This window comes from Rhizobium aethiopicum, from assembly GCF_014197535.1.
GTDB lineage: Bacteria > Pseudomonadota > Alphaproteobacteria > Rhizobiales > Rhizobiaceae > Rhizobium > Rhizobium aethiopicum_A.
The window spans coordinates 1-40,660 of sequence record NZ_JACIFV010000038.1; the positions used below are offsets into that span (position 1 = coordinate 1).

Below are 40,660 nucleotides of genomic sequence, written 5' to 3' on the forward strand. Positions count from 1 at the left end.
TCGGCCACCGCTTTCAGGATCTTGGCCACAGCGAGCGGCTCGACTTGCTCGTCGGTCTCGACCAGGATCGCCCGGTCGGCGCCCATGGCGAGCGCCGTCCGTAGCGTCTCCTCGGCCTTGGCAGGGCCGATCGACACCACCACCACTTCTTCCGCCTTGCCGGCCTCCTTCAATCTCAGCGCCTCTTCCACCGAGATCTCGTCGAACGGGTTCATCGACATCTTCACATTGGCAAGCTCGACACCCGTGCCATCCGGCTTAACCCGGATCTTCACGTTGTAGTCGACTACCCGCTTGACGGGCACGAGAATCTTCATGGGGGCCTTCCTTCAAGAGAAACTGGTTTCAGGAGTTTTTTGAAAAATGCGCGTTCAGGCGCCGCTTCGATTGTCGAATGGCGACATGGATACGCGTTTTTCCTCCAAATACAACGCTTGCATGACGCCGGCTGGGAATCGCCCCGGCAATATATGGACGTTTACGTACACGTCAATATATCGATCAGCGCCGGCCTCGGCCCCAGGGAAGACGCTGCTCGCTGCGGCCGCCTGTGGCGGCCGCAACGGCGCCAGCTTCATCCCTGACGGCGCGGGGCGTGACGATTTCCCGGTCGAAGAGCGGCACGCCTGGACGGCGCAAGACGAGGATCAGCAGGGCACCGGCAAGGATGCCGCCGACATGGGCGCCCCAGGAAACATCGCCATCCGGCGCAATCGCCAGCATGAAGAATTGTTGTCCGATCCACAAAAGCAGCGGCACGAAGGCGGGCAGGGGCAAGGGCACGCGCAGGAACACCAGCACCCAGACCCTGACGCGCGGATGCAGCATGACATAGGCGGCAACGACGCCGGAGATCGCCCCGGAAGCGCCGACCAGCGGCGCTTCCGACGTCGTCGTCAGCAGACCGTGGCAAAGGGCGCCAGCAGCCGCGCAGAGGAGGTAGAAAAGCAGGAAACGCATATGCCCCATCGCATCCTCGACATTGTCGCCGAAGACCCAGAGAAAGACCATGTTGGAGGCCAGATGCCAGAAACCCGTATGGACGAGGGCATAGGTGAGATAGGTCAGCGGCTCCGGCACGATTTCCAATCCCTGTGCCAATTGCGCGTGCCCGAAGGCGATCGCCGGGATGAAGCCGAGACCGACCGTCGTCGCCTGGGCTGCCAGTTCGCTCTCCAAACTGGTGAAGAGCCAGACGGCGACGTTCAAGGTGATCAAGGCGAGAGTCACCCACTGAACCTTGATATGTTTCAGCGTATTGGCATCGTGAAGTGGTATGAACATAAGGCCCCCCGGCGATCGTGATCGCGGCAAACCTATCTGTTTTTTCCCGGAACCCAAAGCACATCCGCACGACCGCGGTCATTCGCATGACGGGCCGCGACGAAGAGGAAATCAGAGAGCCGATTGATATACTTCATCGCGGTTTCGCCAATGATCTCCCCGTCCGTGCGCGCAAGCGTGACCATCAGGCGCTCGGCCCGCCGCGCGATCGTGCGGGCCAGATGCAGATGCGCGGCAGCCGGGCTGCCGCCCGGCAGGATGAAGGATTTCAGCGGATCCAGATCGGCGTTGAGCCGGTCGATATCGCGTTCGATCCGCTCGACCTGCGTCTCGACGATCCGCAACGGCTCATAGGCCGAGGGCTCGCCGGTGTCGGGAGTGGCGAGATCGGCGCCGAGGTCGAAGAGATCGTTCTGGATCGACATCAGCATCACGTCGAGCTCGGGCAAGCCTGTCGTGTGAAGCCGCGCCAAGCCGATCGCGGAATTGGCCTCGTCGATCGTGCCGTAGGCGGCGACGCGCAGGTCGTCCTTCATGCGCCGAGGTCCGGAAACAAGACCGGTCGTGCCGTCGTCGCCTGTTTTGGTGTAGATCTTGTTGAGTTTCACCATGTCGCACCGCTTGGCGGGAGGATTGTCGCTTCACCCCAACCTCCGTCATGCTCGGGCTTGACCCGAGCATCCACGCCGCATCGATCAGCTGCCGTGGCATGGATCCTCGGCTCAAGGCCGAGGATGACGGAGAGTGGAGTTGGCCTTTTCGCCAAACTTGATGCTGCGTGAAGAGACACCTCATCCGGCATCACGGTCTCCTCGGTCATTCCCATTCGTCATCAAAACAACCACTCCATGGTTTCCGTCAGCTCGGACGGCCGCCGCCGGTCAGCCAGAGCGTCAGCATGATCAGGACGACGGCGATCGCCTGCAACAGGACGCGAAGCTGCATCAGCTTGTTGGAAAGGTTGGCATCACCGCCCTTCATCATGTTGAAGAGGCCGCGGATCAGCACGAGGGCGACGATGCCCATGACGATGATCGCAAGGATATAGGTGGCCGTGGACATGGTATTCAACTTTCTCGATCAATCGGTCCAGCGCATCAGATTGTAGAAGAGGTCCGCCGGAAGCAGCCGCTTCAGGAGCATGCCCTGTTTAGCCGGAGTCGTTACAGGATAATGTGGCCTTGGTCTTTTCGAGTTCAATGCGTGTTTCAATACCGAATAAACCGCGTCGGGGCCAAGTTTGTGGCGGTTGACCGGCCCCGAGCCGTCAAGCCTTGCCATCTGTCTGGCATAATCGGCGGCGTGCGGCGAATTCTCGAGGTCGATGTTTTCCCTGAACTTTGCGAGCGCCTTGGCGGTGAAACGCGTGGCGATCGGCCCGGGCTCGATCAGGCTCACATGGATGCCGCTGCCGTAGAGTTCCATGCGCAGGGTGATGCTGAGGCCCTCGAGGGCAAATTTCGAGGCGGTGTAGGCACCGCGATAGCGATAGGGAACCAAGCCGAGAATGGAGGAGCATTGCACGATCCGTCCGCGACCATGTTTGCGCATCGACGGAATGAGCTGTCGGGTCAATTCGTGCCAGCCGAAGAAGTTCGCTTCGAATTGCGCGCGGAGCGCCGTCGTCGACAGATCCTCGACGGCGCCAGGCTGGCCATAGGCACCGTTGTTGAAGAGCGCGTCGATGCGGCCGCCGCTGCGATCGAGGACCGCGGCTACCAGGTCGGAGATGGTGTCGACCCTGGCATAGTCCATCACGAAAGCTTCGATGCCGTCGGTTTCCAGTGCCGGCAGATCATCGGCCTTGCGCACTGTCGCAAAGACACGCCAGCCATCGGCTTTCAGCGCCCGGGCGCAGTAAGCGCCGATGCCGGAGGAACAGCCGGTGACGACGATTGTGCGCTGTTCCGCCATGGAATGATTCCTGTACAAAATGGGACTCGTTTCCCATATTCGGCCAGAGGATACAATCTGGAAGCCGGGGACGGAATGCGGAAGGCGCTGCGCACGATCTACGACGTGGTCTATGACGCGATCTGTCACATGGTCGAGGATGACGGCTTTGCCATGGCGAGCCACGTGGCGCTGTCGAGCCTGCTTGCGGTTTTCCCGTTCCTGATCTTCGGCACGGCGCTTGCAAGCTTCCTCGGCGCCGATCAGTTTTCCTCCACCGCCATTCACCTGATCTTCGACACCTGGCCGGAGGCGATCGCCAAGCCGCTCGCCGACCAGGTGCTCCAGGTCCTGACCATTCAGCGCGGCGGGCTGCTGACGATCTCGGTGCTGGCGGCGGCCTATTTCGCCTCGAACGGCGTCGAAGCGCTGCGCATCTCGCTCAACCGTGCCTATCGGGTGCAGGAAACGCGGCCGTGGTATTTCACCCGCCTCGCCAGCCTCGGCTATGTGCTGATTGCCGTCATCATCTTCGCGGCGATCAGCATCCTGCTGGTGGCGGTGCCATTGGCTCTCGACTATGCCCGGAAGTGGCTTCCGCTGTTTGCCGATACGCTCGACGTCGTCTTCAGCTGGCGCATCTACGGCACCCTTGTCGTGCTCACCGTCGGGCTGCTGGTCATGCATCTGTGGCTGCCGGCCGGCAAGCGGCGGGTGTTCGACGTCATTCCCGGCGTGCTGCTGACGCTGCTTCTGTGGCTGGCCGGCGCGTTGGTCTTTGCCTATTACCTTGCGACCTTCGCCAATTATACCGCGACCTATGCCGGTCTCGCCTCGGTGATGATCGTGCTGATCTTCCTCTACATGGTCGGCGTCATCTTCATCATCGGCGCAGAGATCAACGCGGCGCTGATCAAGTTCCGCGTCTTCCGGATGTTCTCGCACACGCTTTCGATCGTCGGCAGAGAGCGTGTCAAACGGCGGTCAGAGCCCGACAAGGCGGCGAATATCGGCCCCTGACATGCCCTGGGCACGCAATTCGGCAAGGCCGCTGTCACCTTCGCTTTTCGAAAGCTTACGGCCATCGGTGTCGAGAATGAGACGATGGTGGTGATAGAGGGGCTGCGGCAAGCCGAGCAGCACCTGCAGCAGCCGGTGCACCGATGTGGCGTGGAAGAGGTCGAGCCCGCGTACGACATGGGTGACGCCCTGCAGCGCATCGTCGACGACCACCGAAAGATGATAGCTCGAGGGGGCATCCGAGCGAGACAGGATGACATCTCCCCAGACGTCGGGTTCGGCGGCGATCTGGCCCGTCCTGCCGTCGCCGGTTTCGGTCCAGAATAGCAGTTCGCCGATCAGGTCGAGTGCCCTACGCATATCGAGCCGCCAGGCATGTTTTTTCCCGGAGGAAAGGATATCCCGCCATTCGGCCTCGGACCGCTCGCGATCAACCGGCGGGTAATGCGGCGTGCCATCGGGGTCGCGCGGCCAGGATTGGCCGGTTGCCTCGTAGGCGGAGACACGCGCCTTCACCTCACCGCGCGTCAAGAAAGCCGGGTAGACCAGGCCGCGCTCGATCAATGCGTGGAGCGCCGCCTGATATTCCGGGAAATGTTCCGACTGGCGCCGCACCGGGCTTTCCCAATCGATAGCAAGCCAGTCGAGGTCCCTCAGGATGCCGGCCTCGAATTCGGGGGTGCAGCGCGTCTGGTCGATATCCTCGATGCGCAGCAGCAGGCGGCCATTTTCGGCTTCGGCCATATCGCGGTTCAAAAAGGCCGACAGCGCATGGCCGAGATGCAGCGATCCGTTGGGACTCGGCGCAAAACGAAAGACAGGTTTTTGACGCTCGCTCGTGGTCATGCTTTCTTCTGCCACGGATTTTGGTTTCGAACCACTGGGAGGACGCGTGCAGATCATCCGCAACGGCGATGACGTCAGGCTGGGGCTCGAAGCATTGCTGCGCCTCGACCCACGCCTTGTGCCGATCGCAGCGGATGCAGGGCCTGTTCCACTGCGGCTGCGCGAACCCGGTTTTGCCGGCCTTGCCCATATCATCGTCTCGCAAATGGTCTCGCGCGCCAGCGCCGAGGCAATCTGGCGGCGCATGCTGCCGGCGGACGGGCCACTGACCGCCGAAGGTTACATGCTGCTGGCGCCCGAGGCCTGGCGGGAATTCGGCCTGTCGCGCGCCAAGGCCGACACGCTGTCGCGGATCGCTGACGCGGTTGCCTCCGGCCGCCTCGATCTTTCCGGCCTCTGCCTGAAGCCACCGGACGAAGCGCTTGGTGAACTCACCGCCTTGAAGGGCGTCGGTCCATGGACGGCGGAGGTCTATCTGATGTTCTGCGGCGGCCACGCCGATGTCTTTCCGGCCGGCGATGTGGCGCTCCAGAATGCCGTCGGCGCTGCGCTTGGACTTGCGGCGCGGCCGCAAACAAAGGCGCTTGCCAAGCTTTCGGAGATATGGTCGCCGTGGCGCTCCGTAGCGGCCCGGCTTTTCTGGGCCTATTACGCCACGAAAATGCGGCGCGACATGGTGCCGACCGGCTGATCGGCCACACTCTTCAAATTGCCTTTATCCTCTGAATTTATTGGACTTCACAATCCTGTAACAACCGGCCTAATATACAGGAGCAGATGCCGAATCGATCAGGAGAGTCCCTTGACGATTGCAGTCTCACCGCAGGCCCTGCCGGCGCTCGTCCTGAACGCTGACTACCGGCCGCTGAGTTATTACCCCTTGTCGCTCTGGTCCTGGCAGGACGCGATCAAGGCGGTATTTCTCGACCGTGTGAACATCATCGCGGAATATGAACATTCGGTTTCCTCACCGAGCTTTTCGATGCGGCTTCCGAGTGTCGTGTGCCTGAAGACTTACGTTCAGCCATCCCGCAATCCGGCTTTCACCCGGTTCAACGTCTTCCTGCGCGACCGGTTCGAGTGCCAGTATTGCGGCTCTCATGACGACCTGACTTTCGACCACGTCATCCCGCGCGCCCATGGCGGCGAGACGACCTGGGAGAATGTGGTGGCGGCCTGCTCGCCCTGCAATCTGCGCAAGGGCAGCAAGCTTCCGAAGCAGGCTGGTATGTTCCCGGCGCAGAAGCCCTATCAGCCGACGGTGCAGGACCTGCACAATAACGGCCGGCTGTTTCCGCCCAACTATTTGCATGAAAGCTGGCTCGACTATCTCTACTGGGATACCGAACTACAGCCCTGACAGGCTCGCCTCACGCAGATTTGCGGACGCCGACGAAGGCGAACGCTGCGAGCAAGATGCCGGCGAACACGTTCCAGCCTGCAAAAGACAGGCCAAGCACCCTGAGCGCCGCATCGGTGCAGGATGGGCCTTTGATCGTATTGAGCTCGGTCAGCAGATCGCCGGCGTTGCTCGTCATGCTGTTTGCGGTCGTCGAGCAGGTGGCCGGTCCCGGCCAGAAATGCCATTCCACGCCGGCGTGATAGACGCCCATGCCGGCCGTCACCAGCATCAGGATGCCGGCAGCAAGCAGCATTGCGCGGGAAATCCAGTTCGGCAGACCGGCAAGCTCGCAGATGGCAGCGAGAATGGCGATCGGGATGGCATAATAATAGGGCTGGCGCTGCAGCAGGCAGAGTGCGCAGGGAATATAGCCGCCGATATATTGGAAACCGAGCGCGGCGCCGACCACCGCCGCCATGCCGATAGCGAGCAATACGGAATAGGTAAAGCCGGGGCGGGCGAGCGGCGAGGAAGTGGCGGTCATGGCGGAACTCCGCAAAGTGGGCCTAGTGAGCGAAAGAGCGGTAGCCGACATATAGCACGATCACGGCACCGGCACCGATGCCGACGATCTGGCCGAGGCGCTTTTCGATGAAATGCCGGATCGGCTCGCCGTAGCGGCGCAGCAGCCAAGCGAGGAACAGGAAACGCGCGCCGCGCGCAACGATCGCCGAAACGATGAACAGACCGAGATTGACGTGGATGACGCCGGAGAGGATGGTCACGATCTTGATCGGCGGCAGATGTGCGAGACCTGATGTGACGAGCAGCAGCAGGATCCACTCGTAGGTGACATAGGCCTTCATCTGCTCAAAGGCATCGAGCTTGCCGTAGAATGCGAGAACCGGCCGCGCCACCGTCTCGTAGGCGTAAAAGCCGAGCGCCCAGCCGGCGATGCCGCCGAGCACGGAGGCGATGGTTGCAATCAGCGCATAGCGGTAGGAGCGTTCCGGCTTGGCAAGCGCCATCGGCAGAAACAGAACATCGGCGGGGACGAGAAAGACGGAGCTTTCGACGAAGGCGATGACGGCGAGCCAGACTTCGGCCGATTTGCGCGAGGCCAGAGACATGGTCCAGTCGTAAAGTCTGCGAAGCATTCCATTCCTTTCCTATTGCGGTGCGAAAAGCTTTAGGGGTCGTATGCGGCGCTGTAAATGCTCGCCCGTGTCCTTCGTGCCACCGCCGTCTAAAAATTTTGTGATGCGGAGGCGTCGCCGCCTTTCCCAAGATTTCATGTGATTGCGAATCGGCCATTCTGCGGCAAGGTTTACGTGGTCGACGTGCAGGGTGGAATGAGAATGTTCAAAGTGATCGAAGGCGGCCTTGGGCGGGCCGTGCAAATAAATGACCGGGCCGAAGCGGGGTCGGGACCGAGCCGGGAAGATGTGCGCCAGGAAGCGAACCGGCGGCTCAAGCAAAGTGGTTATCACCCGTCCCGCATTCGGGAATTTGTCACCGGCGTGCCGATGCTGGCCTCCCTGAAATACCTGTCGCTGCAGATCGATTTCGCAGCCGAGACCTTGTCGCGGCTCGACCCGATCCCGGACGATTTCCGCTCTGACGGCTATTGGCCAGCGGGTTGAGACGAGCGCCGCGCCCTCAGGACAGATCCATCGACTTTTCCCATTGCTGACGCAGGACGTTCATTTCCGTGCGTTTTTGCGCCATTTCGCTGACGATGGCGCGCAAGTTGGGATGATGCGACATGAACATATTGAAATCGCGCCGCTCGAGCACCTCGAACTGACAGAAGTCGACGGCGATGACGTCTGCCGTGCGCCTTCCGCCGCTCAGCAACGCCATTTCCCCGAAGAAGGCGCCCGGTTCCAGGCGGATCGCGCCGCTGGCGAGACGCACTTCGACCGCACCTGAGGAGATGAAATACATGCTGTCGCCGCGATCGCCGCGACGGATGACACGTTCGCCTGGTGGAGCCGACTTCGCCTTGAAGAGCAGCAGCAGCTCTTCCTGCGCATCCTCCCCGACCTGAGAGAACAGCGGAAAGGTTTCGATCAGCTGCTGCATCTTCAGCTGATGCTGGCGTTCTCGTTCCTCGCCGAGCGCCCTGATCTTTTCCAGTTCTTTGCCGAGCGTCTTCTGCCTCTTTCTGCCGAAACTTTCGAAGAGGGAGGGCCATTGCGCATGGATATGTTTCTTCAGGCCCTCGGTTGCGACGATCACGATCGGGTTGAGTGTGATCGACAGGATCGCTGCGGCAAGGATCAGATCCTGGCCTTCATGCGGCAGAAGCCCGAGCGAGACGCCGAGGCCGGCGAGGATGAAGGAAAATTCGCCGATCTGGGCAAGGCCGCCGGCCAAGGTCAGCCCCATGCCGATCGGATATCGCAGCAGCATGACGATGGCGAAGGTGATGACGGCCTTGCCGAGAATGACGAGCGCCAGGGCGCCGATCACGGCCAGCGGCTGGCGAATCAGGATCGAGGGGTCAAAGAGCATGCCGACCGAGACGAAGAACAGCACGGAGAAGGCGTTTTGCAAGGGCAGTGAATCGGCCGCTGCTCTGTGGCTGAGCTGGGATTCACTCATGACGACGCCGGCGAAAAAGGCGCCGAGTGCAAAGGAGACGCCGAAAATCGCCGCCGAGCCGAAAGCGATGCCGAGCGCGATCGCCAGCACCGTCAGCGTGAAGAGTTCGCGCGAGCCGGTGCGGGCGATCATCGTCAGCAGCCAGGGCACGATACGGGGGCCGAGGAAGATCGCCATGGCGGCGAAGGCCAGCACCTTGAACAAGGTCAGTCCGATCGTCAGCATCAGCGGCAGCTCACCGAGGCCGTGATTGGTATCGAGGGCGTGGCCGCCGAGAAGCTCTGCCAGCGCCGGCAGTAGCACCAGCGCCAGCACCATCACCAGATCCTCGACGATCAGCCAGCCGACGGCGACGCGCCCGCTCGGCGCATTGACGAGATTGCGTTCCTCCAGCGCCTTCAGGAGTACGACCGTACTCGCCACCGAGAGGCTGAGCCCGAAGACGACACCGGCGCCGAGGCTCCAGCCCCAGAGCATGCAGAGGCCGATGCCCAGCAGAGTGGCCAGGATAATTCGGCCGATCGCGCCCGGTACGGCGATCCCGCGTACGGCAAGCAGGTCGGAAGCGGAAAAATGCAGGCCGACGCCGAACATCAGCAGGATGACGCCCATTTCGGCAAGCTGGCCGGCAAGGGCGGTATCGGCCACGAAGCCTGGCGTGAGCGGCCCGATCAGGATGCCGGCCATCAGATAGCCGACGAGCGGCGGCAGCCGCAGCCGGTCGGCGCCATAACCGAGGACCGCCGCGAAAACGAAACTGACGGCGACCGTCGCAATGAGTCCCACTTCCTGATGCACGTCTGTCCTCGCCTGATGGTAACGGCCGCCACCTTGGACGAAGCGCAAGCAAAATTAAACAGTTGATTTGCGTTTTGCGGCTGCTCTGGGAGGTGTCGGCTTGGTCGCGAACAATAAATTCCCCGTCCATTCGAGAATGACAGGGTTGCCGCTGATGTCGGAACCACTTCCCTTTTGCTTCGTTGGCCCTTTAGACAAGGAGAAACGACATGAGAAAGATCATTCTGAACTGTGCCGTGACGGCCCTTGCCGCCTGCTCGTTTGCAGCGCCTGTTCTCGCCGACAGCGTCTATGTCAGGGAGCGTTCCTATGACGATGACTATCGTTACGAGCGGGTGCGGCCCGGCATCACCATCAGCGAGCGCGGCGTGACCTTCGGCGCGCGCGAACGCGAGCATCGCCGCTATCGACATGATGGCTGCGAAACCAGGAGCGTCACCCGTCAGACCGATGAAGGCGAAGTGACCAGGACGGTTAGGCGCTGCTATTGACGAAAATTCGCGACAAAGTCGAAGCCCGGCTCACAAGAGCCGGGTTTTCGCCTTTCGCGTGGCACGCACGCGTAATGCGGTGGTGGAAGTGATCAGGCGGTGTTATGAGCACCCTTTCGTTCGAAGCGCATTTTCGGCGCACAGAACCCCGCACAGGAATTTTTCAGTATGATTGAGCTTACCCCATCCCAGATCGTTGCACTCAAACTCGCCAAGGCCGGAGATCTCTATCCTCAGCCGGCGAATAAATGGACGCATCAGAACGCGACGGTGACCTACGCGAAGACCGACCGCTGGAAAGAGCGGCCGCAGAAGGTGAAATCGGTCACGGCTAAGACGCTGGGCGAGTTGAAAGAGCCGGGCTTCCTTGAGCGGCGTCACCTCGACGATGACGCGTCAAAAGATGTCTACGGCATCACGATGGCCGGCAAGATGTGGCTGCTGAAGAACAAGTAGTTTCGGGCAGATGTGAATTCGTTCCGTGCTTCCGCGTCAGCTTGATGATGCGAAGGCGCGACACGATTGTATTCGGGATGATGGTGCCGCTAAGCGGAGCATCATCGAACCAGTCCGCCTTCGTTCCTGACGGAACTACGGCGCGACAGCCTCCGCTTGGCTTCTCTCTTCGGTTCGCCGAGCCGAAGCTCTTAGAGCGGAGGCTGGTGCCCCATGCCGGGGTCGAACCAGCACTTCTTTCGAAACTCGATTTTGAGTCGAGCGCGTCTACCAATTCCGCCAATGGGGCAACGGATACGGACGGGCGGCTGTCTAACATGCGAGCGCCCGCGCGCGCAAGACGGGCCGGCGAAGTTATCGCAATGAAGCGTTTGGAGGATCCGGCCTGGTTTCGAGGCCGGATCCTGTTTCATATCAGTGGGCGACGGCGGGTGCCGGGTTGGTCAGGCCGGACTTCTTCAGCGTGATCGCCAGGATCGAAGCCAAGAGGCAGAAGGCGCCGGCGACGAAGAAGGCGGGCAGATAGCTCGACAGCTCCGTGCGCGACAGGCCGGCGCCATAGGCGGCGGTGGCGGCGCCCAGCTGATGGCCGGCAAAGACCCAGCCGAAGACGAGGCCGGCCTTTTCGCGGCCGAACCGGTCGGCGGCAATCTTGACGGTCGGCGGCACGGTGGCGATCCAGTCGAGACCGTAGAAGATCGCGAAGATCGAGAGCCCGTAAAAGCTGAAATCGCTGAAGGGCAGATAAAGCAGCGAGAGACCGCGCAGGCCGTAATACCAGAACAGCAGCCAACGATTGTCGAAGCGGTCGGAGAGCCAGCCGGAGCCGATGGTGCCGAAGAAATCGAAGATGCCCATGACGGCAAGCACGCTGGCGGCGGCTACCGGCACGATCCCGAAATCGCCGCACAGGGTGACGAAATGGGTCTGGATCAGGCCGTTGGTGCTGAGGCCGCAGATGAAGAAGGTGGCAAACAGGATCCAGAAAGTCGAGGTCGTCGAGATTTCGCGGAGCGTGGTGATCGGCGTCATCAGCGCAGTGCCGAGTGTCGTGCGGGCCGGCGCAGGCGCGACATGGGCTTCTCCCAATAATGGCAGGTTCACGTCGGAGGGGCGGTCGCGCATGAAGAGAAGGACGAGAAGGGCCGCCGCCATGATCATGGCGCAGACGAAAAATACGGTGGCGCGCCAGCCGTAACGTTCGGTGAGTTCTGCCATCAACGGCAGGAAGACAAGCTGGCCGGTTGCCGAACTTGCCGAGAGCATGCCGACGACAAGGCCGCGGTGCTTGACGAACCAGCGCGTCGAAACCGTTGCCGCCAGCACCATGGCCGTCAGGCCGGTGCCGAAGCCGACGACGATGCCCCACAGCGCCAGCAGATGCCAAAGCTTGGTCATGAACAGCGAACCGATGAAGCCTGAGCCGATCAGTGCCAGTGCAAAGACGATGACCTTTCGCACGCCGAAATAATTCATGAAGGCAGCGGCGAACGGACCCATGAAACCGAAAAGGAGCAAGCGAATCGCCAGAGCGGAGGAAATCTGCGACGTTTCCCAGCCGAACTCGTCCTGGAGCGGCTTGATGAGGACGCCGGGGGCGCCCATGGCGCCGGCCGTCACCAGCATGGTCAGGAAGGTCGCGGCAACAACGACCCAACCGTAATGAATGTTGCGCCGCGCAAGGGAGGAGGCAAGAACTGCTGAAACCATGAGGGGATTCCATTCGAATTCAGGAAGGGAAGACAGAACCGATTTACATGATGGTCATCATATTTCTTGCCTATTGATGATGGACATCATATATTTTGTCAAGCGACGATTTCTGGAGATGAAGATGCGGGTCAGCCGCGAAAAATTTGCCGAGAACCGCGAGAGGATTCTCAGTGTTGCCGGCGTGCTCTTTCGCGAGAACGGCTTCGACGGCGTCGGCGTCGCCGACATCATGAGGGCGGCGGGGCTGACGCATGGCGGATTCTACGGCCACTTCAGTTCGAAGGACGAGCTGGCGCTTGAGGTCAGCCGCAAGCTGATCGACAAGGTCGAGACGCGCTGGAGGGAACATATTGCCGAGTCACCCGACCGGCCGCTGCAGGCACTTCTCGACCATTATATTCACTGGCGTACGGTTGACGATCCGGGCGGCGGCTGTGTTTTTGCGACTTTGATTCAGGAGGTGAGTCGCAGCCGCGGCGCGATGCGGGCGGTCTTCAGCGACGGGCTGTCCGTATTGGTCGATACACTTGCCGATATCGTTCCCGGCGAGACCGAGGAGGAGCGCCGCGCCAATGCAGCGACGACGCTCTCGTCGATGATGGGGGCCGTTATTCTTGCCCGCGCCGTCGAGGACCGGGCGCTTGCCGAGCAGTTTCTGGTGACGATGCGTCGGCATCTCGATCCCGGCAGCCGAGCATAAGCCCGAGCGCGGAAGCCGATGTTCCGACCCTCTCCAGTCTGCCGAGCGAGATGCCGCGGCTACTTGAAGCCGGCGATGGCGTGCGGGATGTAGGGCGCTTCGAGTGCTGCGATTTCCTCGGCAGTGAGTTTGACCGACAGCGAGGCAACGGCATCCGTCAGGTGGTTCGGTTTGGATGCGCCGATGATCGGCGCAGTCACCACGCTCTTCTGCAGGATCCAGGCGGTGGCGACCTGGGCGCGGGAAATGCCGCGGGCTCCGGCGATTTCGGCCACGGCATCGACGATGTTGCGGTCGGCATCGATGGACTGCGTGTATAGCGTCTTGCCGAATTCGTCGGTTTCGCTGCGCGCCGTCGTTTCGTCCCAGTCGCGGGTCAGGCGGCCGCGGGCCAGCGGGCTCCAGGGAATGACGGCGATCTTCTGGTCTTCACAGAAGGGCAGCATTTCGCGCTCTTCCTCGCGGTAGAGCAGGTTCAGGTGGTTCTGCATACTGACGAACTCGGTCCAGCCGTTCAGCCGGGAGACATAGAGCGCCTTGGCGAATTGCCAGGCATACATGGATGAGGCGCCGATATACCGCGCCTTGCCCGATTTGACGACGTCATGCAGCGCTTCCAGCGTTTCCTCGATCGGCGTCGTATAGTCGAAACGATGGATCTGGTAGAGGTCGACATAGTCGGTGCCGAGGCGGCGCAGGCTATTGTCGATCTCGTCGAAAATCGCTTTGCGCGACAGACCGGCGCCGTTCGGGCCCGGCCGCATACGGTTGAACACCTTGGTCGCCAACACGATGTCCTCGCGTTTGGCGAAGTCTTTGATGGCACGGCCGACGATCTCCTCCGAGGAGCCGTTGGAATAGGTGTTGGCGGTGTCGAGGAAATTGATGCCGAGGTCGATCGCCTGCTTGATCATCGTCCGGCTTTCCTCTTCCCGCAGGCTCCAGGCATGATTGCCGCGGGCAGGGTCGCCGAAGGTCATGCAGCCCAGACAGATTTTCGAGACTTCGAGTCCGGTCTTTCCGAATTTGACGTATTCCATGAAACGCTCCAAGACTTGAGATAACCCCGCGCGGCGTTTCATGAACTAGTGCGCAACCGCCAAAGTCGCAGGGGCTGAATGAACAATCTGCGGACTATGCGTACAATGGTGCGTGATCGGCTGCCGTTTTTCTCTGCAGCTTGCGCATCCGCGCCGCAAGGTGTTAGCTGCTGCAGCATTTCACCGGAATTCGACTATGCGACTGCCGTCCTTCGATCGCTACGACGATCTCTATCGCGATTTCTCCTGGCGGATTCCCGAGGATTTCAACATCGGCCGCGCGGTTAGCGACGATTGGGCCGCGAAAGATCCGAAGCGCGTCTGCCTAGAGCATTTCGACCCGGATGGCGAGCATCTTTCGCTGACTTACGGCGAGCTTTCCGGTTGCTCCTCCATGTTCGCCAATGCACTGACTTCGCTCGACATCCAGCGAGGCGATCGAGTCGCCCTGCTGATGCCTCAGTCCTTCGAGACCGTGGTCGCTCATGTCGCGATCTACAAAATGGGTGCAATCGCCTTGCCGCTAGCGCTGCTCTTCGGCGTCGATGCGCTCGAATATAGGCTGAGGATTTCGGGTGCGGCGGCAATCATCACCAATGATTTCGGCCTCGATCGTATCCGGCAAATTCGCGATCGGCTACCGGAGCTCAGACATGTGATCAGCCTCGATAATGCGCCCGACGCTCTTTCCTTTGCCGATCTGATCGTGTCGTATGAGCCCTTCTTCAAGGGAGAAAAGACGACTCCCGACGACCCGGCGCTGATGATCTTTACGTCAGGCACGACGGGGCCGCCCAAGGGCGCGCTGCACGGCCACCGCGTTCTGCCCGGCCATATCCCCGGCATGCAGTTCGCCCATGAAGGTTTTCCGAAAGTGGGCGACAAGGTCTGGACGCCGTCCGACTGGGCCTGGGCGGGTGGTTTGCTGAATGCGCTGCTGCCAAGCCTTCTTCTCGGGATTCCGGTCGTCTCGTCGCCGGCGCAGAAATTCGATCCCCATATGGCTTATCGGATCATGGCGGAGATGGATGTGCGCAACGCCTTCATTCCGCCGACAGCGCTCAGGCTGATGCGATCCGTTTCTGATCCGCGCTCGAAGTATGATCTGGTGCTGCGGACCATCGGCTCGGCCGGCGAGGCGCTCGGCCGCGAGACCTATGAATGGGCGCGTCGCGTGCTCGGGATCACCGTCAATGAATTCTACGGCCAGACGGAGTGCAATTTCGTGCTCTCGTCGAGCGCTGCCTATGGCGTGACCAAGGCCGGCGCCATAGGCCGGGCGGTGCCGGGACATCGCGTCGCGATCATCAACGATGCGGGCGACGAATTGCCGGCAGGCGAATCCGGTCAGATCGCCATCGCCAGTCCCGATCCCGTCATGTTCCTCGGTTATTGGAACGATCAGGCAGCGACAGAGAAAAAATTCGTCAAGGGCTGGCTGCTTACCGGCGATATCGGCCGGCAGGACGAAGACGGCTACGTCACCTTCGAGGGCCGCGACGACGACGTCATCACATCCTCCGGATATCGCATCGGCCCGGCCGAGATCGAGGATTGCCTGATCGGCCACCCCGCCGTGCAGCTTGCCGCGGCCGTCGGCAAACCCGATACGGTGCGCACCGAGATCGTCAAGGCCTATATCGTGCTGTCACCCGGTCATTTGCCGAGCGAGGCGCTGGCCGCCGAAATCAGGGAATGGGTGAAGATGCGGCTTTCGATGCACGAATATCCGCGCGAAGTGGAATTCGTCGAATCATTACCGTTGACGACAACCGGCAAAGTCATCCGCCGGCTGCTGCGGGAGAAAGCTGCGGCTGAGGGCTAAGCACCAGGAGATGCTTTAGCCTCGGCCAGCGAGCGACATGATCTTCTCGCGCAGCATCTTCGCCATGTTACGCGTGCTGCGATACATGTGGAGCTGGGCGGCGGCCTGCCGCATGTCGCGGTCGCCGTTCTGGGTCAGGCCGATGACCAGAGTTCCCATCTCCTCGCGCTCCTGCCAGAAACGGCTCATGATCGGATGGTCGGAGACGGCGCAGGAATCCGAGCGCACGATATTGGCGTCATCGAGGTGCCATTCCGTCAGTTCGCTCATCAAGAGCTTGCCCGGCGAATAGCGGGCATAGTTCTCGTCATAGGCGGTCTTCCAGGTATAGGCCTCGCCGCCCATCATCAACACCACGATGGCGGCGATCGCTTTGCCGTTGAGATCGATCGTATGGATGCGCACGGCGTCGACGGCGGCGAGGTTTGAGACGGCTTCGCGCGCGAAGGCAGTATGGTAGCGATCGGTGACGAGAGCGCTTCGCCGTTTGCCCTTCCAGCCGCCTGCCTCCATCGCCAGGAATTCCTCGAAACGGACGTGGACGTCGCGCGGCTGGCGGGCAACGGCATAGACCGCCGTTCCCTGTTCCTCCAGCAGGCGCCACTGTCGGCGCATCTCACGCATGTGTGACGACGAGATGGTTTTGCCGAGATAGGCGGGCGCCTCTTCCTCACTCTGCAGCATCGGGCGCAGATAGGGATTGGTCACGGTGAGCGGAAGGTTGCGGCTGAGCGCCACGGCCTTGAGCATGCGCACGAAAATGCCGTTCAATCTCAGATCCGGCAAGACCAGTGTGCTCGGCAGGTTGAGATCGGGAACGGTCAGTCCTTCGAAGAAATTGTCGAGGGTTTCGGCCGCATCTTCGCTGTCGACGAGCGGTGTGCCGAGCGGACCGAAGCTGTTCGACCAGCCGCGGATGATCGAGGGGCCGACGGCAAAACCCGGTCTGTCAACGGAAAACGGCAGGAGGAAGCGCATGCGGCTGCGGCCTGCGCTGTGATCGCGAATGAGGGCGAAATTGACCTGACGGTCTTCGATCCGCGGCATGGCTGGCGCAAGGAAGCGGCCGGAGAAAAAGACGTTCGGTTCCCACGCCCGGTTGGACAGGAAGTCGAGCTCATCCTGAAGTTCGTAGCCGAGCTTGCCGGGGTAGAGGCAGAGCTCGCGCCCCGGCCGGCCGATCTCGGCACGGGCCTCGGCCTGCGGGGCTTCAAAGTGCAGCGCCGCGAGCTCATGGATCATGCGGTTGGTGATGCTGTCGGTGCTTTCGGTGACGGGGGGCAGGCGCACCATCTATCGAACTCTCATTTCTGGCGTTGCGGCGGAGGGGCTGGCGAAGGCGAAGAGGACGATGCCGAGCGTGCGGCGCACGGCCACATGCAGGAGGATAGCCTCGACCGCCATGGCCGAGGCCGTGGCGACGGCAGTGCCTTCGATGCCGTAATGCGGGATCAAAGCAAGGTTGAGGCCGACATTGGCGGCCAATGCGCCGGCATAGAGCGCCACACAGAGGTTCTGCTTGCCCGCCATCATCAGCAGAGTTTCAGCCGGGCCGACCAGTGACTTGGCAAGGATGCCGGCGAGCAGAATCGCCATGACAAGATAACCTGACGTGAAGGCGCCGCCGAACAGCGACAGCAGCAGATGGCCGGCCGCGAGCACAACGAGGCCGACCCCGAGCGCCGGCCAGAAGGTCCAGCGGGCGGCGTCGGCGGCGGCGTTGGCGAGCTGGGATTGATTGCCTTCGGCTATGATCGAGGAAAAGCGCGGACCGGAAGCGGCCTTGACCGAGAAATTGATGAAATGCACCAGGGCCATGGTCTTAGCGGCGGCGAAATAGATGGCGACGTCGTGCGGTTCAAGGAAAATCCCGACGACGATGACGTCGGAATTGGTGAGCAGAAAGCTCACGCCCTCGATCAGGAAGATCGGGAAGGCGACACTGAGCCAGGCGAGGAAATCGATTTTGCGCGGACCTTCGTCATAGTGCCGGCGAAGGCGATAGAGTGTCGCGCCATAGTGGCCCAGCGCGGTGACGAAGGTGGCGGCAAGTGCTGCCTGCATGGCGGTGACGGCCGTATGCTCTGCGCCCATTGCAATCGCGATCAGCATGAAGGCGATGATGAGAATCGGCCGGACGATATAGACCGGGCTCAGCGCCATCACCGGCCAATGGTTCGCCCGCGACGTGCCTTCCAGAATATCGCCGAGCGCGATCATCGGCATGGCAAGCAGGCCGAGGAAGATTGGGACGAGATAATAGGTCTCGATCCTATCGCCGAAGAAATGCAGTCCGATCATGCCGGCGGCGAGCATCACTGTGCCGGAAAGCATCGCAAAGATGCGTGCCGTGCCGGTCAGGCCGCGGATTTCATCGAAGGCGCCCGCCGCCTTGTACTGCGGCAGAAAGCGGACGATGGCGGTGTGGAAGCCAAGGCAGGAGAGATCGCCGAAGACGACGATCAGCACCCAGACGAAAACGAAGATGCCATATTCATATTCGCCCATCAGCCGTGCGAGCGCGATCTGCGAGATAAAGGCAAGCGCGGCGCTGAGGATACGGATCGAGAAGGCCGTCAGCGCCATCCGCCGGGCGACGGCTTTTTCGCCGCCTTCGGTGAGCATGGCGGCAAGCATGCGCAGCGAGCGGCCGCCGATCGGGCGCAGGCCCGCGGGCAGCAGTTTCTCCGCTGTTTCTATGACCGCCATGATGAACACGCAAAACTCTGAGGTCAGGCAAATCGTCCCTGAAGTCTTGACAGCACAGGGTTAAGAAACGGTTCCGGATCGGGTCGCCATTCGGCTGGGAAGGCCGGGTTTTCGGTGCTGCCGCAAAAAAAAGAAAATGCCGCCGGGAGGCGGCATTTTCAGCTTTTCGCGATTTGCCTCAGACCTGCTCGAAGGCGCCGTGGCAATGCTTGTATTTCTTGCCGGAGCCGCAAGGGCAAGCTTCGTTGCGCCCGACCTTGCCCCAGGTGGCGGGGTCGTCCGGATTGCGGTTCTCGGGTGCGACGATGACTTCGGAAGCCTGGTAGATTGGGGCGAAATCGTCCTCGCCGGTCGTCGGATCGAGATGATGGGCCTGCATTAGCGGCGGTTCGGGCTCAGCGGGGGCCTGCTGCACCAGCTCGACGCGCATCAGCTGGGCGGTGACGGCCTCGCGCAGATTGTTGAGGAGGCCGGTGAAGAGTTCGAAGGCTTCGGACTTGTATTCCTGCAGCGGATCGCGCTGGGCATAGCCGCGGAAACCGATGACGGAGCGCAGATGGTCGAGGTTGACGATATGCTCGCGCCAGAGATGGTCGAGCGTCTGCATGACGATCGAGCGTTCGACATAATGCATGATGTCGTCGCCGAAGCGCTCGGCCTTTTCGGTAAAGAGGGCATTGGCGGCTTGCGTCAGGCGCTCGCGAATGTCGTCTTCGCCGATGCCTTCTTCCTTGAACCACTCCTCGATCGGCAGATCGAGGTTCAGGATGTTGGCAACGCCGGTCTTCAGGCCGACGGCATCCCATTGTTCGGCATAGGCGCGCTCGGGGATGTGCTTTTCGACCAGATCCTCGATCACTTCGCGGCGCATGTCGGAGACGGTCTCGGAAATATTGGCCGATTCCATCAGTTCGAGACGCTGCTCGAAAATCACCTTGCGCTGATCGTTGAGGACGTCGTCATACTTCAGCAGATTCTTGCGGATATCGAAGTTGCGGGCTTCGACCTTCTTCTGCGCGCGCTCGAGAGCCTTGTTGATCCAGGGATGGACGATCGCCTCGCCCTCCTTGAGGCCGAGCTTGGTCAGCATGCTGTCCATGCGATCGGAACCGAAGATGCGCATCAGGTCGTCCTGAAGCGAAAGGTAGAATTTCGAACGGCCGGGGTCGCCCTGACGGCCGGAGCGGCCGCGGAGCTGGTTGTCGATGCGCCGGCTCTCGTGGCGTTCGGTTGCGATGACGTAGAGACCGCCGGCGGCGAGCGCCTTCTGCTTGAGCTCCTTGATCTCCTCGACGATCGCCTGGATCCTGGCGTCGCGCTCCGGACCGGCCTCGAGTTCGCCGAGCTCGCGCTCGATGCGCATATCCAGGTTGCCGCCGAGCTGAATGTCGGTGCCGCGGCCGGCCATGTTGGTGGCGATCGTAACGGCGCCCGGCACGCCGGCCTGGGCGACGATATAGGCTTCCTGCTCGTGGTAGCGGGCGTTCAGCACCTGGAAGTTGTCGAAGCCCTGCTTGCGCATGCGCTCGGCGAGCAGCTCCGACTTCTCGATCGACGTCGTACCGACGAGCACCGGCTGGCCGCGCTTATGGGCATCGAGGATTTCGTCGATGATCGCCTTGAACTTCTCGTCGAAGGTCCGATAGACCTCGTCGTCCTCATCGATACGCTTGATAGGCAGGTTGGTCGGGACTTCGATGACATCGAGATTGTAGATGTTGCCGAATTCTTCCGCTTCCGTCTGCGCCGTGCCGGTCATGCCGGCGAGCTTGTCGTACATGCGGAAGTAGTTCTGGAAAGTGATCGACGCCAGCGTCTGGTTTTCCGGCTGGATCTGCACCTTTTCCTTGGCTTCGAGCGCCTGGTGCTGGCCTTCCGAATAACGCCGGCCCGGCATCATGCGGCCGGTGAATTCGTCGATGATGACGACTTCGTCGTTGCGGACGATATAGTCCTTGTCGCGCTGGAAGAGCTTGTGGGCCTTCAGCGCATTGTTGATGTGGTGGACGATCGCGACGTTCTCGATGTCGTAGAGCGCGTTACCCTTCAAGAGGCCGGCCTGACGCAGCAGGTTTTCCAGCTTCTCGGTGCCCTCTTCGGAGAAGTTGGCGGAACGCTGCTTCTCGTCGATCTCGTAATCGCTGGGCGCGAGCAGCGGAATGAAGGCGTCGATCGTATTGTAGAGCTCGGAGCGGTCGTCGAGCGGACCGGAGATGATCAGCGGCGTGCGCGCTTCGTCGACGAGGATCGAGTCGACTTCGTCGACGATCGCGAAATTGTGGCCGCGCTGAACCATCTGGTTCTTCTCGTACTTCATGTTATCGCGCAGATAATCGAAGCCGAGCTCGTTGTTGGTGGCATAGGTGATGTCGCAGGCGTAGGCCGCGCGACGCTCTTCGTCGGACAGGCCGTGAACGATGACGCCGGTGGTCATGCCGAGGAAGCTGTAGACGCGGCCCATGGTTGCGGCATCGCGCTGGGCAAGATAGTCGTTGACGGTGACGACGTGGACGCCCTTGCCGGAAAGCGCGTTCAGATAGACCGGCAGGGTGGCGACGAGGGTTTTGCCTTCGCCGGTCTTCATCTCGGCGATCGCATTCGAATGCAGGATCATGCCGCCGATCAGCTGTACGTCAAAAGGTCGCAGGCCGAGAACGCGGCGCGAAGCCTCGCGCACGACGGCAAAGGCGGGGATCAGGATGTCGTCGAGCGTCTTGCCCTCGGCGAGAAGGGCGCGGAACTCGACGGTCTTTGCCGCGAGCTGCTCGTCCGTCAGCGCCTTCGTCTTCTCTTCGATGGAGTTGATCGCGGCGACGTTCGGCTGGTAGGATCGCACTCGGCGATCATTGGACGACCCAAATAACTTGCGGGCTATACCGCCAAAGCTGACCATGTGACTGGTCCTTTCTCAATATTCATCCGCGACGTTTCTTGTCCGCGGCCCAGCCGAAAATCAGGCGCACGCCTTGAAACGCCCGGAAACTGTTCTGGACGCGAGGTTGCGTGACAGATAAGAGGGGGGTCGAATGATGTCAACGGATTTGGCGGATACAGAAAGGCCACAATCCGGTGTTGATGGCTATTTTGAGCTGGAACAGGCGATGCTGAAGCCGGCGATGTAACTGTGAAGGGTTATTTGATGTTGAGCACCAATAAATTCGCCGTGCTGGCGTTTGCAACTTTTGTTGCATTCCAGGCTCCGGCCCATGCAGAGGACGCTGTTGTCGCCAAGGTCGGCAATCTGGAGATCCACCAGTCTGAGCTCGATCTCGCCGTCGCCAACCTCGATCCGCAGCTGGCGCAGCTTCCGGACGACCAGAAGAAGGTCGCAGCGCTGTCCGCCGCCATCGATGTGAAGCTGCTTGCGGCCGGCGCGACGACGGAGAAGCTCGACCAGACCGACGAATTCAAGAAGCGCATGCAGTACCTAACTGATCGCGAGCTTCACAATGCCTATTTCAAGAAGCACGTCGTCGACACCGTGACCCCCGACGAAATCAAGGCTCGTTACGACAAGGAAGTCGCTGCCCTGCCGAAGCAGGAGGAAGTCCACGCCCGCCACATCCTGGTCAAGACCGAGGACGAAGCCAAGGACATCATCAAGCAACTCGACGCCGGCAAGGATTTCGCTGAACTCGCCAAGGAAAAATCCACCGATCCGAACAAGTCGGAAGGCGGCGATCTCGGCTATTTCTCGCGCGGCCGTATGGTGAAGGAATTCGAGGACGCGGCCTTCGCGCTCGAGAAGGGTGCCTATTCGAAAACGCCCGTCAAGACCGATTTCGGCTATCATGTCATCAAGGTCGAGGACAAGCGTGACGCTCCGCCGCCGCCTTTCGACCAGGTGCAGGACCAGGTTCGTCAGCTCGTCATGCGCGACAAGTATCTCGCCCTCCTCAACCAGGCCAAGTCGTCTGCCAAGATCGAGATTTCGGACGAGACGCTGCGCAAGGGTTACGACGAGGCCAACAAGCAGCCGGAGCCGGGCAGCGAGCCCGCCCAGCCGGCGCCGAAGCAGTAATATTCGCATCAGGGCCCGGTTCTTCCGGGCCCTTCCTTATCGTTGTTGTCGCATTTCCGGACGGCGAGCCGGTTCTTTCAGTCGCCGGGAAATGCTCATTGGCAGGTTTCATCATGTCCGGTTCCGTTTCGCCGCTCGCCCCGAAATCCTTCGTTCCGATGCCTTCGCTGCGCGGCGTGCGCATGGCGACGGCCTCGGCCGGCATCAAGTACAAGAACCGCACCGACGTGCTGATGATGGTCTTCGATAAGCCGGCATCGGTCGCAGGCGTCTTCACCCGTTCCAAATGCCCCTCCGCGCCAGTCGATTTCTGCCGCGCGAACCTGCCGCACGGCACTGCGCGCGCCGTCGTCGTCAATTCCGGCAACGCCAATGCCTTTACCGGCATGAAGGGCCGCCAGGCGACCGCGCTGACGGCGAAGTCGGCTGCGGCGGCCGTCGGCTGCGGCGAAAACGAGATCTATCTGGCATCGACCGGCGTCATCGGCGAGCCGCTCGACGCCACCAAATTCTCAGGCGTCCTTGACAGGATGCAGGCCGAGGCGACCGGCGATTTTTGGTTCGAAGCCGCCAAGGCGATCATGACGACCGATACCTACCCAAAGGTTTCGACCCGCAGCGCCGAGATCGGCGGTGTGGCCGTGACGATCAACGGCATTGCCAAAGGCGCCGGCATGATTGCGCCCGACATGGCGACGATGCTCTCCTTCGTCGTCACCGATGCCGACATTGCGTCCGAAGCGCTGCAGGCGCTTCTGTCCGACGGCGTCGGGCCGACCTTCAATTCCATGACCGTCGACAGCGACACGTCCACCTCCGACACGCTGATGCTGTTTGCGACGGGAGCTGCGGCCGAGGACGGCCAGGCCCGCATCGAACGCGCCGACGATCCGCGCCTCGCCGCCTTCCGCGCCGCGCTCAACGAAGTGCTGAAGGACCTGTCGCTGCAGGTTGTGCGCGACGGCGAAGGCGCCACCAAGATGCTCGAAATCACTGTGACGGGCGCCGAGAGCGATGCCGCCGCCAAGCGCATTGCGCTGTCGATCGCCAATTCGCCGCTGGTCAAGACGGCTGCCGCCGGCGAAGACGCCAATTGGGGCCGTATCGTCATGGCGGTCGGCAAATCCGGCGAGATGGCCGACCGCGACCGGCTCGCCATCTGGTTCGGGGACATCAGGGTCGCCGTCAACGGCGAACGTGACCCGGATTATTCCGAGGCAGCCGCGTCAAACGTCATGAAAGCGCAGGATATCCCCGTCAAAGTCGATATCGGCCTCGGCAGTGGGTCGGCGACCGTCTGGACCTGCGACCTCACCAAGGAATATGTTGCAATCAATGGCGACTATCGGAGCTGATCGTCCATTGGTGCAGGCATCCATATCTTCAAAGAATCTGCCGTTGGTCCGCAGGCTGGAGGCCGTCGGCTTTCGCGCCTGGCCGGCGGCATCCGTGCAATATGACGGCAGCTGGCAGGTGCGGCTGACGGCGGGCCACCCGTCCAACCGGCTGAATTCCATCGTACCGCTCGACCCCTCGGACCATCGCGATGTCGAGATCCGTCTGGAAAAGGCGAGCCGGAAGTTCGAGGCCTATGGCCGCGCCGCCGTGGTCCGTCAGACGCCGCTCGCCTCGCCGGTGCTGATCGAGCTTCTCAGCGCCCGGAACTGGACACGGTTCGACGAGACCATGGTGATGACCTGCGATCTCACCGAGGCTGAGCTGCCGGACACTCTCGATCATCTGCCGACCCACGATGTCGGCCGTTTCGTCGATGCCAACCTGGCGGTCGACAAGGCGCCGCTGAGCCTGAAGCCGGCGCTTGCCGAAATCATTTCGGCGATCAAGCCACCGTCGGGTCTGTTCATGATCGAGAATGCCGTGGAGGGACCGCTCGCGACCGTGCTCTGCGTCCAGGACAACGATCTTGCCGGCATCATGTCGCTTTCAGTCTGCGAAACGCGGCGGCGCGAGGGGCTCGGCACCGAAATCCTGACCTCGGCGCTGCGCTGGGCGCGCATGCGCAGCGCCCGCTCGGCCTGGCTGCAGGTCAGGCTTTCCAATCGCCCGGCCATCGCGCTCTACGAGCGCCTCGGTTTTCGCGACGCCTATCATTATTGCTATTGGCAGCGAGGTCCGCGATGAGCGAGGCTGGCCGAAAACTATTGCTGGTCGCCGCCTGTGCGCTGATCGATGCCGATGGGCGTATCCTATTGGCACAGCGTCCGGAGGGAAAGTCGCTGGCCGGGCTTTGGGAGTTTCCCGGAGGGAAAGTCGAGCCCGGCGAGACTCCGGAGGAGACGCTGGTGCGCGAGCTCGAGGAAGAGCTTGGTGTCAAGACCAAGATCGCCTGCCTGGCGCCGCTCACCTTTGCCAGCCATTCCTACGAGACGTTCCACTTGTTGATGCCGCTCTATATCTGCCGGCGTTATGAAGGGATTGCCCAAGGCCTTGAGGGGCAGGCTTTGAAATGGGTGCGGGCGCAGGCGCTGCGCGACTACCCCATGCCGCCCGCCGACGAGCCGCTTATCCCGATGCTGCAGGATTTACTTTAAAGCGAGTCCCGTTGAACTTGATTGGTGCGATGCGCTTTAGATTGTTATTCGACAGGAAGTCGTTATCCCGGAACCGCTGCAGACTTCCGGCCGACATGTATTAGCATTGGCTGATTTTTATTGTGCCGCAGCGTTTTCGGCTGTGGATATTAATGGATCGTTTAACACCTTCTGCCAAAGATCGGCCTCAATCAAGCATCTGGCGTGCGTGTATTAAAAGGCTTGACGTCATGGACGATGATTTCTGGAAAGCTGTCCGGGAAAAGGAACGGGCTTCGTCTGCCTCGCGCAGGACGGGTGCGCTCAATATCGCCCTTCTGTTCGGCACGGCGGTGGTCGCGTTGACGTTGATTCTGACGCCCATGCTTGCGGATTCCTCGAAGAAAAGCGTCTTTGCGAGCGCACCGGTCGATTTCGATACGATCACGACCGGATCGATTCCGAAGAACGAAAGCGGCAAGCACTATACCATTCGTCGTAGCGTCCTTCAGGACACGCCCGGCTCAGTCTGCGTCGTCCAAGGCTACGGCGGCGGTGCCGGTTGCTGAAGCCGGATGATTGGAATGGCGGCCATCGCCCGGTGGCTGTGGAATTGATCGTTGCAGGCGGTTCACGCAGAAGGTTGGGGTAATGCGTCTTTGGAAAGCATTTCTTGCAGATGACACCGGCGCGACGGCGGTCGAATACGGCCTGATCGCCGCCATCATTTGCACAGCGCTTGTCTCCGGTCTCGGCATCTTCACGGGCAGCCTGCAGAACGTCTTCAACGTGGTTACCAACAATATCACCATCAATTGACGAAGCTGCGGACGATCACTGCCTGAGCTTGTGTTCGTCCACTTTCAGCGCGTCGGCAAGGCGTGCTTTGGCCGAGCCCGGCTGGAGCGGCTTCTGCTGGCTCTCGTGCGGAGCCCATCCGGAGACATAGATGATCGAAAATGTCGCGCGAATGCGTCCGTCGGGATCGGAATAGCGTTCGGCGTAGATCTCTGCGGCGCGCAGGAAGAAGGCGCGCGTCAGCGGCATGCGACTGCGGGCCGCAAGCGGATTGCTCATACCCATCGCCCTGAGATCGCGCATCAGCGGAAAGAGCGAGTCATACCGCACCGTATAGTTCTCAGCGTCGATCACCGGAAGGGTGAAGCCGGCGCGCTGCATCAGACCGCCGATATCGCGCACATCGGCGAAAGGGATGACACGCGGGCTTGCACCGCCCGTCATCTCGACCTCGGCGGCCAAAAGCACGTCGCGCAGTTCCTGCAGCGTGCCGGCGCCGGGAATGGCTGCCAGGAACAGCCCGTCCGGCTTCAGGGAACGGCGAATCTGGATGAAAACGCCGGGCGTGTCGTCGGTCAGATGAAGGCTGAGCGGCGCGAGGATGAGATTGGCCGATTGCGGCGCAAGCGGCACGTCCTCGAGCGGCGCCTCGACAAAAGTTTCACCCGGGGCCGCATAGGCCTTCTCGCTCTCGACGCGGATCATCGTGCCGACCTTGCCCGTCGCCATTGCCGCGCGGGCGGCTGCACCGGTCGTGCCATGCAATTCAACGGCGGTTTCGAAGCGCCGCTCGACGACATCAAGCCTCTCGGCCATTTCCTCGGCCGCGATGTCGAGCAGGAAGGCAGCTTTCAGGTCGCTGTTGACAAGCGCGCGATGGCGATTTGCGGCGATCAGGGCTCTGTCGAAGATCGTTTCCATGCGGATGTCCATAGTCCCGGCTGGCTGCAGCGGCAAGGCGATTTTCCTTTCGAAGAGAACAGGCTAGTCTGGACCTCATGAAACGGATCCACTCCGAATGGCCGGCAGATTTGCTCCGGGCGCATCTCCTGCGCCCGTTTTCGGCGCTTGCCGATTTTCTCTATCCGCCCGCCTGTTCCGTCTGCGGCATTTCGACCGGCGGCCATCGCGGACTGTGCGCGAAATGCTGGTCCGGCATCCGATTCATCGAGCGGCCCTATTGCGAAGTGCTCGGTATTCCCTTCTCGCATGATCTCGGCGCCGGCATCCTCAGCGCTGAGGCGATCGCCAATCCGCCGCCTTTCGATCGGTTGCGGTCGGCGGCGACGCACGACCATGCCGTCCGAGATCTCGTTCACGGGTTGAAATATCGCGATCGCACCGATCTGGCGCCGATGATGGCCGGCTGGATGCTGCGTGCCTCCGACGGCGCGGTGGAAAACTGCGATGCGCTGATCCCGGTGCCGTTGCACCGCACCCGCATGCTGTCCCGCAAGTTCAACCAGGCTGCCGAACTTGCCCGCCATATGGCGAACCTATCGGGCAAACCGCTGCTTGCTGCAACGCTCATCCGCGTCAAGCGCACCAGTCAGCAGGTCGGCCTCGGCGCCAAGGCGCGCGAGGACAATGTCAGAGGTGCTTTCGCGATTGCCAAAGGCTGCGAGAACGACGTTTTCGGCAAGCGTATTGTGCTTGTCGACGATGTCTACACAACAGGCGCGACAGTCGCCGCCGCCAGCCGGACGCTGCGGAAGGCGGGTGCCGCCGAGATAACGGTTTTGACCTTTGCAAGGGCCCTTTCCGAGCCTATATGACAGAAAATACCCGGCATCCGTCTGGAGATATCATGGTACCCGTCACCATCTATACACGGCAGTTCTGCGGTTATTGCAGCCGCGCCAAGTCCCTTCTCGAACAAAAAGGCGTCGACTATGTCGAGCACGACGCGACCTATTCGCCGGATCTTCGCCAGGAGATGATCGGCAAGGCGAATGGGCGCGCGACCTTCCCGCAGATCTTCATCGGCGCCGAACATGTCGGCGGTTGTGACGACCTCTTCGCGCTCGATCGCGCCGGCAAGCTCGATCCGATGCTGACGGCCTGAAGGAAGACCCGATGAGCTTCAAGGCTGCCGCCGTTCAGATGTGCTCCGGGGTCGATCCGGCAAAGAACGCCGCCGCCATGGCGCGGCTGGTGCGCGAGGCGGTGGCCCAAGGCGCCACCTATGTGCAGACGCCTGAAATGACGGGCATGCTGCAGCGTGACCGCGCGGCGGCACGCGCCGTGCTTACCGATGAGGCGCGCGATATCATCGTCAAGACGGGTTCCGAGCTTGCCAGGGAACTCCGCATCCACATGCATGTCGGTTCCACGGCGATCGCGCTCGCCGATGGCAAGATCGCCAATCGCGGCTTCCTCTTCGGTCCCGACGGGCGGATCCTCAATCGCTACGACAAGATCCATATGTTCGACGTTGATCTCGACAATGGTGAGAGTTGGCGCGAAAGCGCGTCCTATACGGCCGGTTCGGAAGCCCGCGTCCTGTCGCTGCCCTTTGCAGAAATGGGTTTTGCCATCTGCTACGACGTCCGCTTCCCGGCGCTTTTCCGCGCGCAGGCCGTTGCCGGCGCCGAAGTGATGACGGTTCCTTCCGCTTTCATCAAGCAGACCGGTGAGGCCCATTGGGAAATCCTGCTGAGAGCGCGCGCGATCGAGAATGGCGTTTTCGTCGTTGCCGCGGCGCAGGCCGGCCGGCACGAGGATGGGCGCGAGACCTTCGGCCATTCGATGATCATCGATCCCTGGGGCACGGTGCTGGCCTCGGCGGGCGCAACGGGCGAGGCGGTCATCGTCGCCGAAATCGATCCAGGCGCGGTCAAGGCCGCCCATGACAAGATCCCGAACCTGAGGAACGGCCGCGAGTTCTCGGTCGAGAAGATCGCGGGGGCAGTCGCAGGAGGCGTCGCCGCTTGATCCGCTATTCCCTTACCTGTGACAATGCCCATGAATTCGAAGGCTGGTTTTCAGAAAGCGCCGATTTCGACCGTCAGGTCGCGAGCGGGTTCCTGACCTGCCCGGTCTGCCATTCCGCCGCCATCTCCAAGCTCCTGATGGCGCCTTCGGTGTCGACCGCGCGCAAGAAGGACGAGCGGCAGACGCTGGCGATGGACGCCATGCGCCGGGAGGCCCTGGAAAAGCTGAAAGAGGCGGTCGCGGCCGTCAAAGCCAATTCCGAGGATGTCGGCGCGAAGTTCCCTGAGGAAGCCCGCAAGATCCACTATGGCGAGGCGGATGCCCGCGGCATCATCGGCCAGGCGACGGTCGACGAGGCGCAGGCGCTCGTCGAAGAGGGCATCGAGATCGCCGCTATTCCTGTGCTGCCGGAAGACGTGAACTGAGATGCGATGTAGGCATGCGGCATGTCCGCAATCTCCACACATGCAGAGCGTAGTTCGTCCATGAACGGCAAAGCGCGTGTTGGATTTTGTTCAAGAATATAGCGGCCGATTGCGAGGAGATCGGTACGGGCGGCCTGGGAGAAGGCCACCTTCATCGGCTACGGAGCTTGTCCAAGCCGAGTTCGGCGTAGACACCGCCGAACGCCGCATCAAGGGATACGCTCCGGCCGGCTTCCATCCTCGATGCCCTTTTGCAGTTCTTCTTCCAATTCGGGAACGCGTCGATCGTCATTGTAGCGCTCGCGCAGTACGCTTTCGATATAGTCGCTGCTCGACTTGAAGGCGCCGCGGGCAACTTCGTCGCGCACATATTCTTCGAGACGAGGTTCCAGGGTAACAGTAATTTTTGCGGCTTCGCCCATCGAGTTTCTCCTTCGGATGAACGGATTCACTTTATCACAGTTTTCCGGATGCGAAGACCTGCCTAAGCCTCGCGTTTTGCCAGCAGCATGTAGTTCACGTCCATATCTTTGGACAGGTTCCACTGGTTGGACAGCGGATTGAAGAAGACGCCGGTGCGGTCGGTGATCTCGAGACCGCTTGCCGCGAGCGGCTTTTCCAATTCTTCGGGGCGCACCAGCTTTTCATATTGATGCGTCCCGCGCGGCAGCCAGCGCAAGATGTTCTCGGCGGCGAAGATGGCAAGGGCCGCCGCCTTCATTGTGCGGTTGATAGTGGCGACGAAGATCAGGCCGCCGGGGCGGACCATTTTCGCGCAGGTCGTCATGAAGAGTTCGACGTCGGCGACGTGTTCGACCACTTCCATGTTCAAGACGATATCGAAGGTCTCGCCGGCATCTGCAAGCTCCTCGGCAGTGACGGCGCGATAGTCCACCGGGACGCCGGACGCCTTGGCGTGGGTCGAAGCAATGCCGATATTCTTCTCGGAGGGATCAGCGCCGACGACGGAGGCGCCCATGCGCGCGACTGGCTCAGACAGGAGGCCGCCGCCGCAGCCGATATCGAGCACGCGGAGACCTTCGAGCGGCCGGGCGTTTTTCGGATCACGGCCGAAATTCTCGCAGGCCTTGTCTCTTATGTAGGCGAGGCGGACGGGATTGAACTTGTGCAGTGGCTTGAACTTGCCGGTCGGGCTCCACCATTCCGCCGCCATCGCCGAGAAGCGGTCCACTTCGCCCTGGTCGATCGTGCTTCTGGCGGTTTCCGTCATGGTGTTCTCCATCGTTCATGTCATGTGAAGTCGGACGATCGGGGGCATAAGTCAAGGGGCGGCGCATAAGGGAGGGGCGAACGTGCAAATGGCCGGTAATTGCTTTTATCGTGTACGCTTGCCTCCCCCCGCCAAACTCGCTAAGAGACGCCGCAACTTGGGGCCTTCAGGGGCCTGGGCTTTAGAGCGGTTCCAGAAATGGAAGCCCGGCTCTTTCGCCAAGCGGTTCGCCCCAGAGCTTTCGTGATGCCGGGTCGGGTTTCCGCTGTCCGGCGCCAGTCGTGGTAGAGGCATATGGCACGCATCGTAATGAAATTCGGCGGCACGTCCGTCGCTGACCTGGACCGCATCAAGAACGTTGCCCGCCACGTGAAACGCGAAGTCGATGCCGGCCACGAGGTCGCGGTGGTGGTCTCGGCCATGTCCGGCAAGACCAATGAGCTGGTCGGCTGGGTGCAAGGCATGCCGAAGGTGATCGGCGCCAATTCTCCCTTTTACGATGCGCGCGAATATGACGCGGTGGTCGCTTCCGGCGAGCAGGTGACGTCTGGGCTGCTTGCGATCGCATTGCAGGCGATGGATATCAATGCCCGCTCCTGGCAGGGTTGGCAGATCCCGATCCGCACCGATAACGCGCATGGCGCGGCCCGGATTCTGGAAATCGATGGCTCCGACATCATCAAGCGGATGGGCGAGGGACAGGTCGCCGTTATCGCCGGTTTCCAGGGATTGGGGCCTGACAACCGCCTCGCCACTCTGGGACGCGGCGGGTCGGACACGTCGGCCGTCGCCATTGCCGCGGCTGTCAAAGCGGATCGCTGCGATATCTATACCGATGTGGACGGGGTCTATACGACCGATCCGCGTATCGTGCCGCAGGCGCGCAGGCTGAAGAAGATCGCCTTCGAGGAAATGCTCGAAATGGCCTCGCTCGGCGCCAAGGTGCTGCAGGTGCGCTCGGTCGAGCTTGCCATGGTGCACAAGGTGCGTACCTTTGTGCGATCGTCTTTCGAAGATCCCGATGCTCCGGGCATGGGCGATCTGTTGAACCCGCCCGGAACGCTGATTTGTGACGAGGATGAAATCGTGGAACAGGAAGTAGTCACCGGCATCGCCTATGCCAAGGATGAGGCTCAGATCTCGCTTCGCCGTCTTGCTGACCGGCCGGGCGTCTCCGCCGCGATCTTCGGGCCGCTTGCCGAATCCCATATCAATGTCGACATGATCGTCCAGAATATCTCCGAGGACGGATCGAAGACCGACATGACCTTCACCGTGCCGTCAGGCGACGTCGAGAAGGCGATCAAGGTGCTCGGCGACCATAAGGAGAAGATCGGTTACGATGTCGTGCAGAACGAATCGGGGCTGGTGAAAGTCTCGGTCATCGGAATCGGCATGCGCAGCCATGCGGGTGTTGCTGCCACCGCGTTTCGTGCACTTGCCGAAAAAGGCATCAACATCAAGGCGATCACCACCTCCGAGATCAAGATTTCCATCCTGATCGACGGTCCCTATGCAGAACTCGCTGTCAGGACTTTGCATTCCTGCTACGGTCTGGATAAGAATTGATTCCCAGTGGGCGGCCTGCCCCTTCAGGTTGAGTAGACGAGGGCCGGCCTGCCGGGACTGAGTGCGTTGTTTCGGGAGCTTGAGACGCCATGAGAGACCTTTCCGGCGGTCCGCGCGTGCTGCTCAGGCGGCTGCGCGAGTTGATGGCAGAGCCGCTGGAGCCGCAGGATCGTCTTGACCGGATCGTCCGCCAGATTGCCAGCAACATGGTGGCGGAAGTCTGCTCCGTCTACGTGCTGCGCGCCGACGGTGTGCTCGAACTCTATGCGACCGAAGGCCTCAACCGAGAGGCGGTGCACCTGGCGCAGCTGAAGATGGGACAGGGCCTGGTCGGCACGATTGCGGCCTCGGCGCAGCCGCTGAACCTTTCCGACGCGCAGTCGCATCCGGCCTTCCGTTACCTGCCGGAGACGGGCGAAGAAATCTACCATTCCTTCCTCGGTGTGCCGATCCTCAGGACCGGGCGCTCGCTTGGCGTTCTCGTCGTGCAGAACAAGGCGAGCCGCAACTATCGCGACGAGGAAGTGGAAGCGCTCGAAACGACGGCGATGGTGCTTGCCGAGATGATCGCCACCGGCGAGCTCAAGAAGATCACCAAGCCCGGCCTCGAGCTCGATCTGACGCGATCGGTGACGATCGACGGCGACACCTATAATGACGGCATCGGCCTCGGCTATGTCGTCTTGCACGAGCCGCGCATCGTCGTCACCAACCTGCTGAACGAGGATACGGAGAAGGAGATCCGGCGGCTGGCGGAGGCCATGGGGTCACTGAGGATCTCGATTGACGACATGCTGTCGCGCCGTGACGTGTCGATGGAGGGCGAGCATCGCGAGGTGCTCGAAACCTATCGTATGTTTGCGCATGACCAGGGCTGGGTGCGCAAGCTCGAGGAGGCGATCCGCAACGGCCTGACGGCCGAAGCGGCGGTCGAAAAGGTGCAGAGCGACACCAAGGCGCGGATGATGCGCTTGACTGACCCTTATCTGCGCGAACGCATGCATGATTTCGAGGATCTGGCGAACCGATTGCTCAGGCAGTTGACGGGTTATACCGGGCGCACGACCGCCGAAGGTTTTCCCAATGACGCGATTATCCTGGCGCGGGCCATGGGAGCGGCCGAGCTGCTCGATTATCCCCGCGCCAATGTGCGCGGACTGGTGCTGGAAGAAGGGGCGGTGACAAGCCATGTGGTGATCGTCGCCCGCGCCATGGGCATTCCCGTCATCGGCCAGGCGGCGGGTGTTGTGGCGCTCGCCGAGAATGGCGATGCCGTGATCATCGACGCCGACGAAGGGCATGTGCATCTGCGGCCGATGGCCGATCATCGGCGCTCCTACGAGGAAAAAGTGCGCTTCCGCGCGAGGCGGCAGGAGCAGTTCCGGGCGTTGCGCGCGATCGAGCCGGTCACCAAGGACGGCCAGCGGATCTCGCTGATGATGAATGCCGGCCTGCTGGTCGACCTGCCGCAGCTCTCGGAATCGGGTGCGGAGGGCATCGGTCTCTTCCGCACCGAGCTGCAGTTCATGATTGCCTCGACCATGCCGAAGGCGGAAGAGCAGGAGCAGTTCTACCGCAATGTGATCAAACAGGCGGCAGGCCGCGTCGTCACCTTCCGCACGCTCGATATCGGCGGCGACAAGGTGGTGCCTTATTTCCGAGGCCATGAGGAGGAAAATCCCGCACTCGGCTGGCGCGCGATCCGGCTGTCGCTCGACCGTCCGGGGTTGTTGCGCACCCAGCTGCGCGCCATGCTGAAGGCGTCCGCCGGCACCGAGCTGAAGCTGATGGTGCCGATGGTGACCGAGGTTTCCGAGCTGAAGATGGTGCGCGAACTCCTGCAGAAGGAAGTGCAGCATCTGTCGCGCTTCGGGCATGGACTGCCGCGCAAGCTGCAATTCGGAGCGATGCTGGAGGTGCCCGCGCTGCTCTGGCAGCTTGACGAACTGATGGAGGCGGTCGATTTCGTCTCGGTCGGCTCCAACGACCTTTTCCAGTTTTCTATGGCGGTCGATCGCGGCAATGCGCGGGTGTCCGATCGCTTCGACCCCCTCGGCAAGCCGTTTTTGCGGATCCTCCGTGATATCGTGCGCGGGGCGGATCGGAACACGACGCCAGTGACGCTTTGCGGCGAGCTTGCCGGCAAGCCGCTTTCGGCAATGGCGCTGCTCGGCATCGGCTTTCGGTCGATCTCGATGTCGCCGGCCTCGATCGGTCCGGTAAAGGCGATGCTGCTTGGGCTTGATGTCGAGGCGCTGGCGAAGGTGATGGACGAAGTGCTGGACGATCATCGCAGCACGGTGCCGATGCGCGAGGTGCTTGCCCGCTTCGCCGAGAGCCACAATATTCCCCTTTAGAGAAATATAAGAAGAATCGGAGTGAAGGGTGGCGAAGCTTCCCGTTGAAAAGATGCGCGAGCTGGAACGCCGTTTCGGCGAGATCGAAGCGCGCATGTCGGCCGGCCCGGCCGCCGATGTCTATGTGAAGCTCGCGTCCGAATATTCCGAGCTGCAGCCTGTCGTGGCGAAGATCCGCGCCTATGAGAAGGCTGTCGCCGAGCTTGCCGATCTCGAAACGCTGCTCGAGGACAAATCGGTCGATCGCGAGATGCGCGATCTTGCCGAACTCGAACTGCCCGAAGTGAAAGCGCGGATCGAGGCGCTGGAGCAGGAAATGCAGATCCTGCTTTTGCCGAAGGACGCAGCCGACGAAAAGAGCGCGATCCTGGAAATCCGCGCCGGCACCGGCGGCTCGGAAGCTGCCCTTTTTGCCGGCGATCTTTTCCGGATGTACGAGCGTTTCGCGTCGGAAAAGGGCTGGAAGGTAGAGGTGCTCTCGGCAAGCGAGGGTGAAGCCGGCGGCTACAAGGAAATCATCGCGACGATCACAGGACGGGGCGTCTTCGCCAAGTTGAAGTTCGAATCCGGCGTGCACCGTGTGCAGCGCGTGCCGGAGACCGAAGCAGGCGGGCGCATCCATACTTCGGCCGCGACGGTGGCGGTGCTGCCGGAAGCCGAGGAGATCGACATCGACATCCGGCCCGAAGATATTCGCATCGATACGATGCGGTCGTCGGGCGCCGGCGGTCAGCACGTCAATACGACCGACTCGGCGGTGCGCATCACCCATCTGCCGACCGGCATCGTCGTCACCAGCTCGGAAAAATCACAGCATCAGAACCGCGCCAAGGCGATGCAGGTCTTGCGCTCCAGGCTTTACGACGCCGAGCGGCAGCGGGCCGATAGCGAGCGCTCGGCCGATCGCAAGAGCCAGGTCGGCTCCGGCGATCGTTCGGAACGCATCCGTACCTATAATTTCCCCCAGGGTCGCATAACGGACCATCGCATCAATCTGACGCTTTACAAGCTCGACCGGATGATGGAAGGCGAGATCGAAGAGGTCGTCGACGCATTGATGGCCGATTATCAGGCAAGCCAGCTGGCGCAACTCGGCGAACAGCAATGAGCGCTACGGTCGCCGATATGCTTGCCGAAGCGCGCCGTCGTTTCACGGAGGCAGGCATTGTCGATCCGGTGACCGATGCGCGGCTGCTTGTCGCAGGCCTTTTGAAACTGTCCTCGACGGAGCTTTTGACGCGGTCGGCCGAGAGGCTCTCTTCCGATCAGGCGGAGACGATTTCGAGGGCCTTGGAGCGGCGTCTCGGCCATGAGCCGGTGCATCGTATTCTGGGCGAACGGGAATTCTACGGCCTGCCGCTTGGCTTGTCGGCAGAAACTTTGGAGCCGCGTCCGGATACGGAAATCCTGGTCGATACGGTGCTTCCTTATCTGAAGGACCTTGCAAAGGCGCAACGCCATCTCCATATTCTTGATATCGGAACCGGGAGTGGGGCGATATGCCTCGCGCTCTTGAGCGAGTGTCCCGAGGCGTCAGGTATCGGCAGCGACATATCGGCTGATGCACTTAGGACGGCGAAGTCAAATGCAGAAAGAAACGGGTTGCAGGATCGTTTTCAGACCGTGCAGTCGAAATGGTTCGAGAACATCCAGGGCTCCTTTCACGCGATTGTCTCAAATCCGCCCTATATTGCCTCCAATGTCATTCACGATCTCGCTCCCGAAGTGACGAAATTTGATCCGGTTGCAGCGCTGGATGGCGGCCCGGATGGGCTTGACGCTTACAAAGCCATAGCCAAGGATGCGGCAAGGTTCATGAGGCCCGACGGGGTTCTCGGACTGGAAATCGGCTCCGATCAGCGAAACGATGTGACGGCGATCTTCGAAGCGAAAGGCTTCAAGTGCCTCAAATCCGTGAAAGATTATGGTCAGAACGACAGGGCGCTCGTTTTCGCGCTTGCGTAAAAGGCGATAACTGCGGCATCGGGCGGGACATTATTGCTATTGCGAAGAAAAGGCTTGGATTTCCCAGGGAAGCAATATAGGTTGCGGACACGTGTTGGGCAGATAGGAATGAACGAGATTCGTTCGGTACTTGGTTTGCCTCGGGGGTCCGCTCTTTTAAACGAGAGTTTCAACGGTTGAACACGACCCAACGCGTGAATCAGTCAAACTGACTTGAGAACCAAGCGGCAGGTCGGCGCAAAGGCGCAGTATGCTCGCGGCACAAAGGTCCTGATCCGGTTTTCCGGTCATGGCGGTTCGTGCCATGTATCCATCACAAACAGAGAATTCAGGTGAACGATCTATGAGGCCAGGACAGCAAAATAAGCGCGGTCGAGGGCGTGGTAACAACAATAACAATGGCGGCGGCGGAAATAACAATAACAACAATTTCAACCGCAAGGGCGGTAACCCGCTGACCCGGAGCTATGACAGCTCCGGCCCCGATGTGAAGATTCGCGGTACTGCACAGCATATCGCCGAGAAATATGCGCAGCTTGCCCGTGATGCCCAGAGCTCCGGCGACCGCGTGATAGCCGAGAATTATCTTCAGCACGCCGAACATTACAATCGCATCATCGCCAGCGCTCAGGCGCAGATGCAGGAGCGGTTCCAGCGCGACGATCGCAGCGACTACAATGACCGCGACGCGGCGGATCGCGACAGCGACGACATCGATACCAGCGACAATGATGGCGACGATGTCGTCGTCGTCCAGCCGCCGCAGAGCAGGCAGCATCAGCCGCAGGCACAGTCAAAGCCAGCGCCGGCACCCGTTACGACGCCTGCCCCGGCACCCCAGCCCGAAATCATCGACGGAACCGGCCCGCAGCCGGAGATCGAAGGCATTCCCGCCGAGGTCGCCATGGACGAGGAAGGCTCTGCCGGCCAGTCACGCGAACGCCAGCCCCGTCGTCGTAGCCCCGGCAATCGTCCCCGTCGCCCGCGTCGCGGCGCAGACGGCGATGCAGCCTCCGAAGGCGAAGGCGAGGGTGCTTCCGCCGAGGCGCCGGTTCTGGCGGATGCCGCATCGGAATAAGGGATCTGGCCGCTCCTTTCGGGGAAAGCCAGGTGCTCATGCCATCTGTTCGAATTTCCTTGAAAATCCCCGGCCTCGTGCCGGGGATTTTCGTCTTATAGGCTCTTTAAACTCCCCAAACAGCGTACCATATTCTCCTCGACTGCTTCGCCCAAATCCCAGACGGGCCAAGCGCGGCCTGCCTTTTTAGGGGGTCGATCTCAATCATCGGTCTGCGCCTCGTAAGGGCAGGGCGATCAATGGAGGTAGAATATGAACATCGAGAAATATTCCGAGCGGGTGCGCGGCTTCATCCAGTCGGCCCAGACCTATGCGCTGGCGCAGGGGCATCAGCAATTTTCACCCGAACATGTGCTCAAAGTTCTGCTCGACGACGATCAGGGCATGGCGGCCTCACTGATCGAGCGTGCCGGCGGCGATGCCAAGGCTGCTCGCCTTGCCAATGACGCGGCTCTTGCCAAGTTGCCGAAGATATCAGGCGGCAACGGCAACATCTACCTGGCGCAGCCGCTCGCCAAGGTGCTTTCGACCGCCGAAGAGGTGGCTAAGAAAGCCGGCGACAGTTTTGTCACGGTCGAACGTCTGCTGCAGGCGCTGGCGATCGAATCCTCGGCTTCGACCTATTCGACGCTGAAGAATGCAGGCGTGACAGCCCAAGGTATCAACCAGGTCATCAACGATATCCGCAAGGGCCGGACCGCGGATTCCGCCAGTGCCGAGCAGGGCTTTGATTCACTCAAGAAATTCGCCCGCGACCTCACTGGCGAAGCCCGCGAGGGCAAGCTCGATCCGGTGATCGGCCGTGACGATGAGATCCGCCGCACCATCCAGGTCCTGTCGCGCCGCACCAAGAACAATCCAGTGCTGATCGGCGAGCCGGGCGTCGGCAAGACGGCGATCGTCGAAGGGCTGGCTCTGCGCATCGTTAACGGCGACGTGCCGGAATCGCTCAAGGACAAGAAGCTGATGGCACTCGACATGGGTGCGCTGATTGCCGGCGCGAAATATCGCGGCGAATTCGAAGAGCGGCTGAAAGCGGTCCTCAATGAAGTCCAGGCGGAAAACGGCGAGATCATCCTGTTCATCGACGAAATGCACACGCTGGTCGGCGCCGGCAAGGCCGATGGGGCGATGGATGCCTCCAACCTTCTAAAGCCTGCGCTTGCCCGCGGCGAGCTGCATTGCGTCGGCGCAACCACGCTCGACGAATACCGTAAACATGTCGAGAAGGATCCGGCGCTTGCCCGCCGCTTCCAGCCTGTCGTCGTCGACGAACCGACGGTCGAAGATACGATCTCGATCCTGCGCGGACTCAAGGAAAAATACGAGCAGCATCACAAGGTTCGCATCGCCGATGCGGCGCTGGTCGCCGCCGCGACGCTGTCCAACCGCTATATCACGGATCGCTTCCTGCCGGATAAGGCCATCGATCTGATGGATGAGGCGGCGGCGCGACTGCGCATGCAGGTGGATTCCAAGCCGGAAGAGCTCGATGAACTCGACCGCCGGATCATTCAGATGAAGATCGAGCGCGAGGCGCTGAAGAAGGAAACAGACGTTGCTTCCGCCGACCGGCTGAAGCGGCTGGAGACCGAACTCACCGCGCTTGAAGAGGAGGCCGATGCGCTGACGGCTCGCTGGCAGGCGGAAAAGCAGAAGCTCGGCCTTGCCGCCGATCTCAAGAAGCAGCTCGATGACGCCCGCAACGAACTGGCAATTGCCCAGCGCAAGGGTGAATTCCAGCGCGCCGGCGAGCTGACTTACGGCGTCATTCCGGATCTCGAAAAGCAGCTGGTCGAAGCCGAGAAGCAGGATGGCGAGCGCGGCGCGATGGTGCAGGAGGTGGTCAGCCCCGACAATATCGCCCATGTCGTTTCCCGCTGGACCGGCATCCCGGTCGATAAGATGCTGGAAGGCGAACGCGACAAGTTGCTTCGGATGGAAGACGAGCTGGCGAAATCGGTGATCGGCCAGGGCGATGCGGTTCAGGCCGTATCGCGCGCCGTTCGCCGCGCCCGCGCCGGCCTGCAAGATCCGAACCGGCCGATCGGCTCGTTCATCTTCCTCGGCCCGACCGGCGTCGGCAAGACCGAACTTACCAAGGCGCTCGCCCGCTTCCTCTTCGACGACGAAACGGCGATGGTGCGCATGGACATGTCGGAATACATGGAGAAACACTCGGTCGCCCGGCTGATCGGCGCGCCTCCCGGCTATGTCGGCTATGACGAAGGCGGAGCGCTGACGGAAGCCGTGCGCCGCCGACCGTATCAGGTCGTGCTGTTCGACGAGATCGAGAAGGCGCATCCCGACGTCTTCAACATCCTGCTGCAGGTGCTGGACGACGGACGGCTGACGGACGGTCAGGGCCGGACGGTCGACTTCCGCAATACGATGATCATCATGACCTCGAACCTAGGGGCCGAATATCTGACGCAGCTCAGGGACGGCGACGATAGCGATACGGTTCGCGAGCAGGTGATGGATGTCGTGCGCGGGCATTTCCGGCCGGAATTCCTGAACCGCATCGATGAGATCATCCTCTTCCACCGCCTGAAACGCGAGGAGATGGGTGCGATCGTCGATATCCAGCTGAAGCGGCTGGTGGCTCTGCTGTCCGAAAGCAAGATCGTTATCGATCTCGACGAGGAAGCTCGCCATTGGCTTGCGAACAAGGGTTATGATCCGATCTACGGCGCAAGGCCGCTGAAGCGGGTGATCCAGAAGTTCGTGCAGGACCCGTTGGCCGAGCAGATCCTGTCGGGCCAGGTACCGGACGGATCGACCGTCAAGGTGACGAACGGTTCGGACCGGCTGCAGTTCAGCACGCGGCAGACGGTGAGCGCAGCGGCTTAATTTGGTTTGTCGAGGAATGAGAAATGGCGGCTTCAGCCGCCATTTTTCGTTTAGAGCGTGCTGCAATTTTCCGGAATCGGGGATTCGCAAATCAGCGGAAATGTGATTCCCTATGCATGCCGGGAAAGGATGGCCGGCATGGATGACGCGACCCTATTCCGCAGACCTTCGCGA

At 61.3% G+C, this 40,660-nt stretch carries 41 protein-coding genes, 1 tRNA gene and 1 pseudogene; 24 read left to right on the top strand and 19 right to left on the bottom strand.

Features of this window, described 5'->3' with window-relative positions:
- The 5 genes from GGD53_RS29150 to GGD53_RS29170 all read right to left on the bottom strand — a co-directional run.
- Positions 1-317: electron transfer flavoprotein subunit beta/FixA family protein (locus tag GGD53_RS29150; RefSeq protein ID WP_432443138.1), on the bottom strand; the 317-nt coding region annotated here is incomplete at its 3' end.
- Between the two features lie 184 nt (positions 318-501).
- A complete protein-coding gene (locus GGD53_RS29155; RefSeq protein ID WP_184460159.1) occupies positions 502-1,284 on the bottom strand; it encodes a rhomboid family intramembrane serine protease in 783 nt (260 codons plus the stop codon).
- A 32-nt stretch (positions 1,285-1,316) separates the two neighbouring features.
- On the bottom strand, positions 1,317-1,895 hold the full coding sequence (locus tag GGD53_RS29160) for a cob(I)yrinic acid a,c-diamide adenosyltransferase (protein WP_184460160.1): 579 nt from the start codon (positions 1,893-1,895) through the stop codon (positions 1,317-1,319).
- Between the two features lie 247 nt (positions 1,896-2,142).
- Complete coding sequence (locus tag GGD53_RS29165) at positions 2,143-2,346, bottom strand: twin transmembrane helix small protein (protein WP_184460161.1); 204 nt, start codon at positions 2,344-2,346, stop codon at positions 2,143-2,145.
- Positions 2,347-2,364: 18 nt separating this feature from the next.
- The gene (locus GGD53_RS29170; RefSeq protein ID WP_184460162.1) at positions 2,365-3,198 is read right to left on the bottom strand and encodes an SDR family oxidoreductase; all 834 of its coding nucleotides are present in this window, start codon (positions 3,196-3,198) and stop codon (positions 2,365-2,367) included.
- A gap of 75 nt (positions 3,199-3,273) precedes the next feature.
- Here GGD53_RS29170 and GGD53_RS29175 point away from each other — a divergent pair, with 75 nt between their 5' ends.
- Positions 3,274-4,197, top strand: coding sequence for a YihY/virulence factor BrkB family protein (locus GGD53_RS29175; RefSeq protein WP_184460163.1), 924 nt, complete (start codon positions 3,274-3,276; stop codon positions 4,195-4,197).
- Here GGD53_RS29175 and gluQRS read toward each other — a convergent pair.
- Positions 4,162-5,043, bottom strand: coding sequence for a tRNA glutamyl-Q(34) synthetase GluQRS (gluQRS, locus tag GGD53_RS29180; RefSeq protein ID WP_184460164.1), 882 nt, complete (start codon positions 5,041-5,043; stop codon positions 4,162-4,164). The two genes, GGD53_RS29175 and gluQRS, sit on opposite strands and share 36 nt — an antisense overlap.
- Between gluQRS and GGD53_RS29185 the strand changes: the two genes are divergently transcribed.
- Both GGD53_RS29185 and GGD53_RS29190 read left to right on the top strand, forming a co-directional pair.
- Complete coding sequence (locus GGD53_RS29185; protein ID WP_184460165.1) at positions 5,042-5,734, top strand: DNA-3-methyladenine glycosylase family protein; 693 nt, start codon at positions 5,042-5,044, stop codon at positions 5,732-5,734. The genes gluQRS and GGD53_RS29185 overlap by 2 nt on opposite strands.
- A 111-nt stretch (positions 5,735-5,845) precedes the next feature.
- Positions 5,846-6,403, top strand: a complete 558-nt coding sequence (locus tag GGD53_RS29190; RefSeq protein ID WP_064710619.1) for an HNH endonuclease — start codon at positions 5,846-5,848, stop codon at positions 6,401-6,403.
- A gap of 10 nt (positions 6,404-6,413) precedes the next feature.
- Here GGD53_RS29190 and GGD53_RS29195 read toward each other — a convergent pair whose 3' ends face one another.
- Positions 6,414-6,929: a disulfide bond formation protein B gene (locus GGD53_RS29195; RefSeq protein WP_184460166.1), complete on the bottom strand. Its 516-nt coding sequence runs from the start codon at positions 6,927-6,929 to the stop codon at positions 6,414-6,416.
- A gap of 22 nt (positions 6,930-6,951) precedes the next feature.
- Positions 6,952-7,542, bottom strand: coding sequence for a YqaA family protein (locus GGD53_RS29200; RefSeq protein ID WP_184460167.1), 591 nt, complete (start codon positions 7,540-7,542; stop codon positions 6,952-6,954).
- 195 nt (positions 7,543-7,737) lie between these two features.
- On the opposite strand from GGD53_RS29200, the gene GGD53_RS29205 reads away from it, so the two are divergent.
- Positions 7,738-8,028: a hypothetical protein gene (locus GGD53_RS29205; protein ID WP_184460205.1), complete on the top strand. Its 291-nt coding sequence runs from the start codon at positions 7,738-7,740 to the stop codon at positions 8,026-8,028.
- A gap of 16 nt (positions 8,029-8,044) precedes the next feature.
- Here the strand turns inward: GGD53_RS29205 and GGD53_RS29210 are convergent, their stop codons facing one another.
- The gene (locus GGD53_RS29210; RefSeq protein WP_184460168.1) at positions 8,045-9,790 is read right to left on the bottom strand and encodes a cation:proton antiporter; all 1,746 of its coding nucleotides are present in this window, start codon (positions 9,788-9,790) and stop codon (positions 8,045-8,047) included.
- Positions 9,791-9,999: 209 nt separating this feature from the next.
- Between GGD53_RS29210 and GGD53_RS29215 the strand changes: the two genes are divergently transcribed.
- Complete coding sequence (locus GGD53_RS29215; protein WP_184460169.1) at positions 10,000-10,281, top strand: hypothetical protein; 282 nt, start codon at positions 10,000-10,002, stop codon at positions 10,279-10,281.
- 168 nt (positions 10,282-10,449) lie between these two features.
- The gene (locus GGD53_RS29220) at positions 10,450-10,737 is read left to right on the top strand and encodes a hypothetical protein (RefSeq protein ID WP_064697599.1); all 288 of its coding nucleotides are present in this window, start codon (positions 10,450-10,452) and stop codon (positions 10,735-10,737) included.
- 204 nt (positions 10,738-10,941) lie between these two features.
- Here GGD53_RS29220 and GGD53_RS29225 read toward each other — a convergent pair.
- Both GGD53_RS29225 and GGD53_RS29230 read right to left on the bottom strand, forming a co-directional pair.
- Positions 10,942-11,026 (bottom strand) — tRNA-Leu (locus GGD53_RS29225).
- 125 nt (positions 11,027-11,151) lie between these two features.
- Positions 11,152-12,447: an MFS transporter gene (locus tag GGD53_RS29230; RefSeq protein ID WP_184460170.1), complete on the bottom strand. Its 1,296-nt coding sequence runs from the start codon at positions 12,445-12,447 to the stop codon at positions 11,152-11,154.
- 124 nt (positions 12,448-12,571) lie between these two features.
- On the opposite strand from GGD53_RS29230, the gene GGD53_RS29235 reads away from it, so the two are divergent.
- Entirely contained in the window at positions 12,572-13,150 is a 579-nt protein-coding gene (locus tag GGD53_RS29235; protein ID WP_184460171.1) for a TetR/AcrR family transcriptional regulator, read from the top strand.
- Positions 13,151-13,209: 59 nt separating this feature from the next.
- On the opposite strand, the gene GGD53_RS29240 is transcribed toward GGD53_RS29235, so the two are convergent.
- Entirely contained in the window at positions 13,210-14,190 is a 981-nt protein-coding gene (locus tag GGD53_RS29240; RefSeq protein WP_184460172.1) for an aldo/keto reductase, read from the bottom strand.
- Between the two features lie 196 nt (positions 14,191-14,386).
- Between GGD53_RS29240 and GGD53_RS29245 the strand changes: the two genes are divergently transcribed.
- Positions 14,387-16,015, top strand: coding sequence for an AMP-binding protein (locus tag GGD53_RS29245; RefSeq protein WP_184460173.1), 1,629 nt, complete (start codon positions 14,387-14,389; stop codon positions 16,013-16,015).
- A gap of 15 nt (positions 16,016-16,030) precedes the next feature.
- On the opposite strand, the gene GGD53_RS29250 is transcribed toward GGD53_RS29245, so the two are convergent.
- From GGD53_RS29250 to secA, 3 genes are all read right to left on the bottom strand, one after another.
- The gene (locus tag GGD53_RS29250; RefSeq protein ID WP_184460174.1) at positions 16,031-17,308 is read right to left on the bottom strand and encodes a GNAT family N-acetyltransferase; all 1,278 of its coding nucleotides are present in this window, start codon (positions 17,306-17,308) and stop codon (positions 16,031-16,033) included.
- Positions 17,309-18,724, bottom strand: a complete 1,416-nt coding sequence (locus GGD53_RS29255) for a lipopolysaccharide biosynthesis protein (RefSeq protein WP_184460175.1) — start codon at positions 18,722-18,724, stop codon at positions 17,309-17,311.
- A gap of 178 nt (positions 18,725-18,902) precedes the next feature.
- Positions 18,903-21,617 (bottom strand): preprotein translocase subunit SecA, encoded by a 2,715-nt coding sequence (gene secA / locus GGD53_RS29260; RefSeq protein ID WP_184460176.1) that lies wholly within the window; start codon positions 21,615-21,617, stop codon positions 18,903-18,905.
- Positions 21,618-21,863: 246 nt separating this feature from the next.
- Here secA and GGD53_RS29265 point away from each other — a divergent pair, with 246 nt between their 5' ends.
- From GGD53_RS29265 to GGD53_RS29290, 6 genes are all read left to right on the top strand, one after another.
- Positions 21,864-22,745, top strand: coding sequence for a peptidylprolyl isomerase (locus GGD53_RS29265; protein ID WP_184460178.1), 882 nt, complete (start codon positions 21,864-21,866; stop codon positions 22,743-22,745).
- 113 nt (positions 22,746-22,858) lie between these two features.
- Positions 22,859-24,100: a bifunctional glutamate N-acetyltransferase/amino-acid acetyltransferase ArgJ gene (argJ, locus tag GGD53_RS29270; protein ID WP_184460206.1), complete on the top strand. Its 1,242-nt coding sequence runs from the start codon at positions 22,859-22,861 to the stop codon at positions 24,098-24,100.
- A complete protein-coding gene (locus GGD53_RS29275) occupies positions 24,081-24,887 on the top strand; it encodes a GNAT family N-acetyltransferase (protein WP_184460180.1) in 807 nt (268 codons plus the stop codon). Before argJ ends, GGD53_RS29275 begins: the two co-directional genes overlap by 20 nt.
- A complete protein-coding gene (gene mutT, locus GGD53_RS29280) occupies positions 24,884-25,297 on the top strand; it encodes an 8-oxo-dGTP diphosphatase MutT (RefSeq protein ID WP_184460182.1) in 414 nt (137 codons plus the stop codon). The genes GGD53_RS29275 and mutT overlap by 4 nt, the downstream gene beginning before the upstream one ends.
- A gap of 230 nt (positions 25,298-25,527) precedes the next feature.
- Positions 25,528-25,845: a hypothetical protein gene (locus GGD53_RS29285; RefSeq protein ID WP_184460207.1), complete on the top strand. Its 318-nt coding sequence runs from the start codon at positions 25,528-25,530 to the stop codon at positions 25,843-25,845.
- Between the two features lie 82 nt (positions 25,846-25,927).
- Positions 25,928-26,095, top strand: coding sequence for a Flp family type IVb pilin (locus GGD53_RS29290; RefSeq protein WP_184460184.1), 168 nt, complete (start codon positions 25,928-25,930; stop codon positions 26,093-26,095).
- Positions 26,096-26,110: 15 nt separating this feature from the next.
- On the opposite strand, the gene GGD53_RS29295 is transcribed toward GGD53_RS29290, so the two are convergent.
- Positions 26,111-26,995, bottom strand: a complete 885-nt coding sequence (locus GGD53_RS29295; RefSeq protein WP_184460209.1) for a methyltransferase domain-containing protein — start codon at positions 26,993-26,995, stop codon at positions 26,111-26,113.
- 77 nt (positions 26,996-27,072) lie between these two features.
- Between GGD53_RS29295 and GGD53_RS29300 the strand changes: the two genes are divergently transcribed.
- From GGD53_RS29300 to GGD53_RS29315, 4 genes are read left to right on the top strand one after another with little or no spacing between them, the layout of a single operon-like run.
- Positions 27,073-27,849 carry a ComF family protein gene (locus tag GGD53_RS29300; protein ID WP_184460185.1) on the top strand — a complete coding sequence of 259 codons (777 nt, stop codon included), beginning with the start codon at positions 27,073-27,075 and terminating at the stop codon, positions 27,847-27,849.
- A gap of 32 nt (positions 27,850-27,881) precedes the next feature.
- Positions 27,882-28,139, top strand: coding sequence for a glutaredoxin 3 (grxC, locus tag GGD53_RS29305; RefSeq protein ID WP_184460186.1), 258 nt, complete (start codon positions 27,882-27,884; stop codon positions 28,137-28,139).
- An 11-nt stretch (positions 28,140-28,150) separates the two neighbouring features.
- On the top strand, positions 28,151-29,008 hold the full coding sequence (locus GGD53_RS29310; RefSeq protein WP_184460188.1) for a carbon-nitrogen hydrolase family protein: 858 nt from the start codon (positions 28,151-28,153) through the stop codon (positions 29,006-29,008).
- Entirely contained in the window at positions 29,005-29,433 is a 429-nt protein-coding gene (locus tag GGD53_RS29315) for a DUF1178 family protein (protein WP_184460190.1), read from the top strand. The genes GGD53_RS29310 and GGD53_RS29315 overlap by 4 nt, the downstream gene beginning before the upstream one ends.
- 20 nt (positions 29,434-29,453) lie before the next feature.
- Here GGD53_RS29315 and GGD53_RS32210 read toward each other — a convergent pair.
- The 3 genes and pseudogenes from GGD53_RS32210 to ubiG all read right to left on the bottom strand — a co-directional run.
- Positions 29,454-29,588, bottom strand: a pseudogene (locus GGD53_RS32210) (type II toxin-antitoxin system RelE/ParE family toxin); the annotation flags it as partial.
- Positions 29,589-29,642: 54 nt separating this feature from the next.
- Positions 29,643-29,855 (bottom strand): ribbon-helix-helix domain-containing protein, encoded by a 213-nt coding sequence (locus GGD53_RS29320; protein ID WP_246717913.1) that lies wholly within the window; start codon positions 29,853-29,855, stop codon positions 29,643-29,645.
- 62 nt (positions 29,856-29,917) lie between these two features.
- Positions 29,918-30,664 carry a bifunctional 2-polyprenyl-6-hydroxyphenol methylase/3-demethylubiquinol 3-O-methyltransferase UbiG gene (gene ubiG, locus GGD53_RS29325; protein ID WP_184460192.1) on the bottom strand — a complete coding sequence of 249 codons (747 nt, stop codon included), beginning with the start codon at positions 30,662-30,664 and terminating at the stop codon, positions 29,918-29,920.
- 294 nt (positions 30,665-30,958) lie between these two features.
- On the opposite strand from ubiG, the gene GGD53_RS29330 reads away from it, so the two are divergent.
- From GGD53_RS29330 to clpB, 6 genes are all read left to right on the top strand, one after another.
- Positions 30,959-32,233, top strand: a complete 1,275-nt coding sequence (locus tag GGD53_RS29330) for an aspartate kinase (RefSeq protein WP_064686444.1) — start codon at positions 30,959-30,961, stop codon at positions 32,231-32,233.
- An 89-nt stretch (positions 32,234-32,322) separates the two neighbouring features.
- The gene (ptsP, locus tag GGD53_RS29335; protein WP_184460194.1) at positions 32,323-34,590 is read left to right on the top strand and encodes a phosphoenolpyruvate--protein phosphotransferase; all 2,268 of its coding nucleotides are present in this window, start codon (positions 32,323-32,325) and stop codon (positions 34,588-34,590) included.
- Positions 34,591-34,618: 28 nt separating this feature from the next.
- Positions 34,619-35,698, top strand: a complete 1,080-nt coding sequence (gene prfA, locus GGD53_RS29340; RefSeq protein ID WP_184460196.1) for a peptide chain release factor 1 — start codon at positions 34,619-34,621, stop codon at positions 35,696-35,698.
- Entirely contained in the window at positions 35,695-36,555 is an 861-nt protein-coding gene (prmC, locus tag GGD53_RS29345; RefSeq protein ID WP_184460198.1) for a peptide chain release factor N(5)-glutamine methyltransferase, read from the top strand. The genes prfA and prmC overlap by 4 nt, the downstream gene beginning before the upstream one ends.
- Before the next feature lie 343 nt (positions 36,556-36,898).
- On the top strand, positions 36,899-37,633 hold the full coding sequence (locus GGD53_RS29350) for a DUF4167 domain-containing protein (RefSeq protein ID WP_184460200.1): 735 nt from the start codon (positions 36,899-36,901) through the stop codon (positions 37,631-37,633).
- Between the two features lie 252 nt (positions 37,634-37,885).
- Positions 37,886-40,486 carry an ATP-dependent chaperone ClpB gene (gene clpB, locus GGD53_RS29355; protein WP_184460202.1) on the top strand — a complete coding sequence of 867 codons (2,601 nt, stop codon included), beginning with the start codon at positions 37,886-37,888 and terminating at the stop codon, positions 40,484-40,486.
- The last annotated feature ends 174 nt before the right edge of the window (positions 40,487-40,660 follow it).

Coding starts and splice junctions, on each gene's coding strand:
- GGD53_RS29155 (WP_184460159.1), bottom strand. CDS start 1,284: ATGTTCATACCACTTCACGATGCCAATACGCTGAAACATATCAAGGTT.
- GGD53_RS29160 (WP_184460160.1), bottom strand. CDS start 1,895: ATGGTGAAACTCAACAAGATCTACACCAAAACAGGCGACGACGGCACG.
- GGD53_RS29165 (WP_184460161.1), bottom strand. CDS start 2,346: ATGTCCACGGCCACCTATATCCTTGCGATCATCGTCATGGGCATCGTC.
- GGD53_RS29170 (WP_184460162.1), bottom strand. CDS start 3,198: ATGGCGGAACAGCGCACAATCGTCGTCACCGGCTGTTCCTCCGGCATC.
- GGD53_RS29175 (WP_184460163.1), top strand. CDS start 3,274: ATGCGGAAGGCGCTGCGCACGATCTACGACGTGGTCTATGACGCGATC.
- GGD53_RS29185 (WP_184460165.1), top strand. CDS start 5,042: ATGCTTTCTTCTGCCACGGATTTTGGTTTCGAACCACTGGGAGGACGC.
- gluQRS (WP_184460164.1), bottom strand. CDS start 5,043: ATGACCACGAGCGAGCGTCAAAAACCTGTCTTTCGTTTTGCGCCGAGT.
- GGD53_RS29195 (WP_184460166.1), bottom strand. CDS start 6,929: ATGACCGCCACTTCCTCGCCGCTCGCCCGCCCCGGCTTTACCTATTCC.
- GGD53_RS29200 (WP_184460167.1), bottom strand. CDS start 7,542: ATGCTTCGCAGACTTTACGACTGGACCATGTCTCTGGCCTCGCGCAAA.
- GGD53_RS29205 (WP_184460205.1), top strand. CDS start 7,738: ATGAGAATGTTCAAAGTGATCGAAGGCGGCCTTGGGCGGGCCGTGCAA.
- GGD53_RS29215 (WP_184460169.1), top strand. CDS start 10,000: ATGAGAAAGATCATTCTGAACTGTGCCGTGACGGCCCTTGCCGCCTGC.
- GGD53_RS29220 (WP_064697599.1), top strand. CDS start 10,450: ATGATTGAGCTTACCCCATCCCAGATCGTTGCACTCAAACTCGCCAAG.
- GGD53_RS29230 (WP_184460170.1), bottom strand. CDS start 12,447: ATGGTTTCAGCAGTTCTTGCCTCCTCCCTTGCGCGGCGCAACATTCAT.
- GGD53_RS29235 (WP_184460171.1), top strand. CDS start 12,572: ATGCGGGTCAGCCGCGAAAAATTTGCCGAGAACCGCGAGAGGATTCTC.
- GGD53_RS29240 (WP_184460172.1), bottom strand. CDS start 14,190: ATGGAATACGTCAAATTCGGAAAGACCGGACTCGAAGTCTCGAAAATC.
- GGD53_RS29245 (WP_184460173.1), top strand. CDS start 14,387: ATGCGACTGCCGTCCTTCGATCGCTACGACGATCTCTATCGCGATTTC.
- GGD53_RS29250 (WP_184460174.1), bottom strand. CDS start 17,308: ATGGTGCGCCTGCCCCCCGTCACCGAAAGCACCGACAGCATCACCAAC.
- GGD53_RS29255 (WP_184460175.1), bottom strand. CDS start 18,724: ATGGCGGTCATAGAAACAGCGGAGAAACTGCTGCCCGCGGGCCTGCGC.
- secA (WP_184460176.1), bottom strand. CDS start 21,617: ATGGTCAGCTTTGGCGGTATAGCCCGCAAGTTATTTGGGTCGTCCAAT.
- GGD53_RS29265 (WP_184460178.1), top strand. CDS start 21,864: ATGTTGAGCACCAATAAATTCGCCGTGCTGGCGTTTGCAACTTTTGTT.
- argJ (WP_184460206.1), top strand. CDS start 22,859: ATGTCCGGTTCCGTTTCGCCGCTCGCCCCGAAATCCTTCGTTCCGATG.
- GGD53_RS29275 (WP_184460180.1), top strand. CDS start 24,081: ATGGCGACTATCGGAGCTGATCGTCCATTGGTGCAGGCATCCATATCT.
- mutT (WP_184460182.1), top strand. CDS start 24,884: ATGAGCGAGGCTGGCCGAAAACTATTGCTGGTCGCCGCCTGTGCGCTG.
- GGD53_RS29285 (WP_184460207.1), top strand. CDS start 25,528: ATGGACGATGATTTCTGGAAAGCTGTCCGGGAAAAGGAACGGGCTTCG.
- GGD53_RS29290 (WP_184460184.1), top strand. CDS start 25,928: ATGCGTCTTTGGAAAGCATTTCTTGCAGATGACACCGGCGCGACGGCG.
- GGD53_RS29295 (WP_184460209.1), bottom strand. CDS start 26,995: ATGGAAACGATCTTCGACAGAGCCCTGATCGCCGCAAATCGCCATCGC.
- GGD53_RS29300 (WP_184460185.1), top strand. CDS start 27,073: ATGAAACGGATCCACTCCGAATGGCCGGCAGATTTGCTCCGGGCGCAT.
- grxC (WP_184460186.1), top strand. CDS start 27,882: ATGGTACCCGTCACCATCTATACACGGCAGTTCTGCGGTTATTGCAGC.
- GGD53_RS29310 (WP_184460188.1), top strand. CDS start 28,151: ATGAGCTTCAAGGCTGCCGCCGTTCAGATGTGCTCCGGGGTCGATCCG.
- GGD53_RS29320 (WP_246717913.1), bottom strand. CDS start 29,855: ATGGGCGAAGCCGCAAAAATTACTGTTACCCTGGAACCTCGTCTCGAA.
- ubiG (WP_184460192.1), bottom strand. CDS start 30,664: ATGACGGAAACCGCCAGAAGCACGATCGACCAGGGCGAAGTGGACCGC.
- GGD53_RS29330 (WP_064686444.1), top strand. CDS start 30,959: ATGGCACGCATCGTAATGAAATTCGGCGGCACGTCCGTCGCTGACCTG.
- ptsP (WP_184460194.1), top strand. CDS start 32,323: ATGAGAGACCTTTCCGGCGGTCCGCGCGTGCTGCTCAGGCGGCTGCGC.
- prmC (WP_184460198.1), top strand. CDS start 35,695: ATGAGCGCTACGGTCGCCGATATGCTTGCCGAAGCGCGCCGTCGTTTC.
- GGD53_RS29350 (WP_184460200.1), top strand. CDS start 36,899: ATGAGGCCAGGACAGCAAAATAAGCGCGGTCGAGGGCGTGGTAACAAC.
- clpB (WP_184460202.1), top strand. CDS start 37,886: ATGAACATCGAGAAATATTCCGAGCGGGTGCGCGGCTTCATCCAGTCG.